General features: G+C 72.1%; 49 protein-coding genes and 2 pseudogenes (1 of these 51 running past the window's edge). 16 read left to right on the forward strand and 35 right to left on the reverse strand.

Annotated features, from left to right (window positions below):
* Positions 1 to 53: 53 nt before the first annotated feature.
* Positions 54 to 1080, reverse strand: a pseudogene (locus tag ACFVIU_RS27695) (ATP-binding protein); the annotation flags it as partial.
* A 401-nt stretch (positions 1081 to 1481) separates the two neighbouring features.
* Between ACFVIU_RS27695 and ACFVIU_RS27700 the strand changes: the two are divergent.
* Genes ACFVIU_RS27700 through ACFVIU_RS27710 form a run of 3 tightly spaced genes read left to right on the forward strand, consistent with a single transcriptional unit; the run spans position 1482 to position 3917 of the window.
* Positions 1482 to 1727: an ABC transporter permease gene (locus ACFVIU_RS27700; RefSeq protein ID WP_385845802.1), complete on the forward strand. Its 246-nt coding sequence runs from the start codon at positions 1482 to 1484 to the stop codon at positions 1725 to 1727.
* A 24-nt stretch (positions 1728 to 1751) separates the two neighbouring features.
* Positions 1752 to 2510, forward strand: coding sequence for a hypothetical protein (locus ACFVIU_RS27705; protein ID WP_385845804.1), 759 nt, complete (start codon positions 1752 to 1754; stop codon positions 2508 to 2510).
* Positions 2511 to 2516: 6 nt separating this feature from the next.
* Complete coding sequence (locus tag ACFVIU_RS27710; RefSeq protein WP_385845805.1) at positions 2517 to 3917, forward strand: hypothetical protein; 1401 nt, start codon at positions 2517 to 2519, stop codon at positions 3915 to 3917.
* 71 nt (positions 3918 to 3988) lie between these two features.
* Here the strand turns inward: ACFVIU_RS27710 and ACFVIU_RS27715 are convergent, their stop codons facing one another.
* Positions 3989 to 4732, reverse strand: coding sequence for a TetR family transcriptional regulator (locus ACFVIU_RS27715; RefSeq protein ID WP_385845806.1), 744 nt, complete (start codon positions 4730 to 4732; stop codon positions 3989 to 3991).
* A gap of 276 nt (positions 4733 to 5008) precedes the next feature.
* Here ACFVIU_RS27715 and ACFVIU_RS27720 point away from each other — a divergent pair, with 276 nt between their 5' ends.
* Positions 5009 to 6190: an enolase C-terminal domain-like protein gene (locus ACFVIU_RS27720; RefSeq protein WP_385845808.1), complete on the forward strand. Its 1182-nt coding sequence runs from the start codon at positions 5009 to 5011 to the stop codon at positions 6188 to 6190.
* A 40-nt stretch (positions 6191 to 6230) separates the two neighbouring features.
* On the opposite strand, the gene ACFVIU_RS27725 is transcribed toward ACFVIU_RS27720, so the two are convergent.
* The gene (locus ACFVIU_RS27725) at positions 6231 to 7415 is read right to left on the reverse strand and encodes an MBL fold metallo-hydrolase (RefSeq protein ID WP_385845809.1); all 1185 of its coding nucleotides are present in this window, start codon (positions 7413 to 7415) and stop codon (positions 6231 to 6233) included.
* Positions 7416 to 7652: 237 nt separating this feature from the next.
* Here ACFVIU_RS27725 and ACFVIU_RS27730 point away from each other — a divergent pair, with 237 nt between their 5' ends.
* Together ACFVIU_RS27730 and ACFVIU_RS27735 are read left to right on the forward strand one after the other, a co-directional pair.
* The gene (locus tag ACFVIU_RS27730; RefSeq protein WP_385845811.1) at positions 7653 to 8831 is read left to right on the forward strand and encodes a Glu/Leu/Phe/Val dehydrogenase dimerization domain-containing protein; all 1179 of its coding nucleotides are present in this window, start codon (positions 7653 to 7655) and stop codon (positions 8829 to 8831) included.
* 91 nt (positions 8832 to 8922) lie between these two features.
* The gene (locus ACFVIU_RS27735) at positions 8923 to 9543 is read left to right on the forward strand and encodes a TetR/AcrR family transcriptional regulator (RefSeq protein ID WP_385845813.1); all 621 of its coding nucleotides are present in this window, start codon (positions 8923 to 8925) and stop codon (positions 9541 to 9543) included.
* 123 nt (positions 9544 to 9666) lie between these two features.
* Here the strand turns inward: ACFVIU_RS27735 and ACFVIU_RS27740 are convergent, their stop codons facing one another.
* Positions 9667 to 10452, reverse strand: coding sequence for an SGNH/GDSL hydrolase family protein (locus ACFVIU_RS27740; protein ID WP_385845814.1), 786 nt, complete (start codon positions 10450 to 10452; stop codon positions 9667 to 9669).
* Positions 10453 to 10612: 160 nt separating this feature from the next.
* Positions 10613 to 12697, reverse strand: coding sequence for an alpha-galactosidase (locus ACFVIU_RS27745; protein ID WP_385845815.1), 2085 nt, complete (start codon positions 12695 to 12697; stop codon positions 10613 to 10615).
* Between the two features lie 169 nt (positions 12698 to 12866).
* On the opposite strand from ACFVIU_RS27745, the gene ACFVIU_RS27750 reads away from it, so the two are divergent.
* Positions 12867 to 13664 carry a tyrosine-protein phosphatase gene (locus ACFVIU_RS27750; RefSeq protein WP_385845816.1) on the forward strand — a complete coding sequence of 266 codons (798 nt, stop codon included), beginning with the start codon at positions 12867 to 12869 and terminating at the stop codon, positions 13662 to 13664.
* A gap of 9 nt (positions 13665 to 13673) precedes the next feature.
* Here ACFVIU_RS27750 and ACFVIU_RS27755 read toward each other — a convergent pair whose 3' ends face one another.
* The 19 genes from ACFVIU_RS27755 to ACFVIU_RS27845 all read right to left on the reverse strand — a co-directional run bounded on the left by ACFVIU_RS27755 (position 13674) and on the right by ACFVIU_RS27845 (position 33685).
* A complete protein-coding gene (locus tag ACFVIU_RS27755; RefSeq protein ID WP_385845817.1) occupies positions 13674 to 13796 on the reverse strand; it encodes a DUF6126 family protein in 123 nt (40 codons plus the stop codon).
* On the reverse strand, positions 13793 to 14404 hold the full coding sequence (locus ACFVIU_RS27760) for a helix-turn-helix domain-containing protein (RefSeq protein WP_385845818.1): 612 nt from the start codon (positions 14402 to 14404) through the stop codon (positions 13793 to 13795). The genes ACFVIU_RS27755 and ACFVIU_RS27760 overlap by 4 nt, the downstream gene beginning before the upstream one ends.
* 71 nt (positions 14405 to 14475) lie before the next feature.
* Entirely contained in the window at positions 14476 to 15861 is a 1386-nt protein-coding gene (locus ACFVIU_RS27765) for an aspartate aminotransferase family protein (RefSeq protein ID WP_385845820.1), read from the reverse strand.
* Positions 15858 to 17756 carry a 1-deoxy-D-xylulose-5-phosphate synthase gene (dxs, locus tag ACFVIU_RS27770; RefSeq protein ID WP_385845821.1) on the reverse strand — a complete coding sequence of 633 codons (1899 nt, stop codon included), beginning with the start codon at positions 17754 to 17756 and terminating at the stop codon, positions 15858 to 15860. The genes ACFVIU_RS27765 and dxs overlap by 4 nt, the downstream gene beginning before the upstream one ends.
* A 223-nt stretch (positions 17757 to 17979) precedes the next feature.
* Entirely contained in the window at positions 17980 to 19005 is a 1026-nt protein-coding gene (gene hpnH / locus ACFVIU_RS27775; RefSeq protein ID WP_385845823.1) for an adenosyl-hopene transferase HpnH, read from the reverse strand.
* Positions 19006 to 19010: 5 nt separating this feature from the next.
* Entirely contained in the window at positions 19011 to 19652 is a 642-nt protein-coding gene (locus ACFVIU_RS27780) for a 1-hydroxy-2-methyl-2-butenyl 4-diphosphate reductase (RefSeq protein ID WP_385845824.1), read from the reverse strand.
* A gap of 1 nt (position 19653) precedes the next feature.
* On the reverse strand, positions 19654 to 21675 hold the full coding sequence (shc, locus tag ACFVIU_RS27785; protein WP_385845826.1) for a squalene--hopene cyclase: 2022 nt from the start codon (positions 21673 to 21675) through the stop codon (positions 19654 to 19656).
* 120 nt (positions 21676 to 21795) lie between these two features.
* Entirely contained in the window at positions 21796 to 22935 is a 1140-nt protein-coding gene (locus ACFVIU_RS27790) for a polyprenyl synthetase family protein (RefSeq protein WP_385845827.1), read from the reverse strand.
* Entirely contained in the window at positions 22935 to 24362 is a 1428-nt protein-coding gene (gene hpnE / locus ACFVIU_RS27795) for a hydroxysqualene dehydroxylase HpnE (RefSeq protein WP_385845828.1), read from the reverse strand. Before hpnE ends, ACFVIU_RS27790 begins: the two co-directional genes overlap by 1 nt.
* Complete coding sequence (locus tag ACFVIU_RS27800) at positions 24359 to 24487, reverse strand: DUF6380 family protein (RefSeq protein ID WP_385845829.1); 129 nt, start codon at positions 24485 to 24487, stop codon at positions 24359 to 24361. The genes hpnE and ACFVIU_RS27800 overlap by 4 nt, the downstream gene beginning before the upstream one ends.
* The gene (hpnD, locus tag ACFVIU_RS27805) at positions 24487 to 25449 is read right to left on the reverse strand and encodes a presqualene diphosphate synthase HpnD (protein ID WP_385845831.1); all 963 of its coding nucleotides are present in this window, start codon (positions 25447 to 25449) and stop codon (positions 24487 to 24489) included. Before hpnD ends, ACFVIU_RS27800 begins: the two co-directional genes overlap by 1 nt.
* Entirely contained in the window at positions 25446 to 26342 is an 897-nt protein-coding gene (gene hpnC, locus ACFVIU_RS27810) for a squalene synthase HpnC (protein ID WP_385845833.1), read from the reverse strand. The genes hpnD and hpnC overlap by 4 nt, the downstream gene beginning before the upstream one ends.
* Before the next feature lie 359 nt (positions 26343 to 26701).
* On the reverse strand, positions 26702 to 27481 hold the full coding sequence (locus ACFVIU_RS27815; RefSeq protein ID WP_385845834.1) for an ABC transporter ATP-binding protein: 780 nt from the start codon (positions 27479 to 27481) through the stop codon (positions 26702 to 26704).
* Positions 27474 to 28403, reverse strand: a complete 930-nt coding sequence (locus tag ACFVIU_RS27820) for an ABC transporter permease (protein WP_385845835.1) — start codon at positions 28401 to 28403, stop codon at positions 27474 to 27476. Before ACFVIU_RS27820 ends, ACFVIU_RS27815 begins: the two co-directional genes overlap by 8 nt.
* A 55-nt stretch (positions 28404 to 28458) precedes the next feature.
* Positions 28459 to 29331 carry a glycosyltransferase family 2 protein gene (locus tag ACFVIU_RS27825; protein WP_385845836.1) on the reverse strand — a complete coding sequence of 291 codons (873 nt, stop codon included), beginning with the start codon at positions 29329 to 29331 and terminating at the stop codon, positions 28459 to 28461.
* 5 nt (positions 29332 to 29336) lie between these two features.
* Positions 29337 to 30080: a CDP-alcohol phosphatidyltransferase family protein gene (locus ACFVIU_RS27830; RefSeq protein WP_385845837.1), complete on the reverse strand. Its 744-nt coding sequence runs from the start codon at positions 30078 to 30080 to the stop codon at positions 29337 to 29339.
* A gap of 13 nt (positions 30081 to 30093) precedes the next feature.
* Entirely contained in the window at positions 30094 to 31155 is a 1062-nt protein-coding gene (locus ACFVIU_RS27835) for an iron-containing alcohol dehydrogenase family protein (protein WP_385845838.1), read from the reverse strand.
* Positions 31143 to 31895, reverse strand: coding sequence for a sugar phosphate nucleotidyltransferase (locus ACFVIU_RS27840; protein ID WP_385845839.1), 753 nt, complete (start codon positions 31893 to 31895; stop codon positions 31143 to 31145). Before ACFVIU_RS27840 ends, ACFVIU_RS27835 begins: the two co-directional genes overlap by 13 nt.
* Positions 31892 to 33685, reverse strand: coding sequence for a DUF5941 domain-containing protein (locus tag ACFVIU_RS27845; RefSeq protein ID WP_385845841.1), 1794 nt, complete (start codon positions 33683 to 33685; stop codon positions 31892 to 31894). Before ACFVIU_RS27845 ends, ACFVIU_RS27840 begins: the two co-directional genes overlap by 4 nt.
* A gap of 264 nt (positions 33686 to 33949) precedes the next feature.
* Between ACFVIU_RS27845 and galE the strand changes: the two genes are divergently transcribed.
* The 3 genes from galE to idi all read left to right on the forward strand — a co-directional run bounded on the left by galE (position 33950) and on the right by idi (position 36803).
* Positions 33950 to 34921: a UDP-glucose 4-epimerase GalE gene (gene galE / locus ACFVIU_RS27850; RefSeq protein ID WP_385845843.1), complete on the forward strand. Its 972-nt coding sequence runs from the start codon at positions 33950 to 33952 to the stop codon at positions 34919 to 34921.
* A gap of 171 nt (positions 34922 to 35092) precedes the next feature.
* Positions 35093 to 36028, forward strand: coding sequence for a cation diffusion facilitator family transporter (locus ACFVIU_RS27855; protein ID WP_385845844.1), 936 nt, complete (start codon positions 35093 to 35095; stop codon positions 36026 to 36028).
* Between the two features lie 181 nt (positions 36029 to 36209).
* Positions 36210 to 36803: an isopentenyl-diphosphate Delta-isomerase gene (gene idi, locus ACFVIU_RS27860; RefSeq protein ID WP_385845846.1), complete on the forward strand. Its 594-nt coding sequence runs from the start codon at positions 36210 to 36212 to the stop codon at positions 36801 to 36803.
* Between the two features lie 24 nt (positions 36804 to 36827).
* On the opposite strand, the gene ACFVIU_RS27865 is transcribed toward idi, so the two are convergent.
* A complete protein-coding gene (locus tag ACFVIU_RS27865) occupies positions 36828 to 37322 on the reverse strand; it encodes an ATP-binding protein (protein WP_385845847.1) in 495 nt (164 codons plus the stop codon).
* Between the two features lie 202 nt (positions 37323 to 37524).
* Positions 37525 to 38094 carry an HdeD family acid-resistance protein gene (locus ACFVIU_RS27870; RefSeq protein ID WP_385845848.1) on the reverse strand — a complete coding sequence of 190 codons (570 nt, stop codon included), beginning with the start codon at positions 38092 to 38094 and terminating at the stop codon, positions 37525 to 37527.
* Between the two features lie 124 nt (positions 38095 to 38218).
* Between ACFVIU_RS27870 and ACFVIU_RS27875 the strand changes: the two genes are divergently transcribed.
* Positions 38219 to 38971 (forward strand): enoyl-CoA hydratase/isomerase family protein, encoded by a 753-nt coding sequence (locus ACFVIU_RS27875; RefSeq protein ID WP_385845850.1) that lies wholly within the window; start codon positions 38219 to 38221, stop codon positions 38969 to 38971.
* Here ACFVIU_RS27875 and ACFVIU_RS27880 read toward each other — a convergent pair.
* Positions 38958 to 39593 carry a DJ-1/PfpI family protein gene (locus ACFVIU_RS27880; RefSeq protein ID WP_385845851.1) on the reverse strand — a complete coding sequence of 212 codons (636 nt, stop codon included), beginning with the start codon at positions 39591 to 39593 and terminating at the stop codon, positions 38958 to 38960. The two genes, ACFVIU_RS27875 and ACFVIU_RS27880, sit on opposite strands and share 14 nt — an antisense overlap.
* Before the next feature lie 29 nt (positions 39594 to 39622).
* The gene (locus ACFVIU_RS27885) at positions 39623 to 40582 is read right to left on the reverse strand and encodes a GlxA family transcriptional regulator (protein ID WP_385845852.1); all 960 of its coding nucleotides are present in this window, start codon (positions 40580 to 40582) and stop codon (positions 39623 to 39625) included.
* On the opposite strand from ACFVIU_RS27885, the gene ACFVIU_RS27890 reads away from it, so the two are divergent.
* A complete protein-coding gene (locus ACFVIU_RS27890) occupies positions 40581 to 40733 on the forward strand; it encodes a hypothetical protein (protein ID WP_385845853.1) in 153 nt (50 codons plus the stop codon). The genes ACFVIU_RS27885 and ACFVIU_RS27890 overlap by 2 nt on opposite strands.
* A complete protein-coding gene (locus tag ACFVIU_RS27895; protein WP_385845854.1) occupies positions 40730 to 43117 on the forward strand; it encodes a Tex family protein in 2388 nt (795 codons plus the stop codon). Before ACFVIU_RS27890 ends, ACFVIU_RS27895 begins: the two co-directional genes overlap by 4 nt.
* A gap of 90 nt (positions 43118 to 43207) precedes the next feature.
* Here ACFVIU_RS27895 and ACFVIU_RS27900 read toward each other — a convergent pair whose 3' ends face one another.
* Positions 43208 to 44848, reverse strand: a complete 1641-nt coding sequence (locus ACFVIU_RS27900; RefSeq protein ID WP_385845856.1) for an ABC-F family ATP-binding cassette domain-containing protein — start codon at positions 44846 to 44848, stop codon at positions 43208 to 43210.
* 39 nt (positions 44849 to 44887) lie between these two features.
* Positions 44888 to 45919, reverse strand: coding sequence for an oxidoreductase (locus ACFVIU_RS27905; protein WP_385845857.1), 1032 nt, complete (start codon positions 45917 to 45919; stop codon positions 44888 to 44890).
* 119 nt (positions 45920 to 46038) lie between these two features.
* Between ACFVIU_RS27905 and ACFVIU_RS27910 the strand changes: the two genes are divergently transcribed.
* The gene (locus ACFVIU_RS27910; protein ID WP_385845873.1) at positions 46039 to 46956 is read left to right on the forward strand and encodes an FAD-dependent oxidoreductase; all 918 of its coding nucleotides are present in this window, start codon (positions 46039 to 46041) and stop codon (positions 46954 to 46956) included.
* Here the strand turns inward: ACFVIU_RS27910 and ACFVIU_RS27915 are convergent.
* Positions 46875 to 48859, reverse strand: a pseudogene (locus ACFVIU_RS27915) (Xaa-Pro dipeptidyl-peptidase). The gene ACFVIU_RS27910 and the pseudogene ACFVIU_RS27915 overlap by 82 nt on opposite strands.
* A 187-nt stretch (positions 48860 to 49046) precedes the next feature.
* On the opposite strand from ACFVIU_RS27915, the gene ACFVIU_RS27920 reads away from it, so the two are divergent.
* Positions 49047 to 50537, forward strand: coding sequence for a M1 family metallopeptidase (locus tag ACFVIU_RS27920; RefSeq protein WP_385845858.1), 1491 nt, complete (start codon positions 49047 to 49049; stop codon positions 50535 to 50537).
* 3 nt (positions 50538 to 50540) lie between these two features.
* On the opposite strand, the gene ACFVIU_RS27925 is transcribed toward ACFVIU_RS27920, so the two are convergent.
* From ACFVIU_RS27925 to ACFVIU_RS27935, 3 genes are read right to left on the reverse strand one after another with little or no spacing between them, the layout of a single operon-like run.
* Positions 50541 to 51449 carry an adenosine kinase gene (locus ACFVIU_RS27925; RefSeq protein WP_385845859.1) on the reverse strand — a complete coding sequence of 303 codons (909 nt, stop codon included), beginning with the start codon at positions 51447 to 51449 and terminating at the stop codon, positions 50541 to 50543.
* Positions 51446 to 51934, reverse strand: coding sequence for a macro domain-containing protein (locus ACFVIU_RS27930; RefSeq protein ID WP_385845860.1), 489 nt, complete (start codon positions 51932 to 51934; stop codon positions 51446 to 51448). Before ACFVIU_RS27930 ends, ACFVIU_RS27925 begins: the two co-directional genes overlap by 4 nt.
* A 42-nt stretch (positions 51935 to 51976) precedes the next feature.
* A complete protein-coding gene (locus ACFVIU_RS27935) occupies positions 51977 to 53443 on the reverse strand; it encodes an amino acid permease (RefSeq protein ID WP_385845862.1) in 1467 nt (488 codons plus the stop codon).
* A 211-nt stretch (positions 53444 to 53654) separates the two neighbouring features.
* On the opposite strand from ACFVIU_RS27935, the gene ACFVIU_RS27940 reads away from it, so the two are divergent.
* Positions 53655 to 54377 carry a MerR family transcriptional regulator gene (locus ACFVIU_RS27940; protein WP_385845863.1) on the forward strand — a complete coding sequence of 241 codons (723 nt, stop codon included), beginning with the start codon at positions 53655 to 53657 and terminating at the stop codon, positions 54375 to 54377.
* Here the strand turns inward: ACFVIU_RS27940 and ACFVIU_RS27945 are convergent.
* Positions 54363 to 56495 carry the 3' portion of a 3-hydroxyacyl-CoA dehydrogenase NAD-binding domain-containing protein gene (locus ACFVIU_RS27945; RefSeq protein WP_385845864.1) on the reverse strand. Its footprint extends 51 nt past the window's final position, so 2133 of the gene's 2184 nt are visible here — the last part of the coding sequence; the start codon falls outside the window, past its right edge — the gene reads right to left on this strand; its stop codon occupies positions 54363 to 54365. The two genes, ACFVIU_RS27940 and ACFVIU_RS27945, sit on opposite strands and share 15 nt — an antisense overlap.

Genomic DNA, 56495 nt, shown 5'->3' on the forward strand with positions numbered 1-56495 from the left:
GCGTGCGTCCAGCGGGTGGGTTTTGTTCAGGGGGGGGGGGGCGGCGCGCGGGGATTAATTTGTGCCCGCCCCCCCCCCCGGCATGCCGAGGCCGCGGTCCTCGACCTCCACGGCGAGCCCGGAGGTGACGAGGTTGGCGCGGAGCAGCACCTGGGTCTGCGGGGCGGAGAACACCGTGGCGTTCTCGATGAGTTCGGCGAGCAGATGGATGACGTCGGCGACGGCGTGCCCGCGCAGTTCGCCGTCGATCGGCGGCACCAGCTTGACCCTGGAGTACTGCTCGACCTCGGCGATGGCGGAGCGCAGGACCTCGGTCATGTTCACCGGGTTGCTCCACTGGCGCCGGGAGACGGCGCCGCCGAGCACGGCGAGGTTCTCGGCGTGCCGCCGGATGCGGGTGGCCAGGTGGTCGACGTGGAACAGGCCCTTGAGCAGGTCGGGGTCCTCGATCTCGTTCTCGAGGTCGTCGAGGATCGAGATCTCCCGGTGTACGAGGGACTGAAGCCGCCGCGCGAGGTTGACGAAGACCTCCAGCTTCTGCTCGCTGCCGGTCTGGCTGGAGAGCTGGGCGGCGCGGACGACGGCGGTGACGGCGCCGTCGTACGCGCGGGCCAGGTCGGCGGCGAGCAGCTCGAAGTCGTCGGCGTCCGCGGGCGGCCGGCGGCGCTGCGGAGGCGGGGGCGGGGTCTCCCCCTGGCGCAGGGCGTCGACCAGGGCGTGCAGCTCGGCCTCGCCGCGTGCGGCGGTGCGGCGGAGCGCGGCGACGCGGTCGGCGACCGTGCGGGCGGCGCGGTCGGCGGCCACGGCGGCGATCAGGATGCCGGCGACGGTCACGGTGACGGCTCCGGAGAGCACGGCCCAGAGCATGGGGCCGGTGCGCGCGCCGGTGGAGCGGATGCTGAACAGCACGGCGGCGGTGGCGCTGAGCGCGACCGCGAGCGGTGGCAGCACGGCGAACCGCATGAGCTGGGGCCGTATGTGCGTCTCGGGCAGTGCGGGGGCGGGTCGGGCGACCGGCCGACCGTGCCGGCCGCCGTCGCGGCGGTCGGCTCGGGTGGCCGGTGCTCGGAGGTGAGACATCTGCGTCCTCGTACTGGTCCGTCGGGCTGCCATTCGGCGACTGACAGTAGTCGCCTCGGCCTCATGTGCGGTGGGCAGTTGACAAAGTCCCCCACGGATGGTCCCGCTCTGGTATGAAGCCTCGCACGGAGGACCGATAACCCGGCCAGGACAAGGCAGTTGAATCCGAAAGGGATCGATGCGACCCGGTCGGAACCGATCAGGGGAACAGGCCTTCGATTCCGGCTTTCCGGGCATTCGGCGGCCCGGCCCGCCGGGATCCGGGAGCGCAGATTGTTACGCAGCGCATTCGCTTTGGCCTTGACCCGGCCATCGCCAGAAACGGACACTGTGTACGAGGTATATGTGCCTCGTACATATGCCCCGTACATGAAGATTCCCCCTATGAAGGGAGGCCTGTCATGGCCTTCCGTACCCGGTTCTGGCTGGAGGCCGGTCTCGGCGCCCTGTCGGGGCTGCTCCTCCTGATCACGCTCGCCTGGCCGCAGTGGATCGAGACGGTCTTCGCCGTCGACCCCGACGCGGGCGACGGAGCGGCAGAGTGGCTGGTCGTCGCCGTCACAGCCCTGGTCACCGTGGTGAGCGTCCTCGGTGCGCGGATCGAGTGGCGCCGCACCCACCCGGTCACCGCGCACTCCCCGCGGTAGCGGCTGAGGTGTAAGGAGGCTGCCATGCCTGACACGCTCACCGAACTCTTCGAGAAGAGCGATCTGAGTTTCGTGGGGACGGTCACCCGCCTCGGCGAGAGCCGGGTCGCCAGTGTCCCGGCCGACGAGCGTACGGCCGTGGTCCGGGTGTCCCAGGTGCTGCACGCCAAGGCCGCCTTCGCACGGCTCGCCGGCAGCGAGGTCACCGTACGGCTGCCCGACGACCGGGACCCGCCGGCCGTCGGCGAGACGGACGCGTTCTTCACCGGCAGCGCGGTGTACGGCGAGGGACTCGTCGTACAGGAGATCGGCCGACTGCCCGCCGACGAGGTGCAGCAGCACGTCGAACGCGCGGCGACGACCGGCGAGCCGATGCCCCTCTCCGGTCTGGAGCGCACCCAGCAGAACAAAAAGCTGGTGTCCCACGCCGAGGAGGTGGCCGCGGTCGTGGTCGGCGTCGTGGTCGCCCTCGAACAGCTCGGCGCGGAGCACACCGCCGACACGCCGGTGACGGAGCACGACCCCGACTGGTGGCTCGCACACCTCAACGTGACCCATGTGGTGCGCGGGGACGTGTCCGAGGGCCCGCTCGAGGTGCTGTACTCCAACAGCCGGGACATCCACTGGCACATGGCGCCGGCCCTCAAGGCCTCCCAGGAGGGGATGTTCCTCCTGCACGCCGCCGAGGGCGATCTGGCCCGGGTCGCGCCCTTCCAGATCCGCGACCCGCACGACGTCCAGCCGGTGCACCGGCTGGAAACCATGCAGGCAGCCCGGAGGTGAACGGACATGCCCACGCTCAAAGTCGTCGACATCACCCCCGCCGCACTGAGCGGCAACCGCACTCAGGACTCTGAGCCGAGCCTCGCCGTCAACCCCGAGCGCCCCAACGAGATGGTCGCGACCGCGCTCACCCCCGACCCCATGGGCGGACCGCTCGCCCCCGTGTTCGTGTCGACCGACGGCGGGAACAGCTGGGTGATGCGGAGCATCGTCCCGGGCGGCACCCCCGACCTGGGCACCGGGGACATCTCGGTCGGCTTCGCCACCAAGGGCGGCGTCGTGTACGCCGGCATCCTGAACGGCGCGGCAGCGGTCCAGAGCATCACCCGCTTGCAGATCCTGCGCTCGCCGGACGTCTCCTCCATGGCCCCCATGGAGGTGCTGGTGTCCCGGGACGAGGTGGACCAGCCGTGGGTCGTGGCCGGCAGCATCCAGGCCGGTGGCACCGCCCGCGACCGGGTCTACGTCACCAACAACGATCTGGGCCGGGGACCGCAGTCCGCTGCCGTGGATCTGTCCGCGGACGGCCGGGCGGCCACGCCGACCACCGGGTTCCGCGAGGACACCCTCGAACAGCGCCCCACCGCGGGCCAGGACGGACCGCCGGTGCGGCTCGCCCTGCACCCCGGCGGGACGGCGTACGCCGCCTACGAGAGCTGGCAGCGGGCGAGGGACCTCGGTGGCGGCATCGTGGACGTCGTCTTCGACGTCGTCGTCACCCGGGACGACGGCGGAGGCATCGGGCCGAACGCGTTCCAGAACCTGAAGGACGCCACCGACTCGGCCATCGGCCAGCGGGTGGCGACGGAGGTGTCCGAGCGGTTCAGCGCGATGATGGGCCAGGAGCGGCTGGGCGGCGATCTGTCGATCGCGGTGGACCCCACGAACGCCGGCCATGTCGTGGTGGCCTGGTGCGACCGGGTGGGCCATCAGCCGGGCTGCACCCTGCATGTGCGCCATTCGACCGACCACGGCCAGACCTGGTCGGACGATCTGCGCACGGTCACCGACGCCAAGAACCCGGCGCTGGCGGTGACCTCCGACGCCGTGCTCGGGCTGGCCTACCAGCAGTTCACCCAGGGGCAGTGGGTGACCGCCCTGGAGGTGACGCACAACGCCTGGCAGACCGCGGTCCAGCCGCTCGTGCTCCACCGGGCGCGGGCGGACGTGCCGGTCGCCGAGTTCCTGCCGTACCTCGGCGACTACATGCGGCTGCTCGCCGTCGACCGGGACCTCTACGGGGTCTTCTCGGGCAACAACACACCCGACATGTCCCATTTCCCGGACGCCGACGACGTGGTGTTCCAGCGCCACGCGGACTTCGCGCACCACCAGCTGCTCGACCTGGACAACGCCACGCGCGTGCCGCCGTCCATCGACCCGTTCTTCTACCACTGGGCCGCCTAGCAGCCCACGTCCGGGACCGGGGCCGTCCGCGTAGGGCGGTCCCGGCCCCGCCGTGTATGCGCGCCGCTCCCTCAGGGGGCCCGGCCGCCGTAGAAGGTGTCCGCCGGGGGCTCGGGGAGGCGGGCAAGGAGGGCGTCCAGGCCTGCCATCATCTCCCGCTCGTCGTCGTAGTCGGCGAAGCGCGGGACGAGCGCGCGCAGCCGCGGGTACTCGGCGGCGGGCAGCCGGTGCAGGCCGAGGCGCAGCAGGACGTCCGGCTCGTCGGGGTCGTCGACGACCTGGCGCTTGTCCACCAGGAGGCAGCCGAGGTTCCAGGCCACGACGGTGCGGTAGACGCTCAGGGCGGTGGCGTCGTCGAACCCGGCGCGGGCGAGGACCGCCAGCATGTGCTCGGTGAGCTGGAGCCATGCCTTCGGGCGCCGGGCCACGGGCACGGCGAGCGGCCGGGTGGCGACCACGGGCAGGATCTCGGGATGGGCGTGCACGACGCAGGCGAAGGACCGCACCACCCGGCGCAGTTCGGTGTGCCAGGGCGGCTCGGCCGGTGCGCCGCTCGCGTCGGCGCGCGGCTCCTGCGCCGTGGTGCGCAGCCGTTCGTTGACCTCCTCGAAGAAGGCCTCGACCAGGCCGTCGAGAAGGGCCTCCTTGCCGTCGACGTAGCGGTAGAGCGCCATGGGCTCCACGCCGAGGTCGGCCGCGAGGGCGCGCATGGTCAGGGCCGCGAGCCCGGCTCGGTCGACGAGGGCGACGGCCGCACCGAGCACCAGCGGCCGGCTGAGGCGCCCGCGCCGCTCGGGAAGGTCGCGCTGGGCCATGGGGTGCTCCGGATACGTCGTACACGTCCTTCGTAATTGTACGTTTTATCCGGATGAGAGCGCCTCTGCTGATCTGGCCGGCCATGGACAGGGAGGTGCTGACCTGGCCGGTCATGGGCAGGACGGTGCTGATCTGGCCCGGCATGAGCACGAAGGGGCCGTCCTGCCCGCCGACCGGAGGGAATCGTCCGGGCGACAGAGTGATCTCTGCATGAGCCCAACGAAGCCGGGGACCCATGACGGTGCTCACGAAGCCGACTCAGCGCAGAGGCTCAGATGACTCTCCCCGACCCCCTTCGGCCCGCCCCGAGGTCCGGCACCGACGGTGCGGCGCAGCTGGACGGGTGCCGTGTCGACGCGGTCGACGTGCACGCCTTCGAGGTGCCCACCGACGGCCCGGACGGCATGGAGGAGGACGGCACGCTGGAGTGGGGCTCCACCACCCTGGTCCTCGTCCGGGTGCATGCCGGCGGCCGTACCGGGCTGGGCTACACCTACGGGGACGTGTCGATCGCCTCGTTCGTCGAGTCCCAGCTCGCGGACGTCGTCAAGGGACAGGGTGCCGGTTCGCCGCCCGCGCTCTGGCAGGTGATGGGCCGCCAGATCCGCAACGCGGGACGCCCCGGCCTCGGCGCCATGGCGGTCTCCGCGGTCGACGTGGCGCTGTGGGACCTCAAGGCGAGGCTGCTGGAGCTGCCGCTGATCCGGCTGCTGCCGGCGTTCCACGACCGGGTCCCGGTGTACGGCAGCGGAGGTTTCACGAACTACTCCCTGGACCGGCTCACCGACCAGCTCACCGGGTGGGTGGAGCAGGGCATCCCACGCGTCAAGATCAAGACCTCCCGGCGCCCGGACCGCGATCCGGAGCGTCTGGCCGCGGCCCGTACGGCCATCGGCGACGGGCCGGAGCTGTTCACCGACGCCAACGGGGCACTGGGCCGCAAGGAGGCCCTGTACTGGGCCCGCCGGTTCCACGAGGAGTGGGACGTGCGGTGGCTGGAGGAGCCCGTCAGCTCCGCGGACCTCACCGGTCTGCGCATGCTGCGCGAGCACGGGCCCGGCCGGCTGGAGATCGCGGCGGGCGAATACGCCTACACCACACGGGACTTCACCAACCTCGTCCAAGGCCCCGCCGTGGACTGCCTCCAGGCCGACGTGACCCGCTGCGGGGGTGTCACCGGCGTACTGGAGACGGCCGGTCTGGCGGCGGGGCACGATCTGGACCTGTCCGCACACTGCGCGCCGGCGGTCTCGGCCCACGCGTTCTGCGGCGTACGCCGGCTGCGGCACCTGGAGTACTTCCACGACCATGTGCGCGTCGAGCGCCTGCTCTTCGACGGCACCCTGTCACCCGACGACGGCGCCTTGCGCCCCGACACCGGCCGGCCCGGCCTCGGCCTGGAGGTCAAGTGGCCCGACGCCGAGCGCTACCGGGTGTACGGAACACGGACCACCTGAGCCGGTCCGCACCGGAGAGTCGGCCTCAGCGCGTCCGCGCTCAGCCCTCGCCCACCAGGTCGAGGGCTTCGCGCGCCGCCACCACGGTGATCTCCGGAACCGGCCAGGTGCGGTTCAGCGGCAGGGACGCGGACCGCCACCACGGGCGGGTGGGAAGGGCTCCGGACGGCTCGAAGGGCTGGCCCGGGACGGGCAGGGCGACCGGCTGCTCGACCGCGGTGGCGGCGGCCAGCGTCCACTCCCCCGGCTCGGCCCAGGCGTGCGGGGCGAGGTTGAAGGTGCCCCAGTGGATGGGCAGGAGCGCGCCGTGCGGCACACCGCCCTGGAGGTCGAGGTGGGCGCGCACGCCCTCCTCGGGGGTCATGTGGATGTCGGGCCAGAACTCGCTGTACGCGCCGATCTGGATCATCGTGGCGTCGAACGGCCCGTGTGCGGCGCCGATGTCCTTGAAGCCGTCGAAGTAGCCGGTGTCGCCGCTGTGGAAGATCCGGTGCTCCGCGCCGGCGACGACCCAGGACGCCCACAGGGTGTGCTGGGTGTTGCGCAGGCCGCGGCCGCAGAAGTGGCGGGCCGGGGTGGCCGTGAGGGTGAGACCGCCGACCTCGGTGGACTCCTCCCAGTCCAGTTCGCGCAGCCGGTCCGGCGAGACGCCCCAGTGCTCCAGGTGGGCACCGACGCCGAGCGGTACGGCGAACAGCGTGTCGGTGCCGGCCAGCGCCCTGATGGTGGGCAGGTCCAGGTGGTCGTAGTGGTCGTGCGAGATGACGACCACGTCGACCGGGCCGAGCGCGGCCAGCGGCAGCGGCACGGGGTGCAGCCGCTTGGGGCCGGCGAAGGGGAACGGGGAGCAGCGCTCGCCCCAGACCGGGTCGAACAGGACCCGCCGGCCGTCGATCTCCGCGAGCACGCTGGAGTGGCCCATCCAGGTCAGCCGCAGCCCGGTGGCGGGCGGCTGGGCCAGCTCGGCGAAGGTGGTGGGGTGCACCGGGACGGTGCCGCGCGGGACGCGCAGCGGGCGGGTCTCCTTGTCGAAGAACACCTTCGCGAGGTCCAGCGGGGAGCCCGCGGGCCGGGTGCGCGCGGGGCCGCCGGGGTTCTGGAAGACCCCGTCCTTGAAGTGGGGGGAGCGGCGGATGCGTGCCAGGCGCTCACCACCCGGTTCCGCGCCGAAGGCCTCGGGCCGCAGCCCGCGGAGCCCGGGGTTCGGGGAACGCAGTCCGGTCACGGTACCTCCCGGTGGAGTCGCTGAGGCCCTCCATTATGGTCGGCCCCTACGACAGCCCGGGCACCGGCCGGACCACGCTCCGCCCCACCACACCCTGCCGACCCGTCGTTCAGCGCGTTGACAGGTGCGGAACCGGCTCCGGATACTGACCCGCGATTCAGTACCAACCCAGCGCGGCCCACCCGGGACCGACCGCCTTCCGCCGCACCCGTATCCGCACCCGTATCGAGGAGCCTCATGACCGGCCCCCTGCTGTCGCTCGTCTGGACCGACCACGTCACCGGACGGCGGGGCTTTCTGGTCGTGGACCGGGTGGTGCGCGGTGTGGCCAGCGGCGGCCTGCGGATGCGCCCGGGCTGCACGCTGGAGGAGGTGACGGGGCTCGCCCGCGGCATGACCATGAAGGAGGCCCTGCACTACGACCCCGAGGGCCGCTACGTCCCCCTCGGCGGCGCCAAGGGCGGCATCGACTGCGACCCTCGGGACCCGGGGGCGTACGGGCTGCTGGTGCGCTACCTGCGCGCGATGCGGTCGTATCTGGAGAGTGTCTGGGCGACCGGTGAGGACCTGGGACTGAGCCAGGACCTGGTGGACCGCGCGGCGGCCGAGGCGGGGCTGGTCTCCTCCGTCCAGGCGGTGTTCCCGCTGCTGGACGACGAGGCGGCGGCCCGCAGGCGCCTCGCGGACGCCTTCGCGGTCGAGGTGGACGGCATCGGCCTGGACGAGCTGGCGGGCGGCTGCGGCGTCGCCGAGTCGGTGCTCACGGCCCTGGACCGCGCGCACGTGCCCCGCGCGGACACCCGGGTCGCCGTGCAGGGACTCGGGACGATGGGCGGGGCCACGGCGCGGTTCCTCGCGCGGGCGGGGCTGACCGTGGTGGCCGTGGCCGACATCAAGGGCACGATCGCCAACCCGGCCGGTCTCGACGTGGCGGCGCTGCTGGCCGCGCGGGACGCGTACGGCACCGTCGACCGCGGTGTGCTGCGCCCCGGCGACCTCGAACTGCCCGGTGACGCCTGGCTGTCGGTGGACGCGGAGGTGCTGGTGCCCGCAGCCGTGTCGTACGCGATCGACACCGCGAACCAGGAGCGGGTCCGCGCCCGCTGGGTCGTGGAGGCCGCCAACATGCCCGTGCTGCCGGAGGCGGAGTCGCTGCTGGCCGCGCGCGGGGTGACGGTGCTGCCCGACGTGGTGGTCAACTCGGCCACCAACGCCTGGTGGTGGTGGACGCTGTTCGGCGACATCGGCCCCGCCGCCGACGAGGCGTTCGCACACATCCGACGGGCGATGCGCACCCTGGTCGGCCTGACGCTGGACCGCGCGGAGGCCGACGGGACGACCCCGCGCGCGGCCGCCCACGCCCTGGCCGCCGACCGGCTGCCGGTGATCGCGGAGCGGTTCGGCTGGTACCGGTGACGCACCGGCGGCCGGGCCCTCGGACGGCGAACTCCCCGGAAGACGGCCGCCGATGATCCGAACACCTGACGCAACACACTAGGGTGACGGCGTGGCGAGAGTGCGGTTGAGCGTGGCCGAGCGGCGGGCGGAGCTGCTGCGGGCCGCCGTCGGGCAGATCGAGGAGCGGGGCGTGGCGGCGGTGCGGATCGCCGACGTGGCCGCGTCGCTCGGGGTGAGCAGCGCGCTGGTGCTGTACCACTTCTCGACCAAGGAGAAGCTGGTCGCCGCCGCCTTCGCCTTCGCCGCCGAGGACGATCTGGCGCATCTGCGCAAGCTCCTGGGGCGGCGCACCTCCGCGCTGCGCCGGCTGCGGACCGCGGTGCGCTGGTACGCCCCCACCGGTCAGGCCAAGGGCTGGCGGCTGTGGATCGAGGGCTGGGCGGTCGCGCTGCGCGAGCCCGCCCTGCGGGAGGTCACCCGGGACCTGGACAGGCAGTGGAAGGCGGCGCTCACGGAGGTCATCACGGAAGGTGTGGCGGCCGGCGAGTTCTGCTGCGCCGACCCGGCCGGTACCGCGCTGCGCCTCACCGCCCTGCTGGACGGCCTCGCGGTGCAGCTGACGTCGTACCCCGGCGCGCTGCCACGGACCCGGGCGCAGGAATGGGCGGACGACGCCCTCGCCCGCGAACTGGGCCTGGACCGCGAGACATTGATCCAGCGAACCCGTTGACCTGGTCACCGCGCAGGACCTGCGGGTGCCGCACCCGGCACCTCGGACCTCCGGGCCCGCACCCCTGTTCCGCCCGGCACCGCACCGCATCCGGTGCCGGGCGGAACAACGGTCGTCACGCCCTTACGCCACCGCGGCGATCCGCAGCTTGATGTCGTCCGGGGACAGGGTGCCCTTCGCCGTCACATGGTCGCCGGAGGACTCGCCCCGCAGCCGGCGGCCGATCCACGGCACCAGGTACTCGCGGGCCCAGTGGACGTCGTCGCGGCGGATGTCGAGGGTGCCCCGGGGCGGCAGCGGCGGCCAGGGCTGCTCCGGGTCGGCCGGGACCTCCAGACCGAGGGCCTGGCCCGCGCGCAGCGCCACGCGCGTGTGCCCCTCGGGCGAGAGATGGAGCCGGTCGCTGTCCCAGGCCCTGCGGTCCTGCACGGACTTCAGGGACCACAGGTCCAGCACCGGACAGCCGTACCGGTCGGCGATGGCGCGCACATGCCCGTTGTAGGTGGCGATCTTGCCGCGCAGATGCTTGAGCACCGGGGTGCCCCGGGTGTCGAACCCGGTCGTCACCAGCACCGTGCCCGCGGCCTCGGCCAGTCGGGCCACGGCGCGTTCGAACCGCTCGGCCACCTCGTCCGGGTCGGTGCCGGGGCGGATGATGTCGTTGCCGCCCGCACAGAAGGAGACGAGGTCCGGGGCGAGTTCGACGGCCTGCGGGAGCTGGTCCTCCACGATCTGGTCGAGCAGCTTCCCGCGGACCGCGAGGTTGGTGTACTGGAAGTCCCCCTCGGGCCGCCGGTCGGCGAGCAGCACCGCGAACCGGTCGGCCCAGCCTACGAAGGCCCCGTCGGGGCCGGGGTCGCCGACGCCCTCGGTGAAGCTGTCCCCCACCGCTACGTACGACCCGATCACTGATCTGTTGTCATTCTTCGAATCGTCTGCCACATCGGACCATGATTCACGGTGCGTGTGACTTACGCGACCGTAGGGAGGGGTTGACGAGCGGTGAGATGAGACACTCTTAAATCATTTGCGCCAGGGGAATAGAGCCGGTGTCACCCGTGTTGAGGACTTAGATGCGGCGCAGTCGGAGAACGGTCGCATCCAGGTCGCCCTTGAGTCCGGTATGCAGCCCGTGGTGCAGCAGGACCGCCCCGCGATGGACTTCGCCCGTTTCGAGGCATTCGTACGATGCTGTCGGGTCGAGTCCACGCAGCCGTACGGCCGGTACCGGTTCGCCGTGGCTCTGTGCCTGGAGGCAGGCCAGGACCACCGACTCGTCGCCGAGGACGTACTGGACCGCACTCAGGCCGCCCGTCGGGGGCCGCAGCCGGTACAGGTCGCCGCGCTGGACGACGGGCCGGACCTCCTTGTACAGCTCCACCCACCGGCGGGCCTCGGCCAGCTCCTCCTCGGTCCACTCGGTGAGGTCGCCGCCGACCCCGAGCACCCCCGCCATGGCGCTGACGAAGCGGAAGCGCAGCGTGCTGACCCTGCCGTTGAGCTGGGTGTTCGGGCTGTCGGTGACCCAGGCGGCCATGACCCGCGCCGGATGGATCTGGCTGAAGCCGTGCTGGATGGCGAGCCGGTCCAGCGGGTCGGTGTTGTCGGAGGTCCACACCTGGTCGGTGCGGCTCAGCACCCCCAGGTCGATCCGGCCGCCACCGCCCGAGCAGGACTCGAAGGCGACCCCGGGATGTGCGGCACGCAGCCGGTCCAGCAGGGCGTACAGGGCGCGGACGTGGTCCACCCACAGGCGCTGCGGATACGGCTCGCCGGGCCAGCCGGCGTCGGTGAAGCAGCGGTTGAAGTCCCACTTCACATAGTCGATCCGGGCGCTGGAGAGCAGGGTGTCGAGCTGCTTCCACAGGTACTCCTGGACGTCCTCGCGGGCCAGGTTGAGCACGAGCTGGTTGCGCAGCTCCGTCCGTCTCCGTCCCGGCTGGTACTGCACCCAGTCCGGGTGGGCCCGGTACAGGTCGCTGTCGGGGTTGACCATCTCCGGCTCGACCCAGATGCCGAACTGCATCCCGAGGCCGTGCACCTGCTCGGCCAGCGGTGCCAGGCCGTGCGGGAAGCGGTCGGGGTTGGGGCTCCAGTCGCCGAGCCCGGCGCGGTCGCTGGTGCGGGCGCCGAACCAGCCGTCGTCGACGACGAACAGCTCGACCCCGATCGCGGCGGCCCGGCGGGCGAGCGCGAGCTGCTGCTCCTCGGAGATGTCGAAGGTCGTCGCCTCCCAGGAGTTGAACAGCACCGGCCGGTCCCGATCGGCGTCCGGGATCACATACGCGCGCTGGTAGGCGTGCCAGGCCCGGCTCGCGCCGCCGAAGCCGCCGTCGCTCCACAGGCCGGCGAAGACCGGGGTGGTGTACGACTCCCCCGGATGCAGGAGCAGCAGGCCCGAGTCGTCGTATCCGGCGCCCCCGGTGATCTGTACGCGCGCGTCAGGGAGTTGGGCGACCGCGATGCGCCAGGAGCCGGACCAGCCGAGCGCGCAGCCGTAGACCTCGCCGCGCTCCTCGGTGGCGTCGGTGTCGAGCGCGACCCAGGGCAGGTGCTGGTGGCCGGTGTGGCCGCGGCGGCTGCCGATGACCTTCTCGCCGTAGGTGAGCGGGGCGGCGGTGAGCCGGGACTCCGCGGCCCAGCGGCCGTGCAGCTGGGACAGCCGCCAGCCCTCGCGGTCGGGCAGGGTCCAGGTCGCCGCGTCGGCGCGCAGCAGCTCCACGCGCGCGTGCCCGCCGTTCGCCACGGTCACCCAGCGTTCCACGACATCGCCGCGCATCCGGTAGTGCAGGGTGACGGCCAGCCCGTCGTCGTCGAAGCGCAGCCGCAGCTCCTCAGCCCCGCCCTCGCCCCCGGTGTCGTACGACACGAAGCGCCACTCGGTGCCGCGGCGCTGCTCGGTGCACACGGACAGGGCGGGCCGGACGAAGCGGGGGCCGCCCTCGACGGGGTACTCCTCGCGGCCGTCGAGCGGGGACTCGAAGGGCCGGTAGCCGGGCAGTGGACGCACCGCCAGGGCCTCGGCGTCCGGGAGGGCGATCCGCGGTCCCCAGTGCAGGTGCAGCAGCTCGTCCCGCTCGGTGAGATGCAGGGCGTAACTGCTGGTGGGCCCCGAGAGGAGCCAGGTACGTCCGTCTTCGGCGATGTCCACCATCGAGGCCTCACAAGTGCCAACAGATCCGCTCAAGCACGAACATCATCAGCCGGGATCGCCCTGGTGACAATGCCTGTGGACAACTCATTGCCCCAGTCAAGCGATGTCGTATCGTCGACTGAGCCCCGCCGACGAGCCGCGACGGCGGGACCGACCGGGAGGAGCCCCCGTGACGCAGCAGGTCCCGTCGACCGAGCCGGAGCTGGCCGGAGTGCGCAATTTCCGTGACGTGGGCGGGCTGCCGACCACGGACGGACGGCGGGTGCGGCACGGAGTGCTGTTCCGCAGCGGGCACCTGGCGCACGCGACATCGGAGGACGCGGCCTTCCTGGCCGGCCTGGGCCTGCACACGATCTTCGACTTCCGCAACGCGGCCGACCAGAAGCTGGAGGGCCCGGACGTCGCGCTGCCCGGCGTGCGGAACGTGAACCTGCCGCTGAGCGACCCGGCGGACGGCGCCGAGTTCTGGAAGATGGTCCGCGACGGCGACCTCGCCCAGCTGCGCGCGATCCTGGACGACGGCAAGGCGGCGGGCCGGATGATCGCCTCGTACCGCACGATCGTCCGGGAGCGCACCGCCGAGCACTCCCGGGTGCTGCACGCGATCGCCGAGGACAGCGTCCCGGCGCTGATGCACTGTGCGGCCGGCAAGGACCGGGCGGGCATATCCATAGCCGTCACGCTCCTCGCGGTGGGCGTGGAGCGGGACGCGATCGTCGCCGACTACCTGGAGTCCAACGCCAAGCACCGCCGCTACAAGGTCCGCCGCAGCGGCAGCGCGGACACCGCGTACACCCCCGAGGTGATGGAGCTGCTCAGCCCGCTCTTCGACGCCCGCGCCGAGTACCTGGAAGCGGCCTTCGCGAGCATCGAGGAGACCTGGGGCGGCTTCGACGACTACCTCGAGCGGGGCCTGCGGCTCACCCCGCAGACCCGGGACCGGCTGCGCGAGCGCCTGCTGGACTGACCAAGCCCCTCACTGCCGGCCGCCCAGGGCGAACAGCAGGTAGAGGAACGCGGCCAGCACATGGCCGAGGGCGATGTAGATGATCAGCCGGATCCAGAGGGCGCGGGGAAAACTGGTCTCGTGGTCGCTCATGGCAACTCTCCGGTAAGCGGCCCCAGGCACAGCGCGGCGGTGGGGCTCTGCAACAGGGTGTGGACGAACAGCAGCTCCACGCCGTCGGGGTCCTCGGCGGCGAGGCGGTGCGGGGTGAGCGAGTCGAAGTGGGCGCTGTCGCCCGGGCCGAGCAGGTGCGCGGTGTCGCCGAGGCGCAGACGCAGCCGGCCGGTGAGGACGTAGAGCCACTCCTCGCCGGGGTGGACGCGCACGATGTCGCCCTGCGAGCCGTAGGGCACGCGCACCCGCAGCGCCTGCATGCCCCGGCCGGGCGCCCCGGCCTGGACGTACGTCCAGCCGCCGGCCCGGGTGGGCTCCATCTCGGCGGCCCGGACGACCGCGTCCCGGTCGGCGACCCGCTCGCCGAGCAGCTCGGAGACGGTCGTACCGTAGATACGGGCCAGGGCGAGCAGCATCGGCAGCGAGGGCTGCCGCTGCCCGGTCTCCAGCCGGGACAGATGCGCCGGCGAGAGGCCGGCGGACTGCGCCGCGGCCTCCAGGGTCAGGCCGGCGCGGCGGCGCAGGGTACGCAGCTGGGGGGCCACGGCGGGCAGTTCGCCGCCGGTCCCCGGCTCGGGGGCGGTCATGTCTCCATTGAGCCGGAAGCTTGCCTGTGGGACAAATTTTTTGCCTCAGAGGCAAGCCCCCGCCCCGCGTGCTAGCGGTTGGCCACCGCCTGTTTGATCAGGGTCTTGCCGAAGTCCCACACCAGGCCGCCGCCGCTGTGGGCGTCGTCCATGACGGCGGTGAAGGCCGTCACGAACCGGTCGACGTCGGCCTCGTCGATGATCAGCGGCGGGATCAGCTTGATCACCTCCAGGTGGTCGCCGGAGACCTGGGTGAGGATCCGGTGCCGCTGGAGCAGCGGTACGACGACCATCTGGGCGAACAGGCCCTTGCGGGCGGCCTGGAGCATGGTCCAGCGGCTGCGCAGCTTCAGCGAGGCCGGCCGGCCGAACTCGATGCCGATCATCAGGCCCCGGCCGCGGACGTCGGCGAGCAGCTCGTAGCTGTCGACCAGGGCGGCGAGCCGGGACTTCAGCAGCTCGCCGGTGGCACGCACCTGGGCGACGATCTGGTCGTTCTCCATCACCGACAGCACCGCCAGGCCGCACGCCATCGCCTGGGCGTTGGCGCCGAAGCTGGCGGAGTGGACCAGGACGCGGTCCATGGACGAGTAGACCTTCTTGAAGATCCAGTCCTTGCCGAGGGTGGCGCCGACCGGCACATAGCCGCCGGAGAGGGCCTTGGCCACACAGACCAGGTCGGGTTCGACGCCGTCCTCGTGCTGGTAGGCGTAGAAGTCGCCGGTGCGGCCCAGGCCGGTCTGCACCTCGTCGGCGATGAGCAGCGCCTTGTGCCGGTGCAGCAGTTCCTGCGCGGCGCGCAGATAGCCGGGCGGCGCCTCGTGCACGCCCTTGCCCTGGATCGGTTCCACGATCAGGGCGGCCACGTCGCCCTTCTTCAGCTCCCGTGCCAGCGCGTCGAGATCACCGAGCGGTACGGCGGTGTCGGGCAGCAGCGGCGCGAAGCCGTCCCGGAAGCCCTTCTCGCCGTTGACCGACAGAGAGCCGGTGGTCAGGCCGTGGAAGGCGTGGTCGCAGTAGAGGACACGGGGCTTGCCGGTGGCGTACCGGGCGAACTTCAGGGCCGTCTCGACGGCCTCGGTACCGCTGTTGCCGAAGAACACCCGGTCCAGGTGCGGGCTGCGGGCGAGCAGCCGCTCGGCGAGCAGGCCGGGCAGCGGCTGGCAGTCGAAGCGGGTGAGGTCGGCGAGGTCCAGGTCCAGGACGTCGTGCAGCGCCTTGCGGACGACCGGGTGGTGGCGGCCGAGGCCCATCACCCCGAACCCGGCGAGCATGTCCAGGTAGTCGTTGCCGTCCGCGTCGAAGAAGTGGGCGCCCTCGGCCCGCTCGTAGACCTTGTCGAAGCCGATGGTGTGCAGCATCCGCGGGAGCTGCGGGTTGAGATAGCGGCTGTGCAGCTCGTAGCGTTCGGCTCCGCGCTCGGCGAGCAGGGCGCCGAGGTCGAACTCGGTGGTCATTCACTCTCCTTGGCTGTGCCGCGCGCGTCCGCGACGGCCAGGCTCCCACTGATCCGCCCGGCGATCTCGACGGGCGTGAGGCCGATGTCGGCCAGGACCTCGCCGCGTTTGGCGTGCGGGAGGAACTGCTCCGGGATGCCGAACCGCCGTACCGGCACGTCCACGTCGGCGTCGCCGAGGGCCAGCGCCACGGCCGAACCGACGCCCGCGGCCCGGCTGTTGTCCTCGACCACGGCGACCAGCCGGTGTCCGGCCGCGAGGGCGGGCAGCGCGGGGTCGACGGGCTTGACCCAGCGGGGGTCGACGACGGTGCAGCCGATGCCCCGGGCGGCCAGCAGCTCGGCGGTCTGGAGGCACACCGGGGCCATGACGCCGACGGCGACCAGCAGCACCTCGGGGTTCTCGTCGCGGTGCAGGACGTCCATGCCGCCGACGCGGCCGCTGGCCGGGATCGCCGGGCCGGCCGACTCCTTCGGGAAGCGGACCACGGTGGGCGCGTCGTCCACGGCGACGGCCTCGCGGAGCTGGGCGCGCAGCTGGTCGGCGTCGCGCGGGGCGGCGATCCGCAGGCCGGGCACGACCTGGAGGACGGACATGTCCCACATGCCGTTGTGGGAGGCGCCGTCGGTGCCGGTGACGCCGGCCCGGTCCAGCACGAAGGTCGCCCCGCAGCGGTGCAGGGCGACGTCCATCAGCAGCTGGTCGAAGGCGCGGTTGAGGAAGGTGGCGTAGACGGCGACGACGGGGTGCAGTCCGCCGGTGGCGAGGCCGGCCGCGGAGACGGCCGCGTGCTGCTCGGCGATGCCGACGTCCCAGACCCGGTCCGGGAAGCGCGCGGCGAAGGCGCCGAGGCCGACCGGGTGCAGCATGGCCGCGGTGATGGCGACGACGTCGTCCCGCTCCTCGCCGATCCGCACCATCTCCTCGCCGAACACCGAGGTCCAGGAGGGTCCGCCCGACGGCGCGAGCGGCTCGCAGGTCAGCGGGTCCATCACGCCGACGCTGTGGAAGTGGTCCTCCTCGTGCGCGAGGGCGGGTTCGTAGCCGCGGCCCTTCTCGGTGAGGCAGTGGACCAGGACGGGGCCGTGGAAGCGTTTCGCGCGGCGCAGCGCCGACTCGACGGCCCCGATGTCGTGGCCGTCGATCGGGCCGACGTACTTCAGGCCGAGGTCCTCGAACATGCCCTGCGGGGCGAAGGCGTCCTTGAAGCCCTTCTTCGCGCCGTGCAGGGACTCGTAGACGGTGCTGCCGACCACGGGGGTGCGCAGCAGGACGTCCTTGCCCCAGGCGAGGACCTTCTCGTAGCCGTCGGTGGTGCGCAGGGCGGCCAGGTGGTGGGCGAGGCCCCCGATGGTCGGCGCGTAGGAGCGCTCGTTGTCGTTGACGACGATGACGAGCGGGCGGTCCCTGGCGGCCGCGATGTTGTTCAGCGCCTCCCAGGCCATGCCGCCGGTCAGCGCGCCGTCGCCGATGACCGCGACGACATGGCCCGTCTCGCCCCGCACCTGGTTGGCCTTGGCGAGGCCGTCGGCCCAGCCGAGCGCGGTGGAGGCGTGGCTGTTCTCGATGATGTCGTGCTCGGACTCCTCGCGCGAGGGATAGCCGGACAGTCCGCCCTTGCCGCGCAGCTTGGAGAAGTCCTGACGTCCGGTCAGGAGTTTGTGCACATAGCTCTGGTGGCCCGTGTCCCACAGGATGCGGTCGACCGGTGACTCGAAGACCCGGTGCAGGGCGATGGAGAGTTCCACCACCCCGAGGTTGGGCCCGAGATGACCGCCGGTCCGGGTCACCGCGTGCACCAGGAAGTCGCGTATCTCTCGGGACAGTTCGCCGAGTTCCGCCTCGGACAGCGCCTTCAGGTCGCGCGGCTCCCGGATCGTCTCCAGAATCGTCACGCTCGGCCCCCTCTCGGTCCGTGCCTTGCCTGGACTCAACTGTGCTGCTCGGCCTGCTTATGCGCCTCCTCGATGAGGGTGTCCACGATCCTGGACTCGGGGACGGTCCGGTCCAGGGAACCGGCGTTGACGCCGATGCGGATCGGCGTGCCGCGACCGGCGCCGCCGGGCGGGCGGCCGGGGCGGCGCCCCGGGCACGCCCGGCGGAACGGCGGTCATCGCATCACTCCTGCTTTCCGCTGGTCATCGTCTCCCGCGCGGCCCGCAGCGACTCCTTCAGGGAGCCCATGGTGGCGAGCACGGCGGTCGGTTCGTAGCCGCAGTGGGCCATGCAGTTGGCGCAGCGCGGGTCCTTGCCGCGGCCGTACTTGTCCCAGTCGGTCTCCTCCAGCAGCTGCCGGTAGGTGGGCACATAGCCGTCGCTCATCAGATAGCAGGGCTTCTGCCAGCCGAAGAGGGAGTAGCTGGGGATCGCCCAGGCGGTGCACGGGAAGTCGACCTTGCCCTCCAGGAAGTCCAGGAAGAGCGGGCTCTGGTTGAGCCGCCACCGCCTGCGGTTGCCGCCCGAGAAGGCCTTCTTGAACAGTTCCCGGGTCTGCTGGACGCCGAGGAAGTGCTCCTGGTCGGGGGCCTTCTCGTAGGCGTAGGCGGGCGAGAGCATCATCTCGTCCACGCCCAGGTCGTCGTTGAGGAAGTTCAGCACCTCGACGACGGTCTGCGGGGTGTCCGTGTTGAAGAAGGTCGAGTTGGTGGTCACCCGGAAGCCGCGTCGCTTGGCCTCCTTGATGGCCTCGACCGCCTCGTCGAAGGTGCCCTCCTTGGCCACGGAGGCGTCGTGCCGCTCCCGCAGTCCGTCGATGTGCACGGCCCACGCGAAGTACGGCGAGGGCTTGAACTTGTCCATCTTCTTGCGCATCAGCAGCGCGTTGGTGCAGAGGAAGACGAACTTCTTCTTGGCCACCAACTGGCGCACGATCTCGTCGATCTGAGGATGCATCAACGGCTCGCCGCCGGCGATGGACACCATCGGCGCACCGGACTCCAGAACGGCTCCCACGGCCTGCGCCACGGGCATGCGCTGCTTGAGGACGCCGGCCGGGTGCTGGATCTTGCCGCAGCCCTCGCACTTGAGGTTGCACGCGAACAACGGCTCCAACTCCACCAGCAGGGCGAACTTGTCCCGCTTCCTGAGCTTCTGTTCGAACAGATAAGTAGCGACCTTGACGGTCTGACGCAGCGGCATGGCCATCTGGCTCACCTCCGGGGGAGCAACAAAGAACGGTGCCATTCAAAAAATGCGGGAAGAACAGAACGAAGAACGCGAAACGCGGATATTCCACCGCGTACCGTGCCGATCCGGACGAGTTCGTGTTCGGGGGCGTCCACGACGACCCGTACGGCCGCGACCGGGCGCTCACCGGCCCGTACGGCGGCGCGCAGCGTGGCCGCGGACTCCATGTCGACCGCGATCGCCCCGGTCGCGAGCAGATCGAACCGCTCGGGGCCCCGGACGACGTGGTCGGAGCCGGTGAGCGGGCCGGTGTGGACCGTGCGCCCGGGCAGGATGCGCACCAGCTCCTTGACGAGCAGTTCGGTGCCCACACAGGCGACGGTGGCGTGCGGGTCCCGGGTCTCCTCGGCGACCACCAGGTCACCGGGGTGCATCCCGGGGGCGAGCCCGGCACAGAAGCCGGTGGCCAGGACGGCCGCGTCGGCGAGCGCCGGGGTGGCGAGGTGGCGGGTGACGGAGCGTTCCGCCGCCCGGGGCCCCATGCCGGTACGGACGAAGCTCACCGGCCCGCCCGTCCCGGTGCGGTCGCCGGTGCGCAGGGCGAGGTGCTCGATGCCGAGCGCGCAGGCGATCAGCAGCGGGGCCGGGGCGGGCACGGCGCTCATCTCAGCTCCCCTTCGCCTCGCGACGCGGTGTCCGGGCGAGCAGCTTGCGCTCGAAGGGGTCGCCGTGCAGATAGCGGCCGAGCGCGGTGAGCGGGAACACCTGCCGGTACAGGTGGTAGTTGATGGAGAAGTCCCAGGGGAAACCGGTGCCGGTGAAGTACGGCTCGTCCCAGCTGCCGTCCTCCCGCTGGGTCTCGGCCAGCCACCGGACGCCGCGCTCGACGGCCTTGGAGCCCTGCTCCCCGGCCGCGAGCAGCGCCATCAGCGCCCACGCGGTCTGCGAGGGCGTGGAAACGCCGCGGCCGCTCCACTCCTTGGCGTACTTGTAGGAGCGCAGGTCCTCGCCCCAGCCGCCGTCGTCGTTCTGCACACTCTCCAGCCAGGCCACGGCCCGCCGGATCGCCGGGTGCGAGCCGGGCAGGCCGGCGGCGGTCAGCGCCGGTACGACGGACCCGGTGCCGTAGAGGTAGTTGACGCCCCAGCGGCCGAACCACGAGCCGTTCGGCTCCTGTTCGGCGAGCAGCCAGTCGATGCCCCGCCGGGTGCGCGGGTCGTGCGCCAGACCCTCGGCGGCGAGCATCTCCACGACATGCGCGGTGACGTCCGCGGACGGCGGGTCGATGACCTCGCCGAAGTCGCAGAACGGCAGCCGGTTCGGGAACGGGCTGGTGTTGTCGACGTCGAAGGCGCCCCACCCGCCGTTCTTCGACTGCATCCCGAGGTTCCAGCGCACCCCGCGCCCGATCGCCCGGTCCACCCGCTCCGGGTCGTGATGCCGCACCCGGCGCAGCGCGAGCGCCACCTCGGCGGTGTCGTCGATGTCCGGGTAGTTGTCGTTGTGGAACTCGAACGCCCAGCCGCCCGGGGGCAGTTGGGGCCGGCGTACGGCCCAGTCGCCGGGCCGGACGATCTCCTCGCCCAGCATCCAGTCGGCCGCCTTGACCAGCGCCGGATGGTCGGCGGGCAGCCCGGCGTCGACGAGCGCGATGGTGGCGAGGCAGGTGTCCCAGACCGGTGACTGGCAGGCCTCGATCATCCGGGCGCCGTCCTCGCGCCACACGGCGAAACGGTCCAGCGACGCGAGGCCCTCGCGCAGCACCGGGTGTTCGAGGTCGTAGCCGAGCAGGTGCAGGGCGATGACCGAGTACACTGCCGGGGGCTGGATGCCGCCCCAGCAGCCGTCGTTCTCCTGCCGCTCCACGATCCAGCGGGCCGCGGAGCCCATCGCGGCCTTGCGGAGTCGGCGCACGGCGACCTTGCGGTAGCCGCGGACCACCTTGTCGAGCCGCTGGAAGAGCCCGTCCCAGCTCGTCACCGGGGCGAGCGGCTGCGGCGGGTTGGGCACGGCCGGGTCGGTGTGCAGCTCGTCCAGCGCGAAGGGCGCCGGGCGCACCGGGCGCTTGGCGGAGACGATGGTGAGCGGCACGATGGTCTGCCGCGCCCAGCAGCCGAAGTTGTAGATGTTCAGCGGGAACCAGGTGGGGAACCAGATCAGCTCCGGCGGCAGCTCGGGCAGGTCCTCCCACTTCCACCAGCCGAACAGGGCGAGCCAGATCCGGGTGAACACCCGGGCGGCGGCGATACCGCCGCGCTCGCGGATCCAGGCGGCCGCCCGGGCCATGTGCGGGGCGTCGGGCGCGTCACCGGCCAGCCGGAGGGCGACGTACGCCTCGACGGTGGCGGACAGATCGCCGGGGCCGCCGTAGAAGGTGGCCCAGGTGCCGTCCTCGCGCTGCTCGCCGCGGATGAACAGCGCGGCGGCCTGTACGGTCCTGTCGTCCAGGATGCCCAGGAACTGGCGGAGCATCAGGTCCTCGGCGTCCATGGTGACGTTGGTCTCCAGGTCGCCCTTCCACCAGCCCTGGGCGTCCTGCCGGGAGAGCAGGTGGTCGGTGGCGCGCCGGGCGGCACGCGCGGCGGCTTCTTGTACCCCGGCCGCCTCGGGGATGAGGGTGGTGTCGCTGGCCGCGGCCGCCCGGGACGGCAGAGTCGCCCCGGTGCTTCCGTCGGTCGTCGCTGTCATGGCTTCCCCTTCGTGCAGTCGTGCGAGTCGTGCTGCTGTGGGTCCGCCGTCGGCCGGTGTCCTGCGTCGTGCGTGCGACACCGGCCGGCGACTACGCGAGGCTTGTCGAGCCGATAATGATCATCTCTTTCGTACGACGACGAAGTCGGCGAGCGCCGTGAAGGCGGCCCGTACCCGGTCGGGCATGCCGACGGTGTCGAGGGCTTCGATGGCGATGGCGTGCTGACGGCGCGCTTCCTCCGCCGTCCAGTCGCGGCCGCCGGCCTCCTCGATGAGGGCGGCGCGGGCCGCGAACTCCTCCTCCGAGAAGTTCTCGAAGTCGCTGCTCTTGGCGTCCGCGGCGAGGATCTCGCCGAGCCGCTCGGAGGCGGGGCCGCCGGCCGCGAGGGCGGCCACCACCGGCAGGGACTTCTTGCGCTGGCGCAGGTCGCTCCAGGTCTGCTTGCCGGTGGACTCGGGGTCGCCCCAGATGCCGAGCAGGTCGTCGACCGCCTGGAAGGCGAGTCCGAGGTGGTAGCCGTACTTCTCCAGCGCGTCCGCGGTGGTGTCGTCCGCGCCACCGAGCACGGCGCCGATGGAGCTGGACGCGGCGAGCAGCGCGCCGGTCTTCTGCCCCTCCATCTCCAGGCACTCCTCGACGCTGACGCGGTCGCGGTGCTCGTAGGAGATGTCCTGCGCCTGACCGTCGATCAGGGCACGGGAGGCGGTGGTCAGCCGGCGGGTGGCGCGGCCGGCCTCGACCGTGCCCAGCTCCAGCAGCACCTCGTTGGCGAGCGCGAACAGGGCGTCGCCGACCAGGATGGCCTGGGCGGGGCCGTGCAGCTTCCATACGGTGTCGCGGTGCCGGCGCTGCTCGTCGCCGTCCATCAGGTCGTCGTGCAGCAGCGAGAAGTTGTGCACGAGCTCCACCGCCACGGCGCCGGGGATGCCCACCTCGGGCGCCTTGCCGGTGACTTCGGCGGAGAGCACCGCGAGGGCGGGGCGGACGGCCTTGCCGCCCGCGCCGTCGGCCGGGTTCCCGGCGGCGTCGATCCAGCCGAAGTGGTAGGCGGCGACGGTGTCCATGGGCGGCGCCAGGCGGTCGACGGCCGCCTGCAGAACCGGTGTGGCCAGGGTGCGGCCGCGCTCCAGCAGCGCGGTCACGTCCACCGCGGTCTCTCCTCCCGCGGGCGTCGAGGCCGGGGGCACAGTGGGCACAGTCTCTCCTCTTGTTGCGGTACCGGGGGTGCGGGGGCCCGCCGCCGGGTGCTGATCGAGCATCAGGCCGCCTCCTCGAAGGCGAAGAGACGGCTCGGGCGGGGCCGGCCCAGGGCGCCGAGCGCGGCGTCGGCCGCACTCACGCCGCTGCGGACCGCACTCTCCATGGTCGCGGGCCACCCGGTGGCGGTCCACGCTCCGGCCAGGTACAGGCCGGGGGCTTTGGTGCGGGCGCCGGGCCGCAGCCGCCCGACGCCGGGGGTGGGGGCGAACGTGGCCGTGCGCTCCCGGGTCACGAAGAAGTCCTGCACCACGGCGCCGCGCGTACCCGGCAGGAGCCGTTCCAGCTCGGGCAGATAGCGCCGGCGCAGGTCGGCGACCGGCAGGTCGATCTCGTCCTGCGCGGCCGACTGGGACAGCGCCAGGTACTGGCCGGTGCGCAGTCCGGAGGCGTGGGTGCGGTCGAAGACCCACTGGACCGGGGTGCCGAGGGCCGCGAAGAAGGGCCGCGTGAGCACCGTACGGTCGTACACGACATGGACGTTGAGGATCGGCGCGGTGCCGATCCGCAGCAGCCGCTCGGGGGCGTCCAGCGCGCCGGGCGGCAGCAGGGCGTGGGTCTCGCGCTGGGGTACGGCGAGGACGACGGCGTCGGTTTCGAGTGTCTCGCCGGGAACCTGAACGCTCCACGTGCCGTTCTCGTTCTTAGAGACGGAGGTGACGCGTGTACGGACCTCGGTACGCACGCCCGCGGAGTCGAGCGCCTTGCGGGCCAGCCGGTCGTGCAGTTCGCCCAGCGGGACATGGGCCCAGCCGATGTCGGCCGCGCCCGGGTCGGACAGCAGACCGGTCTTGAACACCATCGCGGCGAGCCCCAGCGAGGCGTCGCCCGCGACCGCGTTGAGGGTGGCGACCCCGACCAGGTCCCACAGGGCCTCGACGGCGCGCGCCGACTGGCCGTGCCCGGCCAGCCAGCTGCCGAAGTCCTGGGCGTCCAGGGCCGGATCGGCGAGGTCGAGTCCCTTGAGCGCGAGCGCGGCCCGTCCGACCGCGGCACGCTCGGCGAGCGAGAGATGCGGATAGGTCGCCAGACTGCGCCCCAGGTGGAGGGGAACGGGCAGGGGGTCGCGCCGCAGCCGGCCGAGCCGTCTGCCCTCGGGCTTGGCGACGTCGACGACGGGCACGTCCAGGCGGTCCTGCAACGGTGCCAGCGCCGCGCCCTCGATCCGGTCGAGGAACCAGCGGTAGGCGGTGCAGCAGCGCAGGTACACGTGCTGGCCGTTGTCGACGGTCAGTTCGCCGCGCTGGAAGGAGAAGGCGAGACCGCCCAGCCTGGGTCTGCCTTCGAGCAGGGTGACATCGATGCCCGCGTCGGCGAGCGCGAGTGCCGCGGTGATCCCGGCGAGACCGCCGCCGACCACGACGGCGCTGCGCCCCGCCCTGTCCCGGGTGTGTGCCTGCGCCTGTGCGGACCGTGAGCCGTCGCTCATCGTGCGTCCTTCCCTGCGTGCCGACCGTGCTGGTTGAACGGTGCACGGTCAGTCGTCGCAGTCAGGGACGCCACGCCGTGGTGGAGGTTTGCCCGGCGCATGTCCCCTGGTTCGGTGCGGTCCATCAGACGCGCCTCCGGATGGTCCGCGGCGAGACATGGCGGGTCACATGGCGGGTGTCGAGACCGGACAGGCCGCGCACGGCGACATACGCCTTCTCGTGTCCGGGCAGCGAGACCCGGCCGCGCAGCACCGCCTCCGGGTCGCGCTCGATGCGGTCGAGGAGCCGGCGGTAGATGCCGGCCATGGCCGCCACGCAGGCGCCGCTGCGCCGGTCGAGCATGGGCAGCAGCTGGTAGCCCTCGGCGAACAGGGCGCGGGCCCGCCGGACCTCGAAGTGCACCAGGCCCGCGAAGTCCGAGCCCTCCGGCGGGGTCGGCCGGTCGAACCCGGCCGAGCAGCCGAACTTGGCGAGGTCGTCGGCGGGCAGGTAGGTACGGCCGCCCTGCGCGTCCTCGCGGACGTCCCGCAGGATGTTGGTGAGCTGGAGGGCGAGGCCCAGGGTGTCGGCGTACTCGGCCGCGCGCTCGGCGCCCCGCGCGCCCGGCTCGGTGCCGAACACGCCGAGCGAGAGGCGTCCGATGGCACCGGCGACACACCGGCAGTAGGCCTTCAGGTCGTCCCAGGTCTCGTAGGTCTCGCCGCGCACGTCCATCTGGACGCCGTCGATCAGCTCGTCCAGGCCGCCGAGCGGGATCGGGAAGGCGCGTGCGGCATGGCTGAGGGCGACGGCCACCGGATCGGTGTCGTCCTCCTCGACCGCGCCCGCGCGGACCCGGGCGAGCAGGGCCCGGGTGTCCTCGAGCCGCGTCAGCTTCACGTCGTCGGCCAGGTCGCCGTCGCCGATGTCGTCCACGCGCCGGGAGAACGCGTACAGCGCCGACATGGCGCGGCGCTTGGGCGCCGGCAGCAGCCGGATGCCGTAGGCGAAGTTGCGGGCCTGCTGACCCGTGACCGTCTCGCAGTAGCTGTAGGCGGCGAGTACCGGTGCGGACACGTGCGGCGGAGAATCCACGGCCCCGATCACCCCTCTCCTCGCAGAATCACGCCCGCCTCACGCAGCAACTGGATCGTGCCGGGCTTGGGCGGGCCGGGAAGTACGTCGTATTCGGCGGCGGCGATCGCGCGGATCGCCGCCCTTCCCCCCGCCACGAACCCTGCGAGCAGCAGCTTCAACCTGCCGTGGACGCTACCCACCAGGGGGGCGCCTTCATTCAGCAGAACGCGGGCGCGTTGCGCTTCGTATGCAACCAGGGCGCGCACCGATGCGCCCGCGGTTTTCGCGGAGAGGTCGGTTTCCTGCACATGGAAACGCTTCATGTCCTCGGCCGGCAGATAGATCCGGTCCCGGCGCAGATCCTCGGCGACGTCCTGGAGGTGCTCCACGATCTGCAACGCGGTGCAGATCGCGTCGGACAGCCGGATCCGCTCGGGGGTCGCGGTGCCGGTGACCCCGAGGACCAGGCGGCCGACGGGGTTGGCGGACAGCTCGCAGTAGGCGAGCAGGTCGTCGTAGGTCTCGTACCGCGTGACCAGTTGGTCCTGGCGGTTCGCGGCGATCAGGCCGAGGAACGGTGCCGGTGTGAGGCCGCGGCGGCGGACGGTCGGCTGGAGCCGGCGCAGCAGCGGGTGGCGCGGGGTGCCGTCGAAGACGCGGTGCAGGTCGGCCTCGAAGGCGTCGAGCAGGGCCAGCCGGTTCTCGGCCTCGGTGGCCGACACACCGAGCAGCCGTGCGTCGGCTCCGCCGGGGGCGAGATCGCCGTCGCCGATGTCGTCGACGAGCCGGGCGAAGCCGTAGACGGCCATGAGGTCGTCGCGCCACTCCCTGGGCAGGAAGAACGGGGCCACGGGAAAGTTCTCGCTCGTGGCCTTCGACAGGGTGGCGTGCTCCGGGTCCGACGCCGTTTCCGCGGCCGTCATCGCGCGCTGCCCGGGGCGGGGACGGCACATGCTGCGTTGAGCTGGGGAGTTTCCGTAGCCATTGCCGTCACATCTCCCGTTCTACACTGCCGACCCAATACACACTATTTCGGACACGCCGCCCAGCAATTCGCGGGTCGGCCCGGTGGAGGGTGTCGCGCATTATCTCCCTACTTGCCGCTTTCCGGCACCGGTACAGCTTACGTTGTACAACGCAGCTGCCTTCAGGGGGGTGTCCTGCGCATCACAACAACACACCGATTGCCCTCAAGATTCCTCGGGGCCACCGTAGTTGACGTTTCCTTTACAGGCGCGAGACCCCGCCGGAAGGCTTCCGACGGGGCCCCTGCCGAACCGGGTCACTTACCCGTGAACTTCTCGTACTCCTTCAGGACCTCTTCGGTCGGGCCGTCCATACGCAGTTCACCGCGTTCCAGCCAGAGCACGCGGTTGCAGGTGTCCCGGATGGACTTGTTGTTGTGGCTGACCAGAAAGACCGTGCCGGCTTCCTTGCGCAGTTCCCGGATGCGGTCCTCCGAGCGCTTCTGGAACTTCCGGTCACCGGTGGCGAGCGCCTCGTCGATCATGAGGACGTCGTGGTCCTTGGCGGCGGCGATGGAGAACCTGAGCCGGGCCGCCATACCGGAGGAGTAGGTGCGCATCGGCAGCGTGATGAAGTCGCCTTTCTCATTGATGCCCGAGAAGTCGACGATCTCCTGATAACGCTCCTTGATCTGCTCCCGGGACATCCCCATGGCGAGCCCGCCCAGGATGACGTTCCGTTCACCCGTCAGGTCGTTCATCAGAGCCGCGTTCACGCCCAGCAGGGACGGCTGGCCGTCGGTGTAGACCTTGCCCCGCTCCGCGGGCAGCAGTCCGGCGATGGCACGCAGCAGAGTGGACTTGCCGGAGCCGTTGGAGCCGATCAGGCCGATGGCCTCGCCGCGGTAGGCGACGAAGGACACCCCGCGCACGGCGTGCACCTTGCGCACCCCGCGCTCCTCGCCCCGCCGGACGATCCGGCTGAGCGCCGCCGTGGCGCTGCCCTTGCCGGTCTTGGCGCCGTTGACCCGGTAGACGATGTGCAGATCGTCGGCGATGACAGTGGGGCGGCGGTCCCCGGTGTGCTGCTCAGCCACGGCCGTACCTCTCCTCCGCCTTCCAGAAGTACACGAAGCCGCCCGCGAAGACGGCCACGGCCCAGAACAGCGCGATGGCCCACACATGCGGGGGCAGGTTCGAGGCGCCGTAGCCGTCGATCAGCGCGAAGCGCATCAGGTCCATGTAGACCGCGGCCGGGTTGACCTGGAGCAGCCGGACCGCGATCTCCGAGCGGCCCTCCATCATCTTGTGGATGGAGAACATCACGCCGGAGGTGTACATCCAGGTGCGCAGGATGAACGGCATCAGCTGGGCGAGGTCCGGGGTCTTGGCGCCCATGCGGGCCACGATCAGCGCGAGCCCGGTGTTGAACAGGAACTGCAACAGCAGGACCGGCACGATCAGCAGCCAGGAGGCGCTCGGGTAGCTGCCGAAGCCGATCGCCACGATGAACATCACGATCATCGAGAAGAGCAGCTGCTGGAGCTGCTGGAGCGAGAAGGAGACGGGCAGCGAGGCGCGCGGGAAGTGCAGGGCGCGCACCAGACCGAGGTTGCCGGAGATCGCGCGGACGCCCGACATGACCGAGCTCTGCGTGAAGGTGAACACGAACACGCCCGTGACCAGGAACGGGATGTACACGTCCTGGGACAGGCCCCGGCTCGCGTGCAGGATGACGCCGAAGATGAAGTAGTACACGCCGGCGTTCAGCAGCGGGGTGGCCACCTGCCAGAGCTGGCCCAGCTTGGCCTGGCTGTACTGCGCCGTCAGCTTGGCCTGGGAGAAGGCGAGGATGAAGTGGCGCCGCCCCCACAGCTGCCGGACGTACTCGACGAGCGTGGGCCTGGCGCCGCTCACGGCGAGCCCGTACTTGGCGGCGAGCTCGGCCGCCGTCAGCCCCTCGTCGGGCGACGGCGCCGCGCTCACCGCGACACCGCCGTCATGCGTTGTGTGACTCACGAGTGGAAACCAGGACTCTCTCGGTAAGAAGCTTGCTCTTCAGGTAAGAAGCTTCTCAGATCACCGGGGGTCGTCCCAGCCGGGTCAGCCGCCAGACCGTGCGCCACCGCATGGGCCGGCGCGGGCCGCAGGGCGTGGTCCAGCCCTCCTTGAAGCCGCCGAACCAGGCCTTCAGGGCCGGACCGGAGGGGCGGCGGAGCAGCGTGAGCAGCAGCCACACCCCGAGATAGACGGGGACGAGGAGGGTGGGCAGGTTGCGGCGGGCGAGCCAGACCCGGTTGCGGGCGACCATGCGGTGGTAGACCGCGTGCCGCGAGGGCGCGGTCGTCGGGTGGTACAGCACCATGTCGGACCGGTAGTCGATCAGCCAGCCCGCGTTCAGCGCGCGCCAGGCCAGGTCGGTCTCCTCGTGGGCGTAGAAGAACTCGTCCGGCAACCCGCCGACCTCGGCGAAGACACGGGTGCGTACGGCGTTGGCGCCGCCGAGGAAGGTGGTCACCCGGGAGGAGCGCATCGGGTCGGAGGCACGCAGCCGGGGCACGTGCCGGCGCTGGGTCTCACCGGTCTCGGGGTCGGCGATCCGGAAGCTGATGATGCCGAGCTCCGGGTCCGCCTGGAACGCCTCCCGGCACAGCTGGGCGGTGTCATGGCGGGCGAGCAGGCCGTCGTCGTCCAGGAACAGCAATATGTCGACATCCCGGCCGGCCGGCCCGAAGGCCTCTATGCCGACGTTGCGGCCGCCGGGGATGCCCAGGTTCTCGGGCAGCTCGACGGTCCGTACGCCCTCGGGCACGTCCGGCACCGGGGAACCGTTGCCGACGACGACCACCTCGACGCGGTCGCCGTCCTGCTTGGCCACGGAGTCGAGCAGGGCCCGCAGCTCCTCCGGCCGGTTGCCCATGGTGATGATGACGGCGCCGACCTTCATGGCACTCACTTCAGCCTGCGCGAGGCGAGGATGGACACCAGGTGCAGCACGGTCTGGAGCATCGCGATGCCGGCCAGCACGGCGGTGCCGAGACGGGTGAAGAACAGGTCGCCGCGGATGTGGTCCGCGACGGCGAGGACCACGATCAGCAGCGAGGCCTCGATGCCGAGGATCAGCCGGTGGAACTTGAGCGCGGCGGCGGCCCGGCGGGCCAGCGCCATCCCGGAGGAGCGCAGCTCCGCGGCGGCCTCCTGGACCGGCGGCTTGCCGGTCTGGTGCCGGGCGACACCGACGAGGTCGGTCTCGGCCTTGATCAGGATGGCGCCGAGCGCGGCGAGGGTGCCGAGGAAGGCCCACAGCCAGTCGATCCGGCCGCCGCCCCACAGGTCGGCGGCGCGCAGACCGAGGCCGACCAGCACGGCCGCGTCGGTGAGATAGGCGCCGACCCGGTCCAGATAGACACCGCTGAGCGAGTACTGCTTCTTCCAGCGGGCGATCTCGCCGTCCACGCAGTCCAGCAGCAGGTACAGCTGGGTGGCGACGACACCGAGGACGGCGCCCGCGATCCCCGGCACCAGCAGGGCCGGGGCCGCGAGCACACCGCAGACGGTCATCAGGTAGGTGAGCTGGTTGGGCGTGACCCGGGTGTTGACCAGGTAGCGGTCGATCCGCAGGGAGACCTCACGCATGTAGAGGCGCCCCGCCCAGTGCTCACCGCTGCGCCGGTCCTTCACCCCGGCGGGGTGCACGACCGGACGGAGTTCAGCTACCGATGGCCTTGACATAGTCGGCGTAGATGTCCTTGATCTGGTTCGTCTTGAGGTCGAGGTGTTCGATGATCGTGTAGCGCCCGGGCCGGGTCTCCGGAGCGAACTCCACGACGCGGACGAACTCGTCCACGGTGAAGCCGATCTCCTCCGGCAGCACCGGAAGCCCGTGCCGGCGCAGCACCTCGGCCATGTGGGCCGACTCCTCGTGCGCTCCGCGCAGGTACATCGCGAAGGCGGCGCCGAGTCCGCACTGCTCGCCGTGGGCCGCCGCCCGCTTGGGGAACAGCAGGTCGAAGGCGTGGTTGATCTCGTGGCAGGAGCCGGAGGACGGGCGGGAGTCGCCCGACACGGACATCGCGATACCGCTGAGGACCAGCGCCTCGGCGAGCACCTGGAGGAAGTCGTTGTCCCCGATGCCGCCGGGGTGCCGCAGCACGGCCTCGCCGGCCTGCCGGGCCATGGCGGCGGCCAGACCGTCGATCTTCTCGCCGTTGACCCTGTTGGACAGCTCCCAGTCCGCGATCGCGTTGACGTTGGAGATCGCGTCGCCGATGCCCGCCCGGACGAAGCGGGCCGGGGCCTCGCGGATCACGTCCAGGTCGATGACCACGGCGATCGGGTTGGGCACGCCGTAGGAGCCGCGGCCCGCGTCGTTGTCCAGGGTCGCGACCGGTGAGCACAGGCCGTCGTGGGCGAGGTTGGTGGGGACGGCGACCAGCGGCAGGCCCACCCGGGCCGCCGCGAACTTGGCGCAGTCGATGATCTTGCCACCGCCGAGGCCGACCACCGCGTCGTAGTGGCCGGACTTCATCTCGCCGGCCAGCCGGACCGCGTCGTCCAGGGTGCCGCCACCCACCTCGTACCAGCTGGCGCCGGGCAGCGAGGGCGAGACCCGCTCGCGCAGCCGGGCGCCGGAGCCGCCGCTGACGGCGACCGCGAGCCGCCCGGACTGGGCGATGCGTTCATCGGCGAGGACCGCCCCCAGGTCGTCCAGGGCACCCGGGCGGATGTCCACGACGACCGGCGAGGGAATGAGCCGGGTCAGGAGCGGCATGCGATCTCCCGGCCACGGGCGAGGTCGTCGTGGTTGTCGATCTCCACCCAGTCGACGTCGCCGATCGGCGCGACGTCGATCCGGAAACCGCGGTCGACCAGCTCCTGGTAGCCGTGCTCGTAGAACTGCTGCGGGTCCGTCTCCCAGACCGTCTTCAGTGCGTCGGCCAGCTCGGCGGCGGCGTCACCCTCGATGAGGGTGACCCCGATGTACTCACCAGTCGCCTCGGCCGGGTCCATCAGCTTGGTGATCTTCGTCATCCCCTTGGCGGGGTCGACGACGACCTTCATCTCCTCGTCGGCCAGGGACTTCACGGTGTCCAGCGCGAGGATGATCTTCCTGCCCTCACCGCGGGCGGCCAGCAGCGTCTTCTCCACCGAGACCGGGTGCACGGTGTCGCCGTTGGCGAGGATCACGCCGTCCTTCAGGGCGTCCCGGCCGCACCACAGGGAGTAGGCGTTGTTCCACTCCTCGGCCTTGTCGTTGTCGATGAGGGTGAGCTTCAGGCCGTACTTCGCCTCCAGGGCCGCCTTGCGCTCGTACACGGCCTCCTTGCGGTAGCCGACGATGACCGCGACCTCGGTCAGACCGACCTCGGCGAAGTTGGCCAGGGTCAGGTCGAGGACCGTGGGCTCACCCTCGATGCCCGCGGGCCCCACCGGCACCAACGCCTTGGGCAGGGTGTCGGTGTAGGGGCGCAGACGCCGTCCGGCGCCGGCCGCCAGCACGAGGCCGATCATGCGGGTTCTCCTTCGTCGTGTACGGCGGGCGCCCCAGCGGACACCCAGAAGCGGATGCTCTCGGCGAGCACCACGAGGGCGACGGCCACGGCGAGCACCGTGAGCGCGACCTTGAACTGCGCCGCGGTGAGGACCGCGGCCAGGACCGTGACGAGGAGCGTGCGCCCCTCGTGCCCCCCGATGGAGCGCACCAGCCAGGCCGGGGGCGCTCCGGCGTTGCCGCGGATGCGGTACACCGTGTCGTAGTGATGGTAGGCGACGGCCGCCACCAGCCCGAAAGCCGCGGGCAGTGCTCCGTTCACCCCGGCCTTGGCCGCCAGGACGAGGACGGTGCCGTACTCGGCGGCCCGGAAGAGGGGCGGTACCAGCCAGTCCAGGGCGCCCTTGAGGGGGCGGTACAGGGCCTGCCCCGCGGTGATGGCGTAGACGGCGGCACCCGCGACCGGGGCCCAGGTCACTCCGGAGAAGAGGGACGCGGCGAGGATCGCCGTACCGGCGAGGGCCACGAGCAGCGGGGCGCCGAGGCGGACGCGTGTGAGGCGGGCCACGAGGGCGGCGAGCGGGCCGTTGTCGGCGAGGTCGGCGAGGGCCTGTGCCGCCCGGTCGGTGCGGCTCGCCCTGCGGGTCACGGACCTCAGCACCCGCCCGGCCGTGGTGTACGTCGCCGCGAAGGCGCAGCCGACGAGCAGGACGGAGAAGGTGATCCGGGGGGTCGTGGCCGCCGTGAGCACCGCGATCATCGCCCAGCGCTCGCCGATCGGCAGCACGATCATCCGCCGTACCCAGACCGTCCAGCCGACGCTGTCGAGCTTGTCGGAGAGGGCGGCGGTGGGGCTGGTGTTGGCGGTGGCGTCGTGGTTGGCCTCGGTGAAGGAGAAGTCGACCACGTGCCGGCAGGTCTGGAGCACCATCGCGCCGAGGGCGAGGGCCCATACGTCGTCGCCGCCGCGCGCCGCGCCGAGGGCGAGGCCGGCGTAGTAGGCGTACTCCTTGGCCCGGTCGAAGGTGGCGTCCAGCCAGGCGCCGAGCGTGGAGTACTTCAGGGCGTAGCGGGCGAGCTGGCCGTCGGTGCAGTCCAGCACGAAGGAGGCGATGAGCAGCACACCGGCGGCGACGAAGCCGCCCCGGGTGCCGGTGGCCGCGCAGCCGGCCGCGATGAGCGCGGTGAGCAGCGAGGCGGTGGTGACCTGGTTCGGGGTCAGGCCGCGGCGGGCGCACCAGCGGGCGATGTAGCGCGAGTACGGGCTGATGAAGAAGGTGGTGAAGAAGCCGTCCCGGGACTTCACGGCCGACTTCAGGCGTACGGCCTCGTCGTCGACGGCGGCGACGGCCTGCCGGGCCTCGTTGCGGGCCTGCGGGTCCTCGGGCACCTCCGCGACCAGGCTGCCGAGCTCCGGGCGGTGTACGGCGCTGCCGTCGGCGTCGAGCGCGGTGACGAGGCGGTCGGCGAGGCTGCCGACGTCCACGGCCGTACCGGTGCCGCCGCCGGCGGAGGTCTCGCGGGCCAGGGCCCGGGTCAGCGCCTGCCGGGCGGCCGGCTGGGCGGTGACGGCGCCGGGGATCGCGGAGAGCGGGAAGCGCGGGTCGGTCAGACCGAGGCGCAGGGCGTGCGGGTGGCCGACGAAGCGGGCGTCGACCAGGGCCACGCGGTCGCCGGCCGGGGCGGCGGCGAGCAGGGTCTCGGCCTCGGCGGCGTCCGCTGCCGTGCGCACATCGAAGCCGAGGGACCGCAGATCGTGGTCGAGCGACGATCCGGGGACCGGCTGACCCGTGACGATGGCGGTCGACAACCGAACTCACTCCCTGGACGCCGGCGCGCGGCGGCACCGGACTTCTGCATGGTGGGCGCCCTGCCTGCGGCCCGGGCGGCATGTCGGCAGAGGGTATCGGATGGGTGGAAGCCCGTGTTCACCGGCCGTTCACAGCCCGGTCCACGGGGCCTGCCCGGGCCTTTGCCGCGATCATCATCGGGGATCGGGGGCCCGGCCCACAAACCCGTGGGCGCAGACCCGGGCATCCAGGACACCCTGGGTGTCGGCATAGGGTGGACGACCATGACGTGGCTGATCACCGGCGGGGCCGGATACATCGGGGCGCATGTGGCACGGGCCATGGCGGGCGCCGGGGAGAAGGTCGTGGCACTGGACGACCTGTCGGCGGCGGTACCGGAGCGGCTGCCCGCGGACGTGCCGCTGGCCGAGGGCTCGACGCTGGACGGGGACCGGCTGCGGCAGGTGCTGCGGGAGTACGGCGTGACCGGCGTCGTCCATCTCGCGGCGCGCAAGCAGGTCGCCGAGTCGGTGGCGCAGCCGACCCGCTACTACCGGGAGAACGTCGGCGGCCTCGCCACGCTCCTGGACGCGGTCGCCGAGGCGGGCGTCCGCCGGCTGGTCTTCTCCTCGTCGGCGGCCGTGTACGGCAATCCGGACGTGGACCTGATCACCGAGGACACCCCGTGCGCGCCGGTCAACCCGTACGGCGAGACCAAGCTGGCCGGGGAGTGGCTGGTGCGGGCGGCCGGAAAGGCACACGGGATCTCCACGGTGTGCCTGCGCTACTTCAACGTGGCGGGCGCGGCCGCCCCGGAGCTGGCGGACACGGGGGTGTTCAACATCGTGCCCATGGTCTTCGACCGGCTCACCCGTGACGAGGCGCCGCGGATCTTCGGTGACGACTATCCGACGCCGGACGGCACCTGCGTCCGGGACTACATCCATGTCGCCGATCTCGCCGAGGCCCATCTGGCGGCGGCGCGGCGGCTGGCGGACGGCACCCTCTCCGGTGATCTGACGCTGAACATCGGCCGGGGCGAGGGGGTCTCGGTGCGCGAGCTGATCACGGTGATCGGCGAGGTCACCGGGGACCACCGGGAGCCGCTGGTCGAGGCGCGCCGGCCGGGGGACGCGCCGCGCGCGGTCGCCTCCGCCGAGCGGGCCGCCCGCGAGCTGTCCTGGCAGGCCCGGCGCGGGGTGCGCGAGATGGTCGCGTCGGCCTGGGAGGGCTGGCGGCTGCACCACGGCGGCTGACCCGCGCCCGCCACCCCCGCCCGCGCTCCGGCCGGCGCCCTGACCAGCGGATCGTTTCCGCAGGTCAGGGCACATGACAACGGTGTTCAGTGCCGCGTTGCCCGATACCCCCCACCCGTAGTTGACTGGGGCACGAGAACGGACCCGAGACAACGGGGAAGGGCGGTTTCCATGGGGGCTGGGCACGACCACGGGCACGCACACACGGCGCCTCCGGGTACGGCCACGGCCGCGTACCGGGGCCGGTTGCGGATCGCGCTGGGCATCACGCTCACGATCATGGTGGTCGAGATCGTCGGCGGCCTGGTCGCGGACTCGCTCGCGCTGATCGCCGACGCGGCACACATGGCCACCGACGCGGTGGGCCTCGGCATGGCCCTGCTCGCGATCCACTTCGCCGGCCGCCCGCCGAGCACCCACCGCACCTTCGGCTACGCCCGCGCCGAGATCCTCGCCGCCCTGGCCAACTGTCTGCTGCTGCTCGGCGTCGGCGGGTACGTCCTGTACGAGGCGGTCCAGCGGTTCGTCACCCCCGCGGAGACCCGGGGCGGCCTGATGGTCGTCTTCGGTCTGATCGGGCTGGTCGCGAACTCCGTCTCGCTCGTGCTGCTGATGCGCGGGCAGAAGGAGAGCCTGAACGTGCGCGGCGCCTTCCTGGAGGTGGCCGCGGACGCGCTCGGCTCGGTCGCCGTGCTGATCTCGGCGGCGGTGATCCTGACCACGGGCTGGCAGCCGGCCGACCCCGTCGCCTCGCTGGTGATCGGGCTGATGATCGTGCCGAGGACGCTGAAGCTGCTGCGCGAGACGCTGGACGTGCTGCTGGAGGCGGCCCCCAAGAACGTCGACATGGCGGAGGTCCGGGCGCACATCCTGGCCCTGGACGGCGTGGAGGACGTCCACGATCTGCACGCCTGGACGATCACCTCGGGCATGCCGGTGCTGTCGGCGCACGTGGTGGTCAGCTCGGAGGCGCTGAACGCCATCGGCCACGAGAAGATGCTGCACGAGTTGCAGGGCTGCCTCGGCGACCACTTCGACGTGGAGCACTGCACCTTCCAGCTGGAGCCGAGCGGGCACGCGGAGCACGAGGCCCGCCTGTGCCACTGACCCCGGGCACGGATGTTCGACCCCGGCGCGGGGTTCCGTGTATCTGCCACCGGGCACGATGATCCACCGGGTCCGCTCCCGGCGCCCGGCCGCGCACGGACATGCGGACATGCGGGGAAGTGCCGGGAGTGCCGGATTCGTACGGCAGACTGGAGCGCGAGGACCGAGGCGAAGGATGGGTATGCCGATCACACCTGCCACCGCGACGCACAACTCGTCGAACGGCACCGCAGAGGCGATTTTGCTGGAACTGGTCGACGAGAAGGGTGTGACGACCGGCACGGCGGAGAAGCTGGCCGCGCACCAGCCGCCCGGGCAGCTGCACCGTGCCTTCTCGGTCTTCCTCTTCGACGAGCAGGGCCGGATGCTGCTCCAGCAGCGGGCGCTCGGCAAGTACCACTCCCCCGGTGTGTGGTCCAACACCTGCTGCGGGCACCCCTGCCCGGGCGAGGCGCCGTTCGCCGCGGCGGCCCGGCGGACGTACGAGGAACTGGGCGTCTCCCCCTCGCTGCTCGCGGAGGCGGGCACCGTCCGCTACAACCACCCGGACCCGGTGTCGGGCCTGGTGGAGCAGGAGTTCAACCACCTGTTCGTCGGTCTGGTGCAGGCACCACTCGCCCCGGATCCCGAGGAGGTCGCCCAGGCCGCGTATGTGACGGCGGCCGAGCTGGCCGAGCGGCACGCCCGGGACCCGTTCTCGGCGTGGTTCATGACGGTGCTGGACGCGGCACGCCCGGCGATCAGGGAGCTGACCGGCCCGTCCGCGGGCTGGTGAACCCCGGCCCGGCAGGCCCGTCGGCTACGACAGCGCCGCGGGCTTGAGCGGCAGGGTGGCCCAGATCACCTTGCCGCCGCTCGCCGTGTGCTCCACGTCGAGCGCCCCGCCCGCCTCCCGGGCCACCTCGCGGACCAGGAGCAGGCCCCGGCCGCCGGTCCGGCCGTGATCGGCCTCCAGGGCGGTCGGCCGGTACGGATGGTTGTCCTCCACGGACACCCGCACCCACTCCGCCCCGACGGCGACCTCCACGGCGAGCGTCGGCGACAGCAGGGCCGCGTGCCGTACGGCGTTCGTGACCAGCTCGGAGACGATCAGCAGCAGCCCGTCCGCCAGATCGTCGGAGACCGGTACGCCCTGGCGCAGCAGCAGGTCCCGGACCGCGTGCCGGGCCCGCGGGACCGAGGCGTCCTCGGCGGGGGCGGTGAACCGCCACACACCCTCGTACGGCAGTGGATCGGGCTGCCGCTCGGCGCCCCCCGCTGGGCGCGGGCCGGCCCCGCGCCCGTGGTCGTCCATCGTCCGATCGCCACCTTCGCGCTCGATTGTCGCCACAGGTCGAGTGTTGGCAACGACCGGCTCCGGCCCCTCTGACTGAACACAAGTCAGCGAGTATCGAGCGCTTTCTGACCGACTGCGTATGACACGGTCACGTGTGGGAGCGTTCCTGTCCGGTGGCGGCACCCCACTCTTCCCGTGCCGCGGATCCGGGCCGCCGCTCCTACTGCGAGACGAGCCCCACGACCCGGCGGCCGCTGTAGCCGGTGGCCAGCAGGCCGAGGCCGTCGAAGAGCAGGGCCAGGGAGAAGAAGGCGCCGATGACGTACTGGCTGCTGCTCGGCCAGTGGGCGAGGACCAGGATCCCGAGCAACAGGTCGAAGACGCCGAGCAGCAGGGTCCAGCCGAACTGCGGACCACGCACCACCAGGCTGCCGACGATCCGGAAGAGACCGGCGCTGAGGAACAGCAGGGCGGCGAACATGGTGAGCGCGGCGGCCGCCGCGTGCGGCAGCCGGATGACGACGACGCCGGCGGCGATGTTCAGGGCGGCGACGATGACACCGAGCCAGAAGAAGCTGGTGCCACGGGCCTGGATGGCGTGCAGCAGGCCGACGATCCCGCCGATCAGCAGCAGCCAGCCGAACAGCAGCATGGAGGTCAGGGTGGCCAGACCGGTGTAGACGAGTCCGACGAGCCCAGCGAGCACGAGGATCACACCGAGCGCCGCGAGCCAGCCGTACCCCTGGCGCATCTTCGCCGCCCGGTCCTTCGGCCTGCGGAACCTGGCCATCGCCGCCTCCTCGAACAACAACCCCTTTGCCGCCGTATCTCCCCTTTGTCCCCGCTGGACCGTCCTCCGTAACGCGTGACCGGTCCCCGCCGGTGCGCCCGGACCGGCCGGTAACATCCGGCCCATGGACCCTGAGCTGTCCCACCACATCGCCGACTCCGTAGCCACCGTGGTGATCCGTCACCCGGCGAAGCGCAACGCCATGACCGCGGCGATGTGGCGGGCCCTCCCGCCGCTGCTCGACGAGCTGGCGCGCGACCCCGGCGTACGGGTGCTCGTGCTGACCGGCGCGGGCGCCACCTTCTGCGCGGGCGCGGACATCTCCTCGCTCCGGGGCTCGGCGGAGCCGCAGGAACTCGCGGTGGCGGCCGAGGAGGCCCTCGCCGCCTTCCCCAAGCCGACGCTCGCCGCGGTGCGCGGGCACTGCGTGGGCGGCGGGGCGCAGCTCGCCGGGGCCTGCGATCTGCGGCTGGCGGAGGAGGGCGCCCTGTTCGGGGTGACCCCGGCCCGGCTCGGCATCGTCTACCCGGCCTCCTCCACCCGCCGTCTGGTGTCGCTGGTCGGCCCGGCCACCGCCAAGTACCTGCTGTTCTCGGCCGAGTTGATCGACACCGAGCGGGCGCTGCGCACCGGGTTCGTGGACGAGGTGCTGCCCGAGGGCGAACTGGACAAGCGGGTGGCCGAGCTGGCCCGGACCCTGGTGTCCCGCTCCCAGCTCACCCAGGCCGCCGCGAAGGAGTTCGCGAACGGCCGGACCGACCGCGACGCCCACTGGGCCGCCCAGGCGCGGGCCGGCGGGGAGATGGAGGAGGGTGTCGCCGCGTTCCTGGAACGCCGGCCGCCGCGGTTCGGCTGGAGCGTCCCTACGACAGGATGAAGCGGCTCCTGGTGCGGAACTCCGCGACCAGGTGGGCCGGGGCCTTCTGAGGGGAGCCGGCGTCGTAGGGCGGCTGCGGGTCGTACTCCGTCAGCAGCTGGACGGCCATGGCGTGTTCGTCGCCCGCGACCCTGCCGAGCAGCGTCAGCCCCATGTCGATGCCGGAGGAGACCCCGGCCGCGGTGACGTACTTGCCGTCCACGACCACCCGCTCCCCGGTGGGCTCGGCGCCGAAGCGCGGCAGCTGGTCCAGGGCCAGCCAGTGCGAGGTGGCGCGGCGCCCGGTGAGCAGCCCGGCGGCGGCCAGCAGCAGCGAGCCCGTGCACACGGAGGTGGTCCAGGCGCTGGTCGCGTCGGCCGCGCGCAGCCAGTCCAGCAGCACCGGGTTGTCCATCTGCGCGTTCTGGCCGGGACCGCCCGGCACCACCACGATGTCCGGGGACGGTACGTCGGCGAGGGTGCGGTCGGCGGTGAGCGCGAGGTGTCCGGTGTCGGTGCGGTGGGGTCCGGTGCGCTCGGCGACGAACACGGTCTCCGCGTCCGGGAGCCGGCCCAGGGTCTCGTAGGGGCCGACGGCGTCGAGGGCGGTGAACCGGTCGTAGAGAACGACGGCGATCTGCACAGGCTTGTCCTTCCGTAGAGGGTGAGGGGTCAGAGGGCGGTCGCCGGGCGGAACCGGCGCCGGTACTCGGCCGGGGAGGTGCCGAGGGTGCGCAGAAAGGCGCGGCGCATGGCCTCGGGGGTGCCGTAGCCGCTGGCGCGGGCGATCCGCTCGACGCCGTCGGAGGTGTCCTCCAGCAGCCGCCGGGCGTGTTCGAGGCGGACCCGGTCGACGTACCGGCCGGGCGTCGTGCCGGTCTCGGCCTGGAAGGCGCGGGTGAACTGGCGCGCGGAGAGGGCGGCGCGGGCGGCGAGCGCCTCGACGCCCAGATCGGCGTCCGGGTGCTCGGTGATCCACTGCTGGACGTCCCGCAGCGGCTCGCGCCGGGCGGTCTGGGCGGCGAGCTGGGCGCTGAACTGGGCCTGGTTGCCCGGCCGGCGCAGGAACACCACCAGGTGCCGGGCGACGGTCAGCGCGGCCTGCCGGCCGAGGTCCTCCTCGACCAGCGCGAGCGCGAGGTCGATGCCCGCGGTGACCCCGGCCGAGGTGGCCACGGGCCCGTCCCGGACGTAGACCGGGTCCGGGTCGACCTCGACGGCCGGGTGGTCCCGGGCGAGCTTCGCGCAGTACGCCCAGTGCGTGGTCACCCGTCGGCCGTCCAGCAGCCCGGCCCGGGCGAGCAGGAAGGCACCGGTGCAGACGGAGACCAGGCGCCGGGCCCGCGGGCCGTGCGCCCGCAGCCACTCCACCAGCCGCGGATCGGGGCCCTCGGTGCCCTCCCCGCCGGGCACCACCAGCGTGTGCGGACCGGCTTCCCCGGCCAGGGACCCGTCCGGTACGACGGTCAGCCCGCTGGAGGTGCGCACCGGGCCGCCGTCCAGGGAGGCGGTACGGAGGCGGTACGAGCCGGGGGTGTGCCGCTCGGCACCGGTGAAGACCTCCACGGGACCGGTGACGTCGAGACTCTGGACGCCGTCGAAGAGGACGACGAGAAGGGTGCGTGGCGTCATGTCCACGATTGTTGGCGGGCCGCGCGATGACGGCAACGACGGATTTCCCACCTTTTCCGCCATGCCGCGTGCCGCCCTGATCCCCGGTGGTCGGCGTCACCTGCCACAATTGCCGCGCAACCTCAGCGGAGAAGGCGGTACGGGATCGTGACGACACCCGGATCCATCGGAGCGGGATCCATCGAAGGCAGGATCGCCGAGGAACTCGGCGTACGGGAGCGGCAGGTGAAGGCCGCGGTGGAGCTGCTCGACGGCGGTTCGACGGTGCCCTTCATCGCCCGCTACCGCAAGGAAGCGACCGAGATGCTCGACGACGCGCAGCTGCGCACGATCGAGGAGCGGCTGCGCTATCTGCGGGAGCTGGAGGAGCGGCGGACCGCGATCCTGGAGTCGGTGCGCGAGCAGGGCAAGCTGACCGAGGAGCTCGAGGCCCGGATCCGGGGCGCCGAGACCAAGGCGCGGCTGGAGGACATCTACCTCCCCTACAAGCCCAAGCGGCGCACCAAGGCGCAGATCGCGCGCGAGGCGGGCCTGGAGCCGCTGGCCGAGGGCCTGCTCGGCGACCCGACGGTGGACCCCCTGGCGGCCGCCGCCGCGTTCGTGGACGCCGGCAAGGGCGTCGCCGATCCGCAGGCCGCGCTGGACGGCGCGCGGGCGATCCTCACCGAGCGGTTCTCGGAGGACGCCGACCTGATCGGCGAGTTGCGCGAGCGCATGTGGGTGCGCGGCCGGCTGGCCGCGAAGGTGCGCGAGGGCAAGGAGGAGGCGGGCGCCAAGTTCGCCGACTACTTCGACTTCGCGGAGCCGTTCACCGAGCTGCCCTCGCACCGGATCCTGGCGATGCTGCGCGGTGAGAAGGAGGAGGTCCTGGACCTCGTCCTGGAGCCGGAGGAGGCCACCGACGGCCCGTCCTCCTACGAGGGCATCATCGCCGCGCGGTTCGGCATCGCCCACCGCGGCCGGCCCGCCGACAAGTGGCTCACGGACACCGTCCGCTGGGCCTGGCGCACCCGGATCCTGGTCCACCTCGGCATCGACCTGCGGCTCCGGCTGCGTACGGCGGCGGAGGACGAGGCGGTGAACGTGTTCGCCGCGAACCTGCGCGACCTGCTGCTCGCCGCGCCGGCCGGCACCCGGGCGACCCTGGGCCTGGACCCCGGCTTCCGCACCGGTGTGAAGGTCGCCGTGGTCGACGCCACCGGCAAGGTGGTGGCCACCGACGTGATCTACCCGCACGTCCCCGCCAACAAGTGGGACGAGGCGATCGCCAAGCTGGCGCGGCTGTCGAAGGAGCACGCGGTCGAGCTGGTCGCGATCGGCAACGGCACCGCGTCCCGTGAGACCGACAAGCTCGCCACCGAGCTGATCGCCAGGCACCCGGAGCTGAAGCTCACCAAGGTGATGGTGTCCGAGGCCGGCGCCTCGGTGTACTCGGCCTCGAGTTACGCCTCGCAGGAGCTGCCGGACCTGGACGTGTCGCTGCGCGGCGCGGTCTCCATCGCCCGTCGGCTCCAGGACCCGCTGGCCGAGCTGGTGAAGATCGACCCCAAGTCGATCGGGGTCGGCCAGTACCAGCACGACCTGTCCGAGGTGAAGCTGTCCCGCTCGCTGGACGCGGTCGTCGAGGACTGTGTGAACGGCGTCGGCGTGGACGTGAACACCGCGTCCGTGCCGCTGCTCGCGCGGGTGTCGGGCATCTCCTCCGGGCTCGCCGAGAACATCGTCGCGCACCGGGACGCCAACGGGCCGTTCCGCTCCCGCTCGGAGCTGAAGAAGGTGGCGCGGCTCGGTCCGAAGGCGTTCGAGCAGTGCGCGGGCTTCCTGCGGATCCGGGGCGGCGACGACCCGCTGGACGCGTCCAGCGTGCACCCCGAGGCGTATCCGGTGGTGCGCCGCATGGTGAAGACCACGGGCCAGGAGGTGGCCTCCCTCGTCGGCAACACGGGCGTGCTGCGCTCGCTGCGGCCCGCCGACTTCGTGGACGACACCTTCGGTCTGCCCACGGTGACGGACATCCTGAAGGAGCTGGAGAAGCCCGGGCGTGACCCGCGTCCGGCGTTCCGGACGGCCACCTTCAAGGAGGGCGTGGAGAAGATCTCCGACCTGGCCGCCGGGATGGTCCTGGAGGGCGTGGTGACGAACGTGGCCGCCTTCGGCGCGTTCGTGGACATCGGCGTCCACCAGGACGGCCTGGTGCATGTGTCGGCGATGTCGAAGACGTTCGTCAAGGACCCGCGCGATGTGGCGAAGCCGGGTGACATCGTCAAGGTGAAGGTCCTCGACGTGGACATCCCGCGCAAGCGGATCGCGCTCACCCTGCGCCTGGACGACGAGGCGTCGCCGCAGGGCCAGGGCGGCGGCCGGCAGCAGCGCGGCGGCGGCGCCCGGCCGCCCCAGCAGCGGCAGGGCCAGCGCCAGGGCCGCGGTGGCGACAAGGGCGGCGACCGGGGCGGGCGTCAGGCCCCGCCGCCGGGCAACAGCGCGATGGCCGACGCGCTGCGGCGGGCGGGCCTGCTGGACCCGAAGAAGCGGTAGCCCGGCGGGGCACTGTCCGGGTCCCGGGCCGAAACCCCGGGACCCGCCTTAACCGGGGACCGCCTTGACCCGGCACCCGGCTTCCGCTTGCTAGCGCTCCGTCACCTTTCCGTCCGCGACCTCCAGGTGGCGGGACACGCTGACCGCGTCCAGCATGCGGCGGTCGTGGGTGACCAGGAGGAGGGTGCCGGTGTAGGCGTCCAGGGCCTGCTCCAGCTGTTCGATGGCGGGCAGGTCGAGGTGGTTCGTCGGCTCGTCGAGGACGAGGAGGTTGACGCCCCGGCCCTGGAGCAGGGCGAGGGCGGCACGGGTGCGTTCGCCCGGGGAGAGGGTCGCGGCCTGGCGCAGGACGTGCTCCGACTTCAGGCCGAACTTGGCGAGCAGCGTGCGGACCTCGACCGGCTCGGTGTCGGGCACGGCCGCGCAGAAGGCGTCCAGCAGGGTCTCCGGGCCGTGGAACAGCCCCCGGGCCTGGTCGACCTCGCCGACCAGGACGCCGGAGCCGAGCGCGGCGTGCCCGGAGTCGAGCGGGACACGGCCCAGCAGCGCGCCCAGCAGGGTCGACTTGCCCGCGCCGTTGGCGCCGGTGACCGCGACCCGGTCCGCCCAGTCGATCTGGAGGGACACCGGTCCGAAGGTGAAGTCCCCGCGCCGTACCTCGGCGTCCCGCAGGGTGGCGACCACCGCTCCGGAGCGCGGGGCGGACGCGATCTCCATGCGCAGCTCCCACTCCTTGCGCGGCTCCTCGACCACCTCCAGGCGTTCGATCATGCGCTGCGTCTGGCGGGCCTTGGCGGCCTGCTTCTCACTGGCCTCGCTGCGGAACTTGCGGCCGATCTTGTCGTTGTCGTTGCCGGCCTTGCGCCGGGCGTTCTTCACGCCCTTGTCCATCCAGGTGCGCTGCATCTGGGCGCGGTCCTGGAGGGCGCCCCGCTTGTCGGCGTACTCCTCGTAGTCCTCGCGGGCGTGCCGGCGGGCCACCTCGCGCTCTTCCAGGTAGGCCGCGTAGCCGCCGCCGTAGAGGTTGATCTGCTGCTGGGCCAGGTCGAGTTCCAGGACCTTGGTGACCGTGCGGGTGAGGAACTCGCGGTCGTGGCTGACGACGACCGTGCCCGCGCGCAGACCGGTGACGAAGCGTTCGAGGCGCTCCAGGCCGTCGAGGTCGAGGTCGTTGGTGGGCTCGTCCAGGAGGAAGACGTCGTAGCGGGACAGCAGGAGGGAGGCGAGGCCGGCGCGGGCGGCCTGGCCGCCGGAGAGGGAGGTCATCGGCTGGTCCAGGCCGACGGCGAGGCCGAGCGAGTCGGCCGCTTCCTCCGCACGCTCCTCCAGGTCCGCGCCGCCGAGGCCGAGCCAGCGCTCCAGGGCGGTGGCGTAGGCGTCGTCGGCCCCGGGGGCGCCGTCCACCAGCGCCTGCGTGGCCTCGTCCATCACGCGCTGTGCGGCGGTCACGCCGGTGCGGCGGCCGAGGAACTCCCGGACGGTCTCCCCCGGCCTGCGCTCCGGCTCCTGCGGCAGATGGCCGACGGTTGCGGCCGGCGGGGACAGCCGCAGCTCGCCGTGCTCGGGCGCGAGCAGCCCGGCGAGCATCCGCAGCAGGGTGGACTTGCCCGCGCCGTTGGCACCGACCAGCCCGATCACGTCGCCGGGCGCGACGACGAGGTCGAGCCCGGAGAAGAGGGAGCGGTCGCCGTGCCCGGCGGCGAGGTTCTTGGCGACGAGAGTGGCAGTCATCAGACGCCGAGTTTAAGGGGCTGGCTGGTCGGGTGTGCCTCAGCCTGTTGTGCCGTGGTGCACCGGTGCCACGAGCACGGCCTGTGCGGTCCGGGCGACCAGGTAGGCGTCCCCCTTGACGGCCCCCGGGTCCAGGGGGACGCGGTGCCGGCCGGGTGTCAGGGTGCCGTCGAAGACCTCGTGGGCGCGGTTGCGGCGGAGCCGGCCTTGGCGGTACGCGGTGATCCGCACCCGGCACGCCGAGGTCACCTCCACGACCGCCGTGCCGTCGGCGGCGGCCAGCGCCGTCAGCCGGCGCCCCGGGAGCGGGCCGCGGTCCAGGGCCTGCTCGATCTGGGCGACGAAGACCGGCACGATCGGGGCGGGCGCCTCGACGCACCCGGCCTCGATGCCGGCGCGCTCCAACGCCCGCCGCATCTCGGCGCGTTCGGCCGCGGTGACCGTGTCGGCGAAGGCGACGGCGCCGTATCCGCGCAGTTCCTCGGCGGGCACGTCCCGGGCGTCCGGGGTGATGTCCGCGCCGACGCCGATGGCGCGCAGCGCGGCGGCCGTCCGGGCGAGCCCGCCGGCCCGGGCGCCGATCAGCAGGACCCGGCGGCGGGGTGCGGCGGGGCCGTCGACCAGGGCGGTGAGGGCGGCGCGGTACTCGGGGCCGTGGAAGCGGAACGGTCCTATGCCGTGATAGCCGTCGCGCTCCAGGTCCGCCCGCGGTCCCGTCTGCCAGGCGAGGTCCCGCCACACGTAGTCCTCGCCGTCGCGCTCGATGACGGCCGTGACCGCTCCGCAGGCCAGGTCCTCGCACTCGGGGCAGCCGTAGAGGACGAACCGGCCGTCCGCCAGCGGGGGTCCGGCCTCCAGCAGCAGCGCCCGGACGTGCGCGGTGAAGATCGCGGGCGGCACGTCGGAGGCGAGCGGGGAGACGGCGTCCAGGTCGGACAGGAGCGGCAGCAGGGGGCGGCCGTCCACGACGAAGTCCAGGAAGTCGCGGTGGGTCCGGACACCGCCGTCGGCGAGGACACCCCCGGCGCGCATCGCCGGAGCCACGCCGAAGGTCGCGTATACGGCAGACATGCTGTGAGTATCCCCACACCGGGACGGATGTGAGCGCCGCATGACATATTCGCCGGGCGCTGTCCCTTAGTCCGGGCAGGGCCTATCGTCCTGGCGTGGACAGCGAGCCGGGTGACGAAGTGATCGTGGTCGGGGGCGGGGTCGCCGGCCTCACGACGGCCGTGGTGCTGGCCGAGTCGGGGCGGCGGGTGCGGGTGTGGGCGCGGGAGCCGGCCGAGCGGACGGTCTCGGCGGTCGCCGGCGGCCTGTGGTGGCCGTACCGCATCGAACCGGAGCCGCTGGCCGGGGCGTGGGCGCTGGAATCCCTCGCGGTGTACGAGGAGTTGGCCCTCCGGCCGCGGGAGACGGGCGTACGTCTGGTCGAGGGCGTACACGAGGGGGTCCGGCTGGACGAGCTGGGCGACTGGGCCGGCCGGGTGCCGGGGCTGCGGGCGGTGGCGGACGGGCTGGCGGCGCGGCTGCCGGTGATCGACATGCCGGTGTATCTGGGCTGGCTGCGGGAGCGGCTCGTACGGGCCGGTGGCGCGGTGGAGTCGCGCGAGGTGACCGACCTGGCCGCGGTGCCGGCGGCCGTCGTGGTCAACTGCACGGGACTCGGGGCCCGGTCCCTGGTGCCGGACCCGGCGGTACGGCCGGTGCGCGGGCAGCTGGTCGTGGTGGCGAACCCGGGGATCACGAACTGGTACGTCTCCGTCGACCGCTCCCCCACCGACTCCACCTACTTCATCCCGCAGCCCGGCAGACTGCTGCTCGGCGGTACGTCGCAGGAGGACGACTGGTCGCCGGAGCCGGACCCGGCCGTGGCCGCGGCGATCGTCGCCCGCTGTGCGGCGGTACGGGCGGAGATCGCGGGAGCCCGGGTGCTGGAACATCGGGTGGGCCTGCGGCCGGTGCGCGATGCGGTACGGCTGGAGCGGGAGGCGCTGCCGGGCGGCGGCCCGGTGCTGGTGCACAACTACGGCCATGGCGGCGCCGGGGTCACGGTGGCGTGGGGATGCGCGCGGGAGGCGGCCGGGCTGGCGCTCACGGCCGTCTGAGGGGCGCGGGTTGTGCGCCCCTCGGCGGCCGCACCGGCTAGGCGAGCGGGAGGTCGGCTGTCGTGCGGGAGAGGTCCAGCGTGAGCGTCGGCCTGGTGGACGGGGGTTCGATGAGGTCCCGGTCGGTGCCCGCGATGATCAGGGCCAGCCGGTGCCCCGCGGGTACGACATGGTCGGTGGCCGCGAGGTTCAGGGTCATGGTGTAGGCCGTGCCCGGGGTGAGCGGCACGCCTCTGTCGAGCGAGGCGTGATGGCCGAGGTCGGCCCAGCCGCGGCTGAACACCGTGAAGCCGGCCTCGGTCGTCTTCGCCCGGGTCTCCTTGAAGCAGGCGCTGTCACCGGCCGTGCTCTCGCCCCAGCAGGTGCGCCGGGTCAGCGTGCTGATGCCCTCGCCGTCGTCGGCGTAGTCGCGAAGGGTGTCGGGCCCGAGGTCGACGAGGACGGCGGACAGATGGGCCGACGCGGTGCTCGGGGTCGCGGTGACCGTCACCCGGGAGGAGCCGGACAGGCGCAGGTCGTGGCTGAGCGGTGCGGTCAGGAAGCCGGCCTTCTCGGGGGTGGGCGTGGTCAGGTGCGCGGCCCAGTCGGTCTCGCCGAGCGTCGGGTCGTCGGTGAAGGCCTCGGTGCCGGTGGCGGAGCGCGCCCCGAGGGTGCCGACGCCGGGCCGGGCACCCGGGGCCGGGTGCAGGGTGACGGTGCGGGTGGTGCGCGGGGGCCAGGTCGGCGAGGTGACCCACTGGTCGGGGTGGCGCTCGATGTCGGCCATCGGCTCGCGGTCGATCCCGTTGTCGTAGCCGAGCAGTTCATGGTCGAACCAGCGGTGCAGGGTGTCGACCCAGGCGCCGCGCCGGTAGTCGAAGGGGTCGACATGGCCGGTCTGGGACAGCCAGATCTTGCGCCGCACCCCGTGCCGTGCCAGGGCGTCCCACCACTGGCCGAGGTGCCGGGTACGGACGTTGAGGTCCTGCATGCCGTGCACGAGGAACACGCTGGCGCGCACCTTGGCCGCGTCCTTGACGTAGTCCCGCTCGGTCCACAGCGGGGTCCAGTCGCCGCTGCGCGGGCTGCCGTCGGCGAGCCTTCGCTGGACGGCGGCGCAGTGGGCTCGCGCGCCGTCGCTCTCCACGGCGCCTGCCAGCCGGTCGGGGCCGCTGTCGTGGAGCGGGGCGCCCTGGGCGAAGTAGTAGTCGTACCAGGAGGAGATGGCGCTGATGGGGACGATGGTCTTCAGTCCCCGGACGCCGGTGGCGGCGACGCCGTTGGCGACGGTGCCGTCCCAGCTCTTGCCGATCATGCCGGTCGTGCCGTCGGTCCAGGTCGCCTTGACCGGCCTGCCGCCGGTGCGGCTGCTGTAGCCGCGGGCGCGGCCGCCCAGCCAGTCGATGACGGCCTTCGCGGACTGGATGTCGAAGCGGCCGCCGACGTCCACACAGCCGTCGGAGCGGCCGGTGCCGGCGAGGTCGACGCCGACGAAGGCGTAGCCGCGGGGCACGAAGTAGTTGTCGAGGAAGAGCGGCATACGGACCACCCGGCCATGGGTGTCGTACGTCTTGACCTGGTTCTCGTTGCCACGCCCGCAGCACGCGTAGTAGGGGCTGGCGTCCATGACGACCGGCACCTTGCGGCCCTGCCGGGCGGGTTCGGCGGGCCGGACGATGTCGGCGGCGACCCGGTCGGTCCGGCCGTCCCCGTCCGCGTCGAAGCCCGTGTCCACCCAGACGGACTCACGGACGGCGTTGGCATAGGAGTAGACGGGCCGGCTCTCGCGGTTCCCGTGGTTCTCGCGGGGCGCGGCATGGGCGACGGCCGGGGTGAGGAGGGCGGCCGTCAGGAGGGCGACGACCGCCACGGCCGGCGCCCGCCAGGGTGTGCGGCGCGGGTCTTCCGATGAGTGTCTCGGCATGGGCGGACGGTACTCCCGGCAACTGCGGTGCACGAGAGCGAAAACGGGCGACACGTGTGGCCGCGTGACGGCTGAATGGCGATCGTGTGACAGCAGGGGCCATGGACAGGTCAGGGACCACAGAGACTGAATAGGCTCCGAACACCTTCTCCGAACGGACTTGCAGTCCAGACGACTTGGAGCTGACGTGCACCGCAGAATCATCGCGCCGGGCGCACTGGCGGCGGCCTCCCTCCTGCTGGCGATCCCAGCATCGGCCGCGAGCTACTCCCCCGGCGCGCCGGGCATCGGCGACCCCTACTACCCGTCCTACGGCAACGGCGGCTATGACGTCTCCCACTACGACCTGCGGCTGCGGTACCAGCCGGCGACGGACGAGTTGGACGGCACGGCGACGATCCTGGCCCGGACCACGCAGGACCTGTCCAGCTTCGACCTGGACTTCCTGCTGGACGTCAGCGAGGTACGGGTCAACGGCAGCGCGGCGGCCTTCGCGCACTCCGGCGAGCACGAGCTGGTGATCACGCCGAAGACCCCGCTGAAGAAGGACACGCCGATCACGGTCGTGGTGCGCTACAGCGGGGTGCCGTCGACGAAGAGCGCGTACGGCTTCACCACCTGGCACCGCACCCCGGACGGCGCGGTCGCCGCCGACGAGCCCGAGGCCGCCTGGTGGTGGTTCCCGAGCAACGACCACCCGCTGGACAAGGCCACCTACGACGTGTCGGTGGCGGTGCCGGACGGCACCCAGGCCATCTCCAACGGCACGCTCCAGTCGTCGAGTTCGAAGCTGGGCTGGACCCGCTACAACTGGCGGGAGAACAAGCCGCAGGCGACCTATCTGGCCACGCTCGCCGTCGGCAAGTTCGACATCACCACCGGCACCTCCGACGGCGGGGTGCCGATCGTCAACGCCTACAGCAAGGACCTCGGCGACAACGACGGCGCGGCGCGGGCCAGTGTGGAGCGCACCGGGGAACTCGTGGACTGGCTGAGCGGCTATTTCGGGCCGTATCCGTTCAGCAGCGCCGGCGGCTATGTGCCGAACACCACCACCGGGTACGCCCTGGAGACGCAGACCCGGGTCTACTACAGCCCGAAGCAGTTCGCGAACGGCGCCAACACCTCCGTCGTCGTGCACGAGCTGGCCCACCAGTGGTACGGCGACGACGTGTCGCTCAAGGGCTGGAAGGACATCTGGATCAACGAGGGCTTCGCGCGGTACGCGCAGTGGCTGTGGTCGGAGCACGAGGGCGAGGGCACCACGCAGGAACTCGCCGACTACGTGTACGCCTCGCACCCGGCCGACGACCCGTTCTGGACCGTGAAGCCCGGTGACCCCGGTCCCGACGACCAGTTCGACATCGCCGTCTACGACCGGGGCGCGCTGGCCGTGCAGGCGCTGCGCAACGCGGTCGGCGACGATGCCTTCTTCGCCATTCTGAAGGGCTGGCCGGCGGAGCACGCGTACGGCAACGCCTCGGTGGCCGACTTCGAGAAGTACGCGGAGCAGGTGTCGGGCAAGCCGCTGGACGCGCTGTTCGACACCTGGCTGTTCCAGCCGTCGAAGCCGGCGGCGCCCGCCGCGCGCTCCTTCGCCGCCACGGGTGCGACGGGTGCGAAGGTCACGCAGCCGAAGTCGTGGAAGAAGATCGAGGCCACGAACGACGTGCGCTGAGTCTCACCCGGCCGGCTCCGCCGCCGCTTCGAGGAGCCCGTCCCGGTCTATCGCGTCCGCGCGGACGGCCGGGACGGTGCACGCGTACGCGCCCGCGATCGCGCCGTAGCGGGCGCACCGCTCGTGCGGCTCGCCGCTCAGCCGGCCGTAGAGGTAGGCGGCGGCGAAGGCGTCGCCCGCGCCGTTGGAGTCCACCACCGGCGCGGGCGGGACCGCCGCCGGGATCCGGGTCAGCTCGCCGTCGGCCAGCAGATGGGCGCCGTCCGCCCCGGCGGTGGCCACGACCGCCTCGGCCCGGCCCCGCTCGGCGATGCGCCGCATGGTCCGCTCGGGGTCGGTGAGGGCGGCGGCGGAGAGGAAGACGAGGTCGGCGGTGTGGGCGAACGGCTCGTGGTAGGGGTTCTCGCCGTCCCAGTCGTGCAGATCGGTGGAGAGCGGTACGCCCGTCGTGCGCAGCACCGGCAGGGCGTCGGCGCAGGGCTGGGTGAGGGTCACGTGCACATGGCGGCTCGCCGCCGCCAGCTCGCGCAGGATGGCCTCGGGGAAGCGGTCGCCGGGGCGGACGCGGGTCGTGTCGTACAGGGAGAGGCGGCGGCCGTCCGGGCCCACGAGGTTGACCGCGCGCTTGGTCCCGGCGGGCTGCGGGAGCGCGGTCAGCCCGATGCCGTGCGCCTCGTGCAGGGCGCGGACCAGCTCGCCCTCGGGGTCGTCGCCGAGCAGGTCGAGGTGGTGGGTGCGCAGGCCGAGCGCGGCCAGGCCCAGGGCGACGAAGTCGCCGGTCTGCCCGGCGCGGGTGCGGATCCCGGAGCCGATCATGTAGCTGTCGGCGTACGGCAGGGGCAGTTCCGGGACGTGCACGATGGTGTCCACACCCGCCCCACCGAGCACCAGCACATCGTTCCGCCCACTCATCCGCGGCCCTCCTCGTGGTCGTAGACCGTCACGGCGATCCCCCGCCGTACGAGCCGTTCGGTGATGAGCGGCTCTACGCGGGACCACTTGCCTCCCGCGAGGCCGCAGCCTATGCGGGGCATGTGCACGGAGGCGCCGAGTTCCGTCACGCGGTCCGCGAGCCGGCCGAGGGCGGTGTCGATGGCCTCGTAGCGCACCGGGACGCCCTTGCTGCCGGCCCTGATCCCGCGCTGGCCGACCATGTTGGCCACCCACAGGTAACGCTCCACCTGGACGAGTTGCACCGCACCCAGCGCGAAGTCGTTCCGGGCGCGGTCGCGGTGCCAGGCGCGGTAGGCCGCCTCGGGTTCCGGCCAGCGGCGGGAGAGGGCGAGGACGAAGCCCTTGCCCCAACCGCCGATGTCGTTGCAGACATGGGCGATCACCTTGGTGCCCTTGGCGGACGGAGTGGTGGCGTCACCTCGGATGTACTGGGCTTCCGACATGACGCCACCGTAGGCGATGCCACTGACAGTGGCGGTGAGCTGCTACTTCGTCAGCTCGGAGGGCTCCTGGGCGGTGCTCTCGGACACCCGGCGGCGGACGCCGAACCAGCCGGCGACCAGCATGACGGCGATGACCGGGATGAGCAGGATGGTCTTGCGGCCGACGTCGGGGTCGTTCCACATCATGCCGAGGCAGACCAGCAGGAAGGCGATCGTGGCGATCTCGGTGACCGGGCTGAACTTCAGCTGGAAGTGCGGCCGGGTCGCCAGGCCGGCGCGGGCCCGGCGGACGAAGATCATGTGGCAGACCATGATGATCACCCAGGTGCTGATGATGCCCAGGGAGGCGATGTTCAGCACGATCTCGAAGGCCTGGCTGGGCACCAGGTAGTTCAGGCCGACGCCGAGCACGCAGACGGCGCAGGTCAGCAGGATGCCGCCGTAGGGCACCTGGCTGCGGTTCATCCGGCCGGTGAACTTCGGCGCGGAGCCCGCCATGGCCATGGAGCGCAGGATGCGGCCGGTGGAGTACAGACCGGAGTTGAGCGAGGACATGGCGGCGGTCAGCACGACCAGGTTCATCACATCGCCGGCCGCCGGGACACCGATCTTGGAGAGCACGGTCACGAACGGGCTCTCGTCGGCGGAGTACACCGAACCGGGCAGCAGCAGCGCGAGCAGCACGACCGAGCCGACGTAGAACAGGCCCACCCGCCACATGATCGAGTTCACCGCGCGCGGGACGACCTTCTCCGGCTCGGCGGTCTCACCGGCGGCCACGCCGACCAGCTCCAGCGCGGCGTACGCGAAGATCACGCCCTGCATGACCAGGACGACCGGCATCATGCCGTGCGGGAACAGACCGCCGTGGTCGGTGATGACGCTCAGACCGGGGGTGTGGCCGTCGACCTTGTGCTGGGTGGCCAGCAGGAAAATGCTGATCAGCATGAAGCCGACGATGGTGGCGACCTTGATGATCGCGAACCAGAACTCCATCTCGCCGAAGATCTTCACCGAGATGAGGTTCACCGCGAGGACCACCGCGAGCGCGATCAGCGCCAGCACCCACTGCGGGATCGAGGTGAAGAAGCTCCAGTAGTGCGTGTAGAGCGCGATGGCGGTGATGTCGGCGATGCCGGTGGTCGACCAGTTCAGGAAGTACATCCAGCCGGCGACATAGGCACCCTTCTCACCGAGGAACTCGCGCGCGTAGCTCACGAACGACCCGGAGGACGGGCGGTACAGGACCAGCTCACCGAGGGCGCGCACCACGAAGAAGGCGAAGACACCGCAGACCAGGTAGGCCAGGGCGAGCGCCGGACCCGCGTTGTGCAGACGGCCGCCCGCGCCCAGGAGGAGCCCGGTGCCGATGGCGCCACCGATGGCGATCATGTTGACGTGCCGGGCCTTGAGGTCCTTGCTGTAACCGGCGTCGCCCGCGTCCGCGGGCGTCTGGGGCGCCTGGGGAGGGGCGGCGGCCTGGGCCGACTGCACGGCGTCCTTGCTCACGGTGGTACCACTTCCTGGTGGGCCCGGACCTCGTGGGCCCGGGTGTCCGTACTTGCTCGGCCCGCACCCCGCCGGTGGGCATCGGTACAGACCAAGGCAGCAGCTTCCCAGAGGGTTGTCCGGATACGCGGTGATCCACGCCACAGAGCGGCGTTTCTCACAGGATCTTGACCGGTTTCACAGTTCCGGTGAGACAGCGATACTGCTGCACATGACGACCGACACTGGGGAGCCCGGCACCGGGGAGCCCACCCTCACCGTCGACGAGCTGGCCGCCCGCGCCGGTGTCACCGTCCGCACCGTCCGGTTCTACGGCAGCAAGGGGCTGCTGCCCCCGCCGGCGATCGGTCCGCGCCGGCGGGGGCACTACGGGCCCGAGCATGTGGCGCGCCTCGCGCTGATCGAGGAGCTTCAGCAGCAGGGCATGACCCTCGCGGCGATCGAGCGGTACCTCAAGCAGCTGCCGCCGGATCTCGGCCCGCACGACCTGGCCATCCATCGCGCGGTGGTCGCGTCCTGGGCGCCGGACACGGTCGAGACCGTGTCGCGGGGCGAACTCGAACGGCGCGCCGGACGCCCCCTCTCACCCGAGGACATCGAGTGCCTGACGGCTATGGGCGTGGTCCGGGAGGAGGACGAGGGGATGCTCCGGGTCGACTGCGGGCTGCTCCGGCTCGGCGTCCGGCTCCTCGACGCGCCACTGTCGCAGGACGCGATCCGCGCGGCGCGCGGGGTGCTCATGGAGCACTCGCGCGCCGCGGCCCACGAACTGGCCCAGCTCTTCCGCGGCGAGGTGGCGGAGCGGGACACCCGGGATGTGAAGTCCCTGTCCGCGCATATGCAGCCGCTGGTGGTGCAGGCGCTGCTCACGACCTTCCAGCGGTCGCTGCGGGAGGAGCTGGGCGAGTGGCTCGGCGGGTCAGGGGCGGACTGAGTCGCTGAACGGCTCGCCCTTCCCGGCCTTCTCCACCAGCAGCGCGGGCGGGGTGAACCGCTCGCCGTAGCGCTCGGCCAGCTCGCGCGCGCGGGCCACGAAGCCGGGCAGACCGCCTTCGTAGCCGTTGATGTACTGGAGCACGCCGCCCGTCCAGCCGGGGAAGCCGATGCCGAGGATCGACCCGATGTTGGCGTCGGCGACCGAGGTGAGGACGCCTTCCTCCAGGAGCCGTACGGTGTCGAGCGCCTCGGCGAAGAGCATCCGCTCCTGCATGTCGTGGAACGGGATCTCCTGGCCCGGCTTGGTGAAGTGCTCGCGCAGGCCCGGCCAGAGTCCGGCGCGCCTGCCGTCCTCGGTGTAGTCGTAGAAGCCCGCGCCGCCGCTGCGGCCGGTGCGGCCGAACTCGTCCACCATGCGGTCGATGACCGCCTCCGCCGGGTGCGCGGTGTAGGTGCCGCCGGCCTCCTCCACCGCCCGCCGGGTCTCGCCGAGGATCTTGCGCGGGAGGGTCAGGGTCAGCTCGTCCATGAGCGAGAGCACCTTGGCCGGGTAGCCGGCCTGGGCCGCGGCCTGCTCCACGGAGGCGGGCTCCAGCCCCTCGCCGACCATGGCGACGCCCTCGTTGATGAAGTGGCCGATCACGCGGGAGGTGAAGAAGCCACGCGAGTCGTTGACGACGATCGGCGTCTTGTTGATCTGCCGGACCAGGTCGAAGGCGCGGGCGAGGGCCTCGTCGCCGGTTCGCTCGCCCTTGATGATCTCCACCAGCGGCATCTTGTCGACCGGCGAGAAGAAGTGCAGGCCGATGAAGTCGGTCTGGCGCTCGACGCCCTCGGCGAGCGTGGTGATGGGCAGGGTGGAGGTGTTGGAGCACAGCAGCGCGTCGGGCGCGACCACGGACTCGATCTGCTGGAACACCTTGTGCTTGAGCGCGGTGTCCTCGAAGACGGCCTCGATCACCGCGTCGCAGCCCGCGAGGTCGGTCACCTCGGCGGTGGGGGTGATGCGGGCGAGCAGCGCGTCGGCCTTCTCCTGGCTGGTGCGGCCCTTGGCGACGGCCTTGGCGCACAGCTTCTCCGAGTACCCCTTGCCCTTGAGGGCCGCCTCGACGGTGACGTCCTTCAGGACGACGTCGATGCCCGCGCGGGCGCAGGCGTAGGCGATGCCGGCGCCCATCATCCCGGCGCCGAGGACGGCGACCTTGCGGACCTGGCGGGGCTCGACGCCCTTCGGGCGGTTGGCGCCGGAGTTGACGGCCTGGAGGTCGAAGAAGAACGCCTGGATCATGTTCTTGGCGGTCTGCCCCGTGACCAGCTCGGTGAAGTAGCGGGTCTCGATGGTGCTCGCGGTCTCGAAGTCGACCTGGGAGCCCTCCACCGCGGCGGCGAGGATGTTGCGCGGGGCCGGGTAGGGGGCGCCGCTCGTCTGCTTGCGCAGGCTGGCCGGGAAGGCGGGCAGGTTGGCGGCGAACTTCGGGTTGGCCGGCGTACCCCCCGGGATCCGGTAGCCGGGGACGTCCCACGGCTGGTGCGACTCGGGGTGGGCGTCGATGAAGGCGCGGGCCTTGGCGAGCATCTCCTGCGGGGTGGCGGCCACCTCGTGCACCAGGCCGGCCTCCAGGGCGCGCCGGGGGCTGTACTGGGTGCCCTGGAGCAGCACCTTCAGCAGCGCGTCGGTGATGCCCATCAGCCGGACGGTGCGGGTGACGCCGCCGCCCGCGGGGAGCAGGCCGAGCGTGACCTCGGGCAGGCCGATCTTGGAGCCGGGGGCGTCCAGGGCGATCCGGTGGTGGGAGGCGAGCGCGATCTCGTAACCGCCGCCCAGGGCCGCGCCGTTGACGGCGGCGACGACGGGCTTGCCGAGGGTCTCGATGCGACGCAGCGCGCTCTTGATCTCGGTCGCGGTGTCGAAGACCTGCTGGGCGTCCTCGGGACCGGCCTTGATCATGTCCTTGAGGTCGCCGCCCGCGAAGAAGGTCTTCTTGGCGGAGGTGTAGATGATGCCGCGGATGGAGTCCTTCTCGGCCTCCGCGCGCGCGGCGACGGCCTGGATGGAGGCGCGGAACGCCTGGTTCATGGTGTTCGCGGACTGGTCGGGGTCGTCCAGCACGAGGGT

Source organism: Streptomyces sp. NPDC127190 (genome assembly GCF_042672505.1).
Lineage (GTDB): Bacteria > Actinomycetota > Actinomycetes > Streptomycetales > Streptomycetaceae > Streptomyces.

Bases quoted from the DNA above. Each gene is read 5' to 3' on its own strand.
- ACFVIU_RS27790 (WP_385845827.1), bottom strand. From the start codon at position 22,935: ATGCTCGATCAGCACCCGGCGGCGGGCCCCCGCACCCCCGGTACCGCA.
- ACFVIU_RS27710 (WP_385845805.1), top strand. From the start codon at position 2,517: ATGCCCACGCTCAAAGTCGTCGACATCACCCCCGCCGCACTGAGCGGC.
- ACFVIU_RS27800 (WP_385845829.1), bottom strand. From the start codon at position 24,487: ATGGACCGCACCGAACCAGGGGACATGCGCCGGGCAAACCTCCACCAC.
- ACFVIU_RS27705 (WP_385845804.1), top strand. From the start codon at position 1,752: ATGCCTGACACGCTCACCGAACTCTTCGAGAAGAGCGATCTGAGTTTC.
- ACFVIU_RS27700 (WP_385845802.1), top strand. From the start codon at position 1,482: ATGGCCTTCCGTACCCGGTTCTGGCTGGAGGCCGGTCTCGGCGCCCTG.
- ACFVIU_RS27930 (WP_385845860.1), bottom strand. From the start codon at position 51,934: ATGTCGGAAGCCCAGTACATCCGAGGTGACGCCACCACTCCGTCCGCC.
- ACFVIU_RS27745 (WP_385845815.1), bottom strand. From the start codon at position 12,697: ATGGTGGACATCGCCGAAGACGGACGTACCTGGCTCCTCTCGGGGCCC.
- ACFVIU_RS27870 (WP_385845848.1), bottom strand. From the start codon at position 38,094: ATGGCCAGGTTCCGCAGGCCGAAGGACCGGGCGGCGAAGATGCGCCAG.
- ACFVIU_RS27890 (WP_385845853.1), top strand. From the start codon at position 40,581: ATGTCCACGATTGTTGGCGGGCCGCGCGATGACGGCAACGACGGATTT.
- ACFVIU_RS27885 (WP_385845852.1), bottom strand. From the start codon at position 40,582: ATGACGCCACGCACCCTTCTCGTCGTCCTCTTCGACGGCGTCCAGAGT.
- ACFVIU_RS27840 (WP_385845839.1), bottom strand. From the start codon at position 31,895: ATGATCGGCCTCGTGCTGGCGGCCGGCGCCGGACGGCGTCTGCGCCCC.
- ACFVIU_RS27865 (WP_385845847.1), bottom strand. From the start codon at position 37,322: ATGGACGACCACGGGCGCGGGGCCGGCCCGCGCCCAGCGGGGGGCGCC.
- ACFVIU_RS27900 (WP_385845856.1), bottom strand. From the start codon at position 44,848: ATGACTGCCACTCTCGTCGCCAAGAACCTCGCCGCCGGGCACGGCGAC.
- galE (WP_385845843.1), top strand. From the start codon at position 33,950: ATGACGTGGCTGATCACCGGCGGGGCCGGATACATCGGGGCGCATGTG.
- ACFVIU_RS27730 (WP_385845811.1), top strand. From the start codon at position 7,653: ATGACCGGCCCCCTGCTGTCGCTCGTCTGGACCGACCACGTCACCGGA.
- ACFVIU_RS27835 (WP_385845838.1), bottom strand. From the start codon at position 31,155: ATGCCGCTCCTGACCCGGCTCATTCCCTCGCCGGTCGTCGTGGACATC.
- hpnH (WP_385845823.1), bottom strand. From the start codon at position 19,005: ATGGCCATGCCGCTGCGTCAGACCGTCAAGGTCGCTACTTATCTGTTC.
- ACFVIU_RS27875 (WP_385845850.1), top strand. From the start codon at position 38,219: ATGGACCCTGAGCTGTCCCACCACATCGCCGACTCCGTAGCCACCGTG.
- hpnC (WP_385845833.1), bottom strand. From the start codon at position 26,342: ATGACGGCCGCGGAAACGGCGTCGGACCCGGAGCACGCCACCCTGTCG.
- ACFVIU_RS27720 (WP_385845808.1), top strand. From the start codon at position 5,009: ATGACTCTCCCCGACCCCCTTCGGCCCGCCCCGAGGTCCGGCACCGAC.
- ACFVIU_RS27825 (WP_385845836.1), bottom strand. From the start codon at position 29,331: ATGAAGGTCGGCGCCGTCATCATCACCATGGGCAACCGGCCGGAGGAG.
- ACFVIU_RS27855 (WP_385845844.1), top strand. From the start codon at position 35,093: ATGGGGGCTGGGCACGACCACGGGCACGCACACACGGCGCCTCCGGGT.
- ACFVIU_RS27765 (WP_385845820.1), bottom strand. From the start codon at position 15,861: ATGACCACCGAGTTCGACCTCGGCGCCCTGCTCGCCGAGCGCGGAGCC.
- ACFVIU_RS27925 (WP_385845859.1), bottom strand. From the start codon at position 51,449: ATGAGTGGGCGGAACGATGTGCTGGTGCTCGGTGGGGCGGGTGTGGAC.
- ACFVIU_RS27715 (WP_385845806.1), bottom strand. From the start codon at position 4,732: ATGGCCCAGCGCGACCTTCCCGAGCGGCGCGGGCGCCTCAGCCGGCCG.
- ACFVIU_RS27940 (WP_385845863.1), top strand. From the start codon at position 53,655: ATGACGACCGACACTGGGGAGCCCGGCACCGGGGAGCCCACCCTCACC.
- ACFVIU_RS27755 (WP_385845817.1), bottom strand. From the start codon at position 13,796: ATGAGCGACCACGAGACCAGTTTTCCCCGCGCCCTCTGGATCCGGCTG.
- hpnE (WP_385845828.1), bottom strand. From the start codon at position 24,362: ATGAGCGACGGCTCACGGTCCGCACAGGCGCAGGCACACACCCGGGAC.
- ACFVIU_RS27760 (WP_385845818.1), bottom strand. From the start codon at position 14,404: ATGACCGCCCCCGAGCCGGGGACCGGCGGCGAACTGCCCGCCGTGGCC.
- idi (WP_385845846.1), top strand. From the start codon at position 36,210: ATGCCGATCACACCTGCCACCGCGACGCACAACTCGTCGAACGGCACC.
- ACFVIU_RS27780 (WP_385845824.1), bottom strand. From the start codon at position 19,652: ATGAGCGCCGTGCCCGCCCCGGCCCCGCTGCTGATCGCCTGCGCGCTC.
- ACFVIU_RS27905 (WP_385845857.1), bottom strand. From the start codon at position 45,919: ATGTCTGCCGTATACGCGACCTTCGGCGTGGCTCCGGCGATGCGCGCC.
- shc (WP_385845826.1), bottom strand. From the start codon at position 21,675: ATGACAGCGACGACCGACGGAAGCACCGGGGCGACTCTGCCGTCCCGG.